Below are 57,671 nucleotides of genomic sequence, written 5' to 3' on the forward strand. Positions count from 1 at the left end.
CGACCTATTCCAGACACACATTATGGCCGACCTCAAGTTCCCCACCAACACAACTTAAACATGAGAAACACTTACTGCCACAAAGGAAAACAAGCCAAAACAGACACACATTTTGGCCTATAACCCCAAAGATGCACCTCCGTCACTGCTCATTCCGCGCATCATCTGCTCGTACATCGACGTATCCAGCAGGGAGAGCGGGGGGACGTTGAAGAATTCCGCCACTGCGGCGATGTCCTGGATGGTCCAGGAAGTCTTGCCGGTCATCTTCGCGGACACGGCGCCCCTCTTCAGCCCCAGTGCCGCGCAAAGTGACTGCTGGGTCATCCCGCGGCCGGTCAGCTGCATGTTGACGTTCCAGATGAATACCTTCTGCAGGTAGTCGCCGAGTCCATTGGATTCGGGCGACGATTCGATTTTTGCCATATCAAGTCCTTTCAAATTGGAGTTGTCCAATATCGATGGACATAATCCTACAACAATGATTTGCTGCTGTGCAAGTTTCTTGATATATTGTCTATTGTGAATGGACTGACGGCAAAAATAATGGATTCTCCGATGCGTCGCTATATGACGGCGGCGGGTCTGAGCTGCCGAGACCTCGCGAGGGAGATGGGTACGTCCAAATCCTCGGTCGCGGGAAAGGTCAACGGCTCGATACCATGGCAGCAGTCCGACCTGATCTGGCTGGCCATTCACCGAAACCTGTCCCCTGGGTATGTGCTCGGCATCGACGCCTATCTCACGGATGGCGGGTGGAAACCCGAAACGAGAATCCCCGGACCGGCTGGAACCCGGCGCGGGGATTGAACGGCAACAACCATGGAGCCGCGGGCGCGCATATCCGCCAAGATCAGACGCCCGTCGTTCCGATTCCCCGAAGGAGGGTCATCGCCATGACCGATTCTACCAATACCGCCGGCATTCGCCCGGCATCCGTCTTCGAGCCTAATCGCCAGCGCGACGCCGCGCGGCGGACGACGCGGGCCGGCGGCAAAGTCGATCTGCGCATCGCGAAGGCGCATGTGCTGTCCATGCTCGCCCACCCGTCCCGGGGCTCGCGCCGCTGAGGCGCGCGTCCGCGGACCGTTTCCCCGATACCGGCCGAACCATGTGGTGGCTGGTCGTTGCCGCCGTGTGCGTGTCCGGCGGCGTTCTCTCGTATGCGTTGTGCCGCGCCGCCCGTCTGGGCGACGACATCGGCGCGAGGCTGCGCGAACGCCGCGAAGCGGACCCGGCGCATGACGGCGGGAAGGTCGAACGATGAGCAGCAGAGCCGAGAACTGGGCATGGGAGCGCGACGACGTCAAGGGCATCACCAAGTTCGTGCTGGTGTACCTGGCCCGCCGCGCCTACTACGACGATGGCGCCGCCGCGTGGCCGAGCGTGGAGACCATCGCGTTCAACTGCGGGTGCTGTGAGCGCACCGTGATCCGTTCGTTGCAGGAGTTGGAGCGCAAGGGCTACATCAGGCCCGGCGATCAGGAGATGTCGGCGCGCAACCCGCGCACGCGCAAGCCGATCGCCAAGGGACACCGCTCGCGCGTATGGGACGTCGTCATGGACGGCGACCACGCCGCCGAGAACATCGAGGAGAAGCCCAGGAATCTGGACGCGCTGGCGGAAGGCGACGGCAAACCGGATCCAGACAAGGACAATTTGTCACCCGACGGATTGTCACCCGAACCGAAGGGCGTGGAGCCGAGGACAAATTGTCCCGGAATCTTGGACAGAAAGTCACCCAATAGACAAGTGATAAACAATTCTCCCCTCATCCCCTTCGGGGATGCTCCCCTCAACGCCGAACAAGCCTCCACGAAGACCGAACCCGTTCCGGCGACCGATTGGGGCAAGGCCCTGCCTCCAAGGGGCTGCAGGAACCCGCTATGGGTGCCCGAACCCGGCAAGCTGCCCGAGCCGGTCACAGAACGCGCCGGCCAGGAGGTGCGCGTGCTCGACGGCATCCGCCGGCGCATGCTCGCCGTGGACCAGAGGTTCGATGTTCCGGCGACCATGGCCGACCGCAAGGCCGTCCACTCGCTGCTGATCGATCGCCCGTACGGCGAGATCGTCGCGACGATGGACTGGGCGTACCGCAACCGCTACTGGCTGCCCCGGCTCACCAGCGGCGCCAGGTTCGCCGCGAACTACGTGCAGCTGCGACTGGAAATGCTCACCCATCCCGATCCGACGGGCAAGCGGGCGCCAGACGCCCCGCTGCCGGTCGTCAAGGACCCCAACCGGGCGATACCGGTCAGCTCGTCGTCCGCGAGCCGCGTGCCGATCTACGGGGCGGCGCTGCTGCGCACCTCGCTGTGTCAGGAACACATCGAAGGCGCCATCTCGCAGGAGGCGTGCCCGGTATGCGCGTATGACAAACGCAACCACGCCACCCACGACGTCGCCGGGCGCCGCAAGGCGAAAGCCGTTGCGCCGGCGGAGGCGGTGCGGCCATGAGCGGGGACGGGCAGCGTCTTGAGGCGTGGAAGAAGGCCGGCGAATGCCGCGATTTCCCGCAACCATGGTCCGACTACCTGTGGTCGCTGGAGTTCGAGCATCGTCCCGGCGACGCGAAGGCGTTCCACTCGGTCGCCAAGGCCGTGTGCGAACGATGCCCGGTACGCGCCGAATGCCTGGCCTATGCGGCCAGCGGCGGGCTCGAATGGGGCGTGTACGGCGGCAAGGTGTGCACCGACCGGCGCAGGATCGCGCGCATGGCCGAAGCCGACGGCGTCCCCTGCCGGGACCGCGGCCTGCCGTGGCCGCAACGCTGGCGGCTGCTCACGGACTGGATACGCACCCATCGGAACGTGTTCGACGAAGCCACCGACGAGGCCAGCGCCGAACGCCAGCAACGACGCCTGCGCGCACGGGGCAGGACGGCCAATCGCCCCGCCCCGCATGAGCCGTCAGGCAATCAAACATTCAAACAAGCAGGAATCCAAGCAATCAGACAAGCAGACAATCAGGCGGCCGACTGATCAGGTTCGCGTGATCGCCGGCAATCGCAAAGGAGAAGAACGAATGCGCATCGCCATAGCCAACGCCAAGGGCGGGGTCGCGAAGACCACGTCCAGCATTTACATCGCCTCGGTCATCGTTTCCAGGGGCGGCAGCGCCGTCGTGTACGACGCGGACCCGCAGTCCAGCGCGAGCCTGTGGGCCGCCGCCGCTGAACAGACCGCGGACCCGCTGACGTTCGACGTGCTTCCGGCCAACCAGGCCACGCTCCGTCAGCTCGCCGCGGGAGCGGACCCGGACGAATGGGCGATCATCGACGCGCCGCCGCAGGGGCCGACCCTGGACATGGCCATCAAGGCCGCCGACTTCGTGATCGTGCCGGCGTCGGACTCGCCCATGGACCTCCAGCAGGCATGGAGCACCCTCGACATGGCCAGGATGAGCACGCCAGCCGCGCTGCTGCTGGTCAAGGCCGAACGCAACACGAAGGCGTTCCGCGACACCATGGACGCGCTCAACGCCATGGACACGCCCCGGTTCGACACGATCGTGCCGAAGGCCCAGTCCTACAAGCGTTCGCTCGGCACCAACCCGCACCAGCTGGGCGAATACCGGGACCTCGTCACCGAACTCCAGCAGATCGCCGGAAAGCAGGAGTGAGACCATGCAGGGCAACTACCAGCCACTGGCACGGCCGGTGCCGTTCGACGACGTGCTGCGTCAGCAGAACAAGACCTCCAAGACCACGGGCGAACCGCTGGTCATGCTCTCATTGCGCATACCCGTGTCGCTCAAGACCCGGCTCAAGACCACGGCCGCCGCGCACGGACTGCCCATGCAGCAGCTCCTGCGCGTCGCCATCGAACGCGAGCTCGACCGGCTCGACGGCGACGATGAGCCGTAACCCGTCAGACAATCAAGCAATCCAACAAGTCAGCACCCAAACATTCAGGCAGTCAAACATGCAGACGCAATCCGGCAAGCCGGCGCGTCTGCGGAAAGGAGACACTATGGACTATTCGATGGAGGTCTCCGTGCTCGGCGACCGGATCAGCATCGGCGAGGAGGCGCACGTCATCACCCTCGGCGTGAACACGGGATTCCCCGCGGGCTCCACGGCGGGACTGGCGTACACGCTCTCGCCATTGCAGGCCCGCGTGTTCGGCGCGCAGATGCGCGCGGCCGCGGACGCCGCCGAGGGGCATCCGGGCATGCCGTCCGACGAGGAGGTGAACGCGGCGGCGAAGGTGTTCTGCGGCGGCGTGTGGAACGGGTTCGACCCCGCCAGCATGATGCCGACCGAACAGTTCGACCGGTTCTGGGGCGACGGCGAGGGCCACCAGCTCTACCTGGAGATCGCGCGCCACGCGCTCATCGCCGCCCGCATGTCCATCCTCGCCGGGCAAAACGAAAGCTGACAAGCAGACAAGCCCGCATACAGGCAATCAAATAATCAAACTTGACTGCATGCAGTCAATCGGACATGCAAGCAATCAAGCAAGCCAACAAGCAGAAAAGCAAACAATCCAACAATCAGGAACGGAGCAGAACCATGAACGACAACCATAATGAAGAAGAAGAGCCCTTCGACGGCACGAGCGAGGATTCCACGCTCGAAGACCAGATGAGCGCGCATATCGCTGCCATCGCCGCCAGCGGCGTCGCCGCCGAAGCCGAAGCCCTGGCCAACCGACAAGCCGACATGGCGGCCAAGGAACGCCACGAAACCAGACTGGCGCTCCTTGCCGCCGTCACCGTCATCGCAGGTCTTATGGCCTATGTAATCACTCGCATCGTCAAATAAAGACGATGTTTCTGTCGCCTATCATTTCAGGGACGGGTAATTCCTTGAATCCACGTCCCTGAAAGGCGCGCGTTTCCCATTTATGCAATTAGGATGCCCCGTCAATGAGCTGAGCCATCGACTCGCCACAGCGGCGACACCCTCCATCCGTCAGGGAATCCCATGTCAGACTTTGGAATCTGAGGGTACCTGTCCATGAGGGAGATGAATTTCTCCGTCCATGCGGGTCCGTCGATCTGGGATGTCAGGTAGTTCTCCATGGTGAGGAATGCAGCGGGGCCGGAGGACTTACGGAAGATATCCCAATCGTTGCCCCACCAACCCTTTGCATGGGATCCGCTGCGATGCTTCGGCAGTTTCGGCGCTATGCGGGTGCTGGTTTCGTTCCAGAAGCGATCGTGGTGCGCGGTCATGTTCCGGGCCTGCCGGATAGTCTCAAGCCAATTGGAGAGGATTTTGGCGTCGCCGCGTACGGCGGGATTCGGGTTGGGGTTGAAGATATGCAGCCTGGTGGCCAGGCTTTCTCTTGATATGGTCTGGCGCTCCTTGGTAGAAGTTCTCCTTGAGTGTTCCGTAGCTCAGGCATCCGACGATCATCCAATACGGAGGCAGCGGATCGCTGTAGGTACTCCGGAAATGCCTGAGGTACGGAAGATTTGATTTGGTGAATGTCGAACGCAACGAGGAAAGGCAAGCCAGATGGTCGTCATAGCTCAACCCCGGGAGTCCTTCCCGTGTCATGTAGCCGAATTCGCCGCCGAATACCGATAGTTCATGGGCGAGGAAGCTCTTGAGATAGATCTCGATGGTGACGATGCCGTCGAATACCAGCATCCGCAGTTCCTGATCGAACAGGTATCTATCCCAGATATCCTTGAATTGCACATCTTGACGGAAGGGCAATGAGCGCTTCGCCGACTGCTCCGATACCGGGGTGAGGAACGGATACCAGTACCCTTTCAGCCGGAAGTATCCCACTTGCTCGATTCGGCGCTCAAGCAGCTCACGACTTATTCCGGACAAACCGTTGTCAATAAGCTTGGCCGATAAATCATCCAATGATTTCGGCGGATGCTGCGGATAGGGGCGGAGCTGTGGAGTATCATTCTCGTCCATCGTTCCTCCGATAAGAAAAATGCCACCCTAGTGTGCTTCAGTGAGAGGCAATGGTGGCTTTTAACATCGCTAATTGTAGCGAATATATCGCCTTTCGTAAAGATACAGAACACTCCGTACATCTAGTATCCAAAGCAGAGCGATGCACTAAATGTAGTATTCGCGTCATGTTTCATCCGTGAACGGGTTGCCAATCTTCGTCACATGTCCGCCGCAGCGTCGCTCGATGCGGGGTGATGCTGATGGTGCGTTCGGGGTCCGGCGGCCGGCCGTCGGGCTTGCGGGCGTGCTTTTCTTCCAGGGACCCGGGAGGAGGCGGGTTCTGGAGTCCCCGTCTCCTCCCTTTCCCGGAGAGGGGCTTGTGATCGCATGTGGGAAAGGATTTCGTATGAGGTTCGGGAAGAAGGGCACCGGCGCGGTGGCGTCGATCACTGCCGCCGCGGCGTTGCTGGCCTGTCTGGTTCCGGTCGCGTTGGCCGATAACGGTGGCGGTGGTTCCGGCGAGGATGGCGGCGGTTCGGGCGGTGGTCCGACGCAGACGGCCGATGTGCATTGGATCTACAAGGATTCGTGGCCGGCCACGCTGGATGGCATGAAGACGGCGTTGAGTGACGCGAAGGTGCGTCTGTCGTCCGATCTGGCGAACGGGCAGAACCAGTTCGTGAACATGAACAAGACTTTGAGCGACGCGATCGATGAGTGCCAACGCTCCTATACGGGTGAGGGGAACGCGGACTGCCGTCTGGTGGCGGTGGGCTACGTGCGCTTGGCGGATGGTTCGTTCAACGGCAGCTACGTGAGCTCGAACGCGAAGAACCGTTGGGAGGCGCAATGGAAGGCCGAGGCGAAGGGCGACTACATGTATCAGGGGCAGAAGTACTCGACCTCGACCACGTGGAAGGACAAGCTCGGCACGCGCAGCGTTGACTCGCTGGCACAGGAGTCGATCAACTCCAACCCGAACGCCTCGTTCCGCGTGATCGTGCTAGCGCAGAACCAGCCGCCGGTCGATTACAAGCTGAACGTGACCACCAGCCACAAGCAGAAGACCGACATGCAGGTCGGCTCCATCGACCCGATCGGCGACGTCATCCACGCAGACAACGGCGGTTCCGCGATCAAGGAGACGTTGAACGGCACCGCGATCATCCATTACGAGAACGGCCCCTACCTGTCCGCGAAGAGCGTGAGCAAGTCGATCAGCTTCTCCAGCAATGGAGACACCCAGCTCGACAATCTCGCCTCGCCGAAGGATTTCGGCATGAAATACTGGGCCGAGGGCTCGTACTGGATCGACATTCAGGTGCCCAAGCAGGGCCGCATGCAGGCGGCCGTGGACACCGCGGACCGCGATCCGGCCGAATCCTGGAAGGTGAGCTCGGTGCCGCCCGAGCCCCCGGTCAAGAAGATTGAGGACGGCGTGAGCGCCGACCGGATGACGAACCGCACCACCATCACGTACGGCACCGGCCGTGGCGGCTACGAGATGCGTTTCCGCGACGTGATCGAAACCAACGGCGTCGAATACTCCGTGGACAACTACAGGCTCATCGACAGGACCGACGGCAACCGCGACGTTTCCGGCGAGTTCGAGATCAATTGGGACAAGGCGTCGAACACGGTGTCGGCCGCTCGGTCGGCGGACAAGGGCGAGATGCCCATGGACCATGTCTACGAATTCAGCTTCGACGTGACCGTGTCGAAACCCTCCGACTTCCAGCAGGTCAGGGACCATGCGTGGGGCCAGTGGAACCACGAGCCCGAGGCCGACGCCGGAACGAAACAGTTCGATACGTGGCGGCCGAATCCCGACAAGAGCTGGATCCGCCTGAACGCGAAGGGCCAGTGGGAGGCGGTCACCGACCCGAAGGAGACCAACCAGACCGGCGCCGACGATATGACGCTTCTGGACGGGGACCGGGTCGCCTCGGTGGTCAACGGCACCATCGCCAAAAACCTCATCCAAGCCCCGGAAGCTCTGACGCTCACGGACGACTGGTCGGCCGCCGACTACCTGTTCGACGCCGACGACAAGTCGAAGATCAAGGTGTACGAGGCCGATGCCGGCACCGATCGCGAGTCCAGCGTCACCGACATCGCCAACCACGGCAGGGACGTTACCGACCAGTGGACGATCACGATGGAAGGCACCACGGTGACCGCCACCGCAGGCCAGGCCTACCGCGAGGGATTGAAGGGTCTGAAGACCGCGAAGCAGGTCACGCTGCTCATTCCCGGCAAGGCGTCCTATGCCAACGGCAAGGGTGCGGGCCAGGTGCGCGACGACTTCGGCAAGCAGTCGAGCGACGAACTGTCGTTCTGCACCACGCCGGATGGCAAGGCGCTGACGAACAAGGGATCCCAGACCGTCAACACGCACACCATCCCCACGAACGAACCGAAGATCTGCGGCTACATACCGCCCGTCGTCAAGGACGTGGTCGGCGAATCCTCGCAGGGAGGCGACCAGGCGTCCGTGGACGGCAGGGTCGTCTACCCGGGCCAGCGCGTGGAATACCGTCTGGAGACGCAGCCCCACCTGCCCGGCAATCTCGCGTACTCCGTCAGCGAGGTGGCGGTCACCGACACCTACGACGAGCATCTTGAAGTGGACAAGCAGACCCTGGAGGTCACCGACCTGTCCACTGGCAAGTTCATCCCGAAAACCGAGTACGAGACCCAGTGGAACGACTCGCAGCACGCGGTGCGCCTCGTGTTCTCCGACGGGTACGTGAAGACCAACTGGCGCAACGGCGCGAACCCGCGCATCATCGTCCGCTTCGAGGGCACGGTCGCCAAGGACGCGCCCACGGACACCAAAATCGGCAACCAGTGGGCATTGACACTGAACAACATGGTCACCCCGAGCAACAGGGTATGGAACGAGCCGCCCGACTTCACGCCGGTGAAGAAGGACACCCAGGCCGACCCGTCCATCAGCATCGACGGCAAGACCGCGCTGCTGGGCGACCAGATCTACTACCGCGTGACCATCGACGCCAAGCAGACCAACCAGGCCTACAAGGTCTGGAGGCTCGGCATGACCGACGACTGGGACGACGAATATCTCTCCCTTGACGCCAAGCGCATCGAGGTCACCGACACCGCGACCGGCAAGGACGTGACCGCGAAGTTCAACATCGCGGCGATCGACGGCGTCGCCTACGTGTACGCCAAGACCGCGGACACGAAGGTACCGGCCACCGGCGAAACCATCAAGGGCGACCCCCAGCCCAAGAACCTCAAGGAATACGCCGAAAAGAAGGACCACGACCCGTTGAAGGAGCCGGCCATCGACCAGTCGATGCTGAGCACGAGCTACGAGGTGAGCCTGCCGATGACCGTCATCAAGGTCACCGACGGACATATCGTGAAGAACAAGGCCACGCAGGTCGTCAACGACACCCGCAAGGACACCAACGAGGTCGCCAACCCCCTCAAACCCGTCAACCCGTCCAAGGACGTGGTCGTGAAGGTGGACGGTGAATCCATCGACAAGCGGAGCGTGTACCTCAATAGCCTGTTCCTCTACCGTCTCGACAGTTCCGTGCTGCCCGCTCACCGCGCCTACCAGAAGGTCACCGACTGGAGCATCACCGACCCGCTCGACACCGAGCATGACCAGTACACCGGCCAATGGGCCGTGTACGCCATGCGCGACCTGACCGAACAGGGCAAGGTGATCGCCCATAAAGGCGTGAAGATCGCCGGCAGCGGCTTCGACGCCGGCGCATACGGCGGCGAACTGTTCACCCTCGCGCAGGACGACGAGGGCGTGGTCACCGTTACCGCGACCCAGCGCATGCTCGACCTCGTCAGCGGCGACAACGAAAGCGAGCAGGCATGGACCGCGTTCATCCAGTGCAAGCGCGTCAAGACCGGAGAACACATCGCCAACCGGTTCGACGAAACCCTCAACGGCACCAAACGGCCTTCCAACCAGGTCGAGACGCACACGCCCGACATGACACCGAGCCTGAAGATCGAGAAATGGGACGAGGCCTCCGGCTGGCCGGCCGGCGACCGCGATCAGGTCAAGGACGCGCTGGCCATGCAGGGCGACACGCGCATCGTGTTCACCATCACCAACACCAGCACCACCGACCCCGACACCAAGCAGGGCGCATGGTACCGCACCAAGGACCTGAATCTCAAGGACCAACTGGTCGCCGGCGACGGCCGGGTGACCGATCTCGAATACCCCGCCGATTGGGACAGCCGCATCCTCAAGCCCGGTGAGAGCGTCGAGGTCAAGGGCGTCCTCAAGGGCGTGACCGACCATCACACCGACCGCGCCACGGTCACCGGCACGCCTCTGATCGAATGCGTCGTCTCCGACCCGGATCCGTTCGACGGCAGGGACGAGACGTCCGCACCCGATGACGCGGTCACGATCGACGGCAGGCTCGTCTGCCCCGATACCGAGGTGGTCAGCAACACCGACGACTGGAACGGCTACCGAACCGGGCTCGCCCACACCGGCGCCGCCATCCAGGGCATGATCGCCGCGGCGATCACGCTGCTCGCCGTCGGCGTGGGACTGGTCGCCGCCCGCAGGTTCAGGCGCGGGAACAACGCCGGCGGCCGCCACTCCGGCACGATGCAACCCGTCGATGCCGAGGATGCCGACGCGGATGCCGTCGAAACCGCCGATCCGGTTCCCGGCGGGCAATCCGTGGTCTGACCGAAGCGGCAGGGACCGTTCCCTGCCGCGATGATTCTTCCGGCCGGACGACAATCCGGCCGGAACCCCGCCGGTTCTCTTCCTTCTTCTCTCCCCGGCGGGCATGGCAACGGCCCGGCGCCAACGGTTCAAACCGTTAGCGCCGGGCCGTTCCCTTGCTGCCTTGATTACTTACCGCTTGTCGGGTTCCTCGGAGGCGAGTCGTTCTTCGAGCTGTTCGACGATGTGGTCGTGCATGTTCTCGTCGATCTTGACGGTCAGGAGGAAGACGACGAGGCTGGCGACGATGCCGGCGAGCGGCAGGTAGTAGGCGCAGGTCTTGAACGTGCGGATGTTCGCGGCGGTCATGTCGGCGGCGGTGGCGTTGCCGACCATGCCGGCGGCGACGGCCACGAAGCCCACGATGCCGTTGGACAGCGCGCCGGCGATCTTGTCGAGCATCGGGCGCACGGAGAGGGTGACGGCCTCGTTGCGCTTGCCGGTCTTGAGCTGTCCGTATTCGATGGAGTCGGTCATGCTCAGGATGGCGGTCATCTGGATGGTCTGCGCGGGCAGGTAGAAGAGGACGAGCGCGACGATGACGACGGGCAGGTTCATGGGCGCGATGATGAACAGCGTGTAGCCGGCGATCATGAACGCCATGCCTGCGGTGTACAGCCAGCGGCGCGGGATGCGGCGGTTGAGCACCGGGTAGAGGGGCGTGGTGACCAGTCCGGTGATGACCGGGATGACGCCGGCGATGGAGAAGCTGTCCGGCGCGCCGAGCACGTATTTGAACTGGTAGAAGAGCACGCCGGTGGTGGCGACGTTGGCCACGGAGTACAGCAGGTAGCTCAGGGCGACCCACAGGAGCTGGTCGTTCTGGGCGATGGCCTTGAACGCCTCGATGGGGTTGCCGTTGGCCTCGGCCTTGGCGCGCAGCTCGCCCTGGTTCTCGCGGGTGCCGAACGCGACGCTCCACGCGGTCAGCAGGCCGAGCACGGCGATGATGATGGCGAACGCGGCCCAGCCGGTGCGGCCCTGCTCCCATTGGCCGGTGAACTTCCAGGTGAACCAGCTGACGACGGGCACGACGATGACGGTGACGCCGTTGTAGCCGATGGATCCGGTGAACGCGCCGAGCGCGGTGTACGTGCTGCGTTCGTGCGAGTCGGAGGAGATCGCGGGGATCATGCCCCAGTAGGAGATGTCGCGCAGCGAGTAGATCACGTCCAGCAGGATGAACACGATGACGAACAGGACCATGAACACGCCGGTGTTCACGTCCACGAGGCCGAACAGGCCGGTGAACACCATGATCAGCAGGATGCCGGGCACGAGGCCGCCGATGAACTGCCAAGGGCGGAACCGGCCCCAGCGGGTGTTCGTGTTGTCCACGAGGTTGCCGAGCAGCGGGTCGAGGAAGATCTCCGCGATGCGGATGACCACCACGAGTCCGGTGATCACCGCGATGAGGCGCGCGGCCAGCGTCTTGTCCACGTCGATGAACAGCGCGGTGGTCACGAACGTGATGAAGAACGTGCTCATCGTGTTGTAGAACGCGGCCTGTCCCAGATTGCCGAACGCGTATGCGATCTTCTGCCCCATGTTCCTCGCGGGCGCTGCCTGCGGCTGTCCGGGCGTCGCCGTGCGCTGTGTGGTGGATCCGCTCATGGTGTGGTGGCCTCCTTGCGACCTGTAAAGAATCCGTGCGCGGGAACAGCTCCGATCCCGCAAGACGCGAGTATAGAACTATCTCGAAAAAGTAAAAAACTTTACCGCGTGTCGCAAGCAACGCCAACGAATCGCATTCGTCGATTCGACGCGACGCGCGGGAAAAGGTATCATAGCAGTCGAATTATCGTTGCAATCAATGGATTTGCATAGGTCCTCGCAGTCACCGTCGAGGCATGCGCAAGAAGTTGCGTAAATTAGTAAATATCTTTATCATCGTTGTGCAAGGAGTCACATTCGAAGGCTCCCGCACTGCGGCGGCAACGACGCGACGCAATCCGATGCGAAAGCGAGGACATCATGAACACAACCGACGATCAGCGGAAGAACGGCGATCCGATCGTCTCCCCGTCCATGCCGACGACGGCATGGCTCGCCGACCCGCGCGTGTACGCGGTCCACCGGCTCGACGCCCATTCCGACCATGCGTGCTGGTCGCACGCCCCCTCCGGCGGCGAGGGCACGGATCTCACGCAGAGCCTTGACGGCGAATGGCGGGTCCGCGTCGAGACGGCGCCGGCGAACAGCTTCCCCGACGGGACGAGCGACGGGCCGGATTGGATCAGCGACGTGTCGCCGCTGTTCGCCGCGCCGGGCTTCGACGACTCGTCGTTCCCCCGCGTGCGGGTGCCCTCGCATCTGGAGACCGCGGGACTGCTCGACCCGCAGTATGTGAACGTGCAGTACCCGTGGGACGGCCACGAGGACCCGAAGGCCCCGGCCATCCCCGAGCATGGCCATGTGGCGGTCTACCGACGCAAGTTCGCCGCGGAGGGCGCGGTCGCCCAGGCCATCCGCGAGGGCCGCACGGTGACGCTCACCTTCCAGGGCGCGGCCACCGCCATCTACGTGTGGCTCAACGGCGCGTTCGTCGGCTACGCCGAGGACTCCTTCACGCCCAGCGAGTTCGACGTGACGGACGTCGTCAGGAAGGACGGCAACGTGCTGGCGGTCGCCTGCTACGAGTATTCGAGCGCGAGCTGGCTGGAGGACCAGGACTTCTGGCGGCTGCACGGCCTGTTCCGCTCCGTCGAGCTCAACGCGAGACCCGCCGCCCACGTCTCCGACATCCACGCCGAAGCCGATTGGGAGCCTGCCACGTCGATCGGATCGCTCTCGCTGGACGTGCTGATCGACGGCGCCACGAACGCCGCGACGGCCGACCTCGCGTTGCGAGACAAGAACGGCACCATCGTCTGGCGCACCGCCACGGAAGCGGCCGGAACGCTGCACGCCGAAGCCGAGATCGACGACGCCGCCCCCTGGAGCGCCGAACGCCCGGACCTGTACGAACTGTCCGTCACCCTGCTCGACGCGGACGGCAAGGTTCTGGAGACCGCGCGCACCCGCATCGGCTTCCGGCATGTGGCCATCGAGGACGGCGTCCTCAAGCTCAACGGCAAGCGCCTCGTGTTCCGCGGCGTGGACCGCCACGAGTTCGACTGCCGGCGCGGCCGTGCCGTCACCGAAGAGGACATGCTGTGGGACATCCGCTTCATGAAGCGCCACAACATCAACGCGGTGCGCACCTCGCACTACCCGAACCAGTCACGCTGGTACGAGCTGTGCGACGAATACGGCATCTATCTGATCGACGAGACCAACCTGGAGACCCACGGCAGCTGGAACAGCCCCGGCGACATCCCCGTGGGCACCTCCGTCCCCGGTGACGACGAGGCCTGGCTGGGCGCATGCATCGACCGGCTGGACAGCATGATCATGCGTGACCGCAACCATCCCAGCGTACTCGTCTGGTCGCTGGGCAACGAATCCTACGCGGGCGAAGTCCTCAAGGCCATGAGCATGCACGCGCATCGGCTCGACCCGGGCCGTCCCGTCCACTACGAAGGCGTCAACTGGAACCACGCCTACGATGGGATCAGCGATTTCGAAAGCCGTATGTACGCCAAGCCGGACGAGATCCGCGACTGGCTCGAACACGGCGACGAGCGTGGCGCGGCGAACAAGCCGTTCGTCAGCTGCGAGTACATGCACGCCATGGGCAACTCGTGCGGCGGCCTGAGCGAGTTCATCGACCTCGAACAGTACGAGCGCTACTCCGGCGGGTTCATCTGGGACTACATCGACCAGGGGCTCGTCCAGCGCCTGCCCGACGGGAGCGAACGACTCAGCGTCGGCGGAGAATGGGGCGACCGGCCGACCGACTACGAGTTCGTGGGCAACGGCATCGTGTTCGCCGACCGCACGCCCAGCCCCAAGGCGCAGGAGGTCAAGCAGCTGTATTCGCCGATCATGCTCACCCCCGATGGGCACGGCGTGACCATCGAGAACCGCAACCTGTTCATCGGCACCGACGGCTACGTGTTCGCCGCACGGCTCCTCGAAGACGGGCGCGAGATCTGGCACGCCGACTACCGGTTCGACGTGGCCGCCGGAGACACCCAACGCCATGACATCGCCTTCCCGGACATCGACACGGACGGGAATACGCGCGAGGTCACCTACGAGGTCGATCTCCTGCTCGCCGAAGCCACCGCATGGGCGCCGGCCGGCTACGAGCTCGCGTTCGGCCAGCTTACCGGCACCCTCAACCCCGAACGGGACATCACCGAGACCGATTATGACGACGACGGCCGCGCGACGGTCACGCTCGGCCGGTGGAACGCGGGCATCCGCCGCGACGACGAGGAAATCCTCCTGTCGCGCACCCAGGGAGGCATCGTCTCCTGGGCGCGGGACGGACGGGAAATGGTCATCCGTCGCCCTGAACTCGTCACCTTCCGCCCTCTGACCGACAACGACCGCGGTAACCGTTCCGGATTCGACCGTGCAGCATGGTTCGCGGCCGGCCGCTACGCCATCGTGACCGATACGAGCATCACGCAATCCGACGACGGAGGACTCACGGCCGAATACCGGTACGAGCTCGCCGACCCGGGCCACACGCCCGTGACGGTCGCCTACCGCATCACGTCCGACATGCGCATGCGACTGACCGTCGAATACCCCGGCGATGTCACCAACGCCGCCAGCCTGCCCGCGTTCGGTGTCGAATGGGAACTGCCCGGCGAATACACGCAGCTGCGCTACTACGGACCCGGCCCCGAGGAAACCTACCGCGACCGCAAGCAGGGCGGCAAGCTCGGCATCTGGGACACCACCTCAGAGTCGAGCATGGCGCCGTATCTCATGGTGCAGGAAACCGGAAGCCACGAGGACGTCCGCTGGCTCGAAGCCACCGACATCCAAGGCCACGGATTGCGCGTCAGCCAGCGCGGCGACCGTCACTTCACGGCCAGCCTGCTGCCATGGAACACCTACATGATCGAAGCCGCGCGCCGCCATGAGGACATGCCCGCCCCGCGCCACAACTACCTGCGTCTGCTCGCGGCGCAGATGGGCGTCGGCGGAGACGACTCCTGGGGAGCCCCCGTCCACACGGCCTACCAGCTGCCTGCAGGCAGGCCGCTCACCCTCGACGTGAACCTCGAACTCATCTGACCGGCAACGGGCGGCGGCATGCACCACCATGCCGCCGCCCGTGCATATTCCCCAACACACACCCACAGAAAAGAGACAATCAATCATGGCTGAAGTGATCATCGTCAAGAACGAGGAGGAGGCCGGCGAGATCTACGGCCGTTGCGTCGCGGACCTCATCAAGGCCAAGCCGGACGCGGTGCTGGGACTCGCGACCGGCTCCAGCCCGCTGGCCGCCTACCGCGCCCTCGCCAAGATCGTGAAGGACGAATCCATCGACGTCTCCCAGGTGCGCGGCTTCGCGCTCGACGAGTACCTGGGCCTGCCGCTCGACCACCCCGAGTCCTACCACTCCACCATCCACCGCACGGTCGTCGAACCGCTCGGCCTCGACCCGGCCAAGGTCCACGTGCCCGGCGACGTGCTGAACGGCGCGCCCCTTGAGGACGGCGACAAGATCGCCGCCGCCGGCCCGGCCTACGACGCGGCCATCGAGGCCGCGGGCGGCATCGACGTGCAGATCCTCGGCATCGGCACCGACGGCCACATCGGCTTCAACGAGCCCGGCTCGTCGCTCGCCTCCGGCACGCGCGTGAAGACCCTGGCCGAGCAGACCCGCATCGACAACGCACGCTTCTTCGACAACGACATCAACCAGGTGCCGACCCACTGCATCACGCAGGGCATCGGCACGGTCCTCAAGGCCCGCCACCTCGTGCTGCTCGCGTTCGGCGCCGGCAAGGCCGAGGCCATCGAGGAGACCGTCGAGGGCGGCGTGAGCGCGTTCTGCCCGGCCTCCGCGCTGCAGCTGCACCCGCACGCCACGATCATCATCGACGAGGAGGCCGCCAGCCGCCTGCGTCACAAGGACTACTACCGCTACGCCTTCGCCCACAAGCCGGCCTGGCAGGGCATCTGACAGTAACCGAACCGAACTCGGGCTCCTTCTTTCTCCGCAAAGAAGGAGCCCGAACGCATACAGGAAGGAAATCATGGCACAGGACAGAAACGAGATCGTCGCGCGCGTGACCGCGGCGTTGGAAGGCGAGGCCAAGCCGGTCGCGATCCGCGGGGCGCGCAAGGTGGATGCCCGCGGCGAGCAAAGCGGATATTGGGTGGTCTCGGACGCGCGCGGCGTGATCGTGGCCACCGGTTTCGCGGCGGCGGACGGCAGCGGCGAAGAGGCGTTCGAACACGCCTGCCGCACGGTCGGCATCGACCCGGCCTCCCGCTCCGGCGAGGTGATCGACGCGGCCGGCCGCATCCTCACGCCCGGCTACGTGGACATCCACGCCCACGGCGCCTGGGAGAAGAGCTTCGACGACGGCCCCGACGGCATCGACGTGGCCCGCGCCGGCCACGCGGTCCACGGCACCACCCGCCAGGTGCTCTCGCTCATCACCAACCCGATGGACGTGATCTGCCGCAACATCCGCACCGTGCACGAGAAGATGGCCACCCGCCCCGACATCCTCGGCTGCCACCTCGAAGGCCCGTTCCTCGCCCTGAAGCGCAAGGGCGCGCACGACCCGAACTGCCTCAAGGACCCGGTGCCCGAACTCGTGGACGAGATGCTCGACGCCTCGGGCGCCGACCCCGCCGCCGGCAAGCTCGGCTGCATCTGCCAGATCACCATCGCCCCCGAACTGGAGCACGGCATCGGCGCCATCAAGCAGTTCGCTGCCGCCGGCGTGGTGCCCGCGGTCGGCCACTGCGACGCCGACTATGCCACCGCCCAGGCCGGCTTCGACGCGGGCGCCGGCATCATGACCCACATGTTCAACGCGATGAACGGCCTGCACCACCGCGAACCCGGCCCCATCCCGGCCGCCGTGGAGGACCCGCGCGTCACCATCGAGCTCATCAACGACGGCTTCCACGTGCAGAACCCGATGGTCAAACTCGGCTTCGGCCTCGCGCCCCACCGCATCGCGTTCGTCACCGACGCGATGGCCGCCACCGACTGCCCCGACGGCGCGTACAAGCTCGGCGAACTCGACGTGAACGTCATCGACGGCCACGCCCGCCTCGTGTCCAACGGCGCCATCGCCGGCTCCACGCTCACCCTGGAGGTCGCGGTCCAGCGCGCGGTCAACGAACTCGGCTTCAGCCCCGTCGCCGCCGTCGAGGCCGCCACCCTCACCCCGGCCCGCGCCTTCGGATTCGACAAGGCCAACCCCGTCACCGGAGCCCCGCTCGGCCTCATCGCCCCCGGATACGCCGCCGACATCAACCTCCTCGACCCCACCGACTGGACCGCCCAACACGTCTGGTGCGCCGGCCGCCAGGTGAAGTAAATTCCTTCCAGCAAAATCGACGCCGGTGCCGCCCGTCTTCGAGACGACGTCTTACGCCTGAGGAACGAAGCTTGCGCGCGGCACCAGCTCGGTCGTCAGCAGGATGTGACGACGCACCCGCCGCTCATGCTTCAACCCATCAATCAAGGTGGAGAACGCCATACGGGCCAACTCCCTTTGATCGATCGCATACGAACTCAGCGACGGCGACGTGTACCGGGCGATTGACTGGTTGTTCACACTCACCACGGCCAACTCGTCGGGAACCGCCACGCGCAGTGCGTTCAACGCCTGCAACGCCCCCACCGCGAGCACGTCGGCGGCCACGATCAGACCATCGGGCATGCTGCCGGCCTCACGATGATCGGCCACCAGTTGCTCCGCGAGACGATAACCGTTCTCCACGGTGAACGTGCCGGACGAATACACCAATCCGTCCGTTTCCAATCCCAAGTGCGCAGCCCACTGGCGGAACGACAGTTCGCGGATATCCTCGGGATAGTCATGCGTGCCCATGATGCTGCCCACGCCACCGAGAAACGCGATGCGTCTGCGGCCCGCCGCGATCATCGCGTCCAAGGCATCCAGCATCGTCTGCGACAGATCGGGCCGTACGGAGTCGAACAGGTGCGGTGCCGGATTCGTGTCGATGCACACGCCATGTGGGAGTGCCGCATGCAGGGCGCGCAGGTCCGTTTCGGGAAACACCGTGGCGCCCACGGTGATGAACCCATCGAACTCCGCTGCGCGTTCCGTCAGCTCGTGTATGGACCGGATGAACGTGGGCTGGTCCAATTCCATCGACCCCGCACACTCCGCAAGGACCTTCCGCAGATCGGAGAAGTATGCGTCCTGCAGCTCCTCCCCGGACGGAGGGGCGTCCAGCACAGCGATCGCGGGACGGAACACGTTGCGGTATCCCAGCTCCTCGCATACGCGCAGCACGCGCCGTCGCGTCTCCTCCTTGATGGAGAACGATGGGTCGTTCAGCAAGCGCGACACCGTGCTCTGCGACACTCCGGCCCGTTCCGCGACCTCCTTGAGCGTGGCCATGACATCCTCCCCGCAAACTTTAGTAAAGAGTTTTACTACAGCATAACCCGGGAAGGCATGGTTAGCGGCATTGGCGACGTGGAAGTTTACCCATGACTGGTAGACTGCACATGTCCCGACAAAGGGGCAATGCATAGGATGGCGGGTATATCTCAGCTGACATGCCCGCCATTCTGAAGATTCTTCCGCTGCGGATTCCTTTTCTGACTTTTTCAGATCTACAAATATGTAACGGCAAGTACAGATGCTTCAGTGCTGCTGCACATATGCCGATGACGGCTCGACCAACTTCGCACTCCGGTCTGATTCCGCTGAGTGTGGCGCTATGAATCGAAGAGGCGAGCTTTTGCTTGTTCCTTCCCTTTTCACTGCCCAGACTGGGAAACAGTCTTCCTATACCTATGCGGGGCAACGAGGTTCCTCTGTCCGCCGCTATCCTGCTGGTTTTCCCTGACGATGAGGTCAACGGAGGCCGTTGCCTATCGGGCTCCTTGATCGTCGTCAGAGGAGGCCGTCGTGGATTTGTTGAATCAGGTGCTTCAGTTGTTCGTCAGGTTCGCCACTATCGGTGGTGGCTTGTGGCTGGTGTGGGGCGCCGTTACCTTCGGTGGCGGTCTGAAGGATCATAACGGGCCGCAGACGCAATCGGGACTGTGGCAGATCGTGGGTGGAGGCATGATCATCGCGGCTGCGCAGATTTTCAACGCGGTGGCTCTGGGCTGAGCTGATTCGGGGCCTGCCGTGGAGGACTTCATCGTAGCCATGCTCAACATGATCGGCGGCGGAGGCGCCGGTTCGATCACAGCCGGGCTGTTATCTCAGGCGCCGGAGACGTGGAATCCCGCTCTTTACCAGTTGGCGGTGAACGTGCATGGAGTCGCCGTCAAGCCTCTGACATCGGTGGTGCTCGCGGTCATGTTCACGTTGGAGCTGGCGCGTAACTCGACGCGCATCGAGTCGGACCGTGATCTAGGTGTGAAGATCGTGGCCGGCACCATGTTCAAGATCGCGTTGGTGTTCATCGCCGTGCAGAACGCCAGTCTATTCATTCGGATGTTCAATCAGGTCACGCAGTTCCTCATGCAGGGCGTGTCTTCTCAGATGTCGTATGAGGCGACGGGCGACGGCGGTCAGCTGGGCGATCTGATGCGTGACCAGATTCGCGATGCCGGGGTGATGGGGCAGGCGGCGTTGTTCTTTCTGCTGGTGATCCCGTGGCTGTTGTCCCAGTTGGCGTCGGTGGTGTTCACGGTGGTGCTGTATGTGCGGTTCATCGAATTGTATGCGTTGACAGCGTTCCAGTCGTTGCCATTCGCGTTTCTGGTGCATGAGGACACCAAGCTGATCGGCGTGGGTTTCTTCAAGTCGTATGCGCGCACGTCGGTGAATGCGGTGTGCGTGTTCATCTGTCTGGTGTTCTATCAGCGGGTCGTGGTCGATGCCGTGAAGATCCCGGATTCCGCGGACAAGGGCATGGTGGCGTGGGTGACGGGCAACTTCGGCAATCTCATGATGGCGGGCATCCTGCTGTTCTTCGTGATCGCGGTGAGTCAGCGTGTCAGCCGGGCCATAGCCGGCGGCGAGTAGCCGCCTACCACAACCGGGGCCAATCAGGGAAAGGATTCTTTCATGTTGCAGATGCGCGTATATAAGGAGATCGCCAATGTCGAGGCGAAGGTGATGTGGGGGCTGAGCTGGCGCCAACTGGCGGCCGCCGCATGCATGCTCGTCCTGGGCGGAGGTGAGGCGGCGTTGTTCTGGTCGTTGGGCTTGTCCGATCTGGGGTCGTATCTGCTGTTTGCGGTTTGCCTGCCGTTCGCGCTGTGGGGTTGGTGGCGTCCGAAAGGGCTGAAGCCTGAACGGTATCTGGGATACATGCTGCGCCAGCGTTTCGGTCCGAAGGTCTACCTGCTCGAACCCTATGTTCCCGCGAGGTTTCCCGGCAAACCGTCGTTGAAGGAGAAGGCCCGTAGACGAATCAGGGGAAGGCAGGTACGTCGTCATGTCTGACATCAGTGGCAGCAAGGCGGTCAAAGGCAACGGTAAGCGACATGGAAAGGTCGGGAACAGGCGGTCCGGGAATCGTCGCATGCCTCGTTCGTCGAAGGAGTTGCTTGGCTATGATTCGATGCTGTCCAATGGCATCGTGTTCCTTGGCGGCGACCGGTGGAGCGTGTCGCTGCGGATCAGCGACATCAATTATCAGGTCGCGACCCAGGATCAGCAGCTGGATGTCGTGGACCGGTGGGGTCGTTTCCTGAATTCGATCGGCGAGAACATGGGAGTCCAGATCACGGTCGCCACGCGCATGCTGGATCCCGAGGAGGTGACGCGCAGTATCGCCATGTCGCTTCGGAGCGATGCGTTGGATGGATTGCGCGGGGACTTCAACCGCAATGTGCGTCGGCGTCTCGCCGGGCGTTCGCAGGGCGCGGTGACGGACAAGTATCTGACGTTGACGTTGCGTGAGCGGGACGGGGAACGGGCGGTCACGCTGCTGAACCGTGCCGCGTTGCGTGCCACGGCGCAACTGCGGTCGGTGGGCGGCTGCGTCGGCGTCCGCTTGAACCGGCAGTCGCGTCTGGCGGTATTGCACGGGATGCTGCGGCACGGTGTCCGGTTCTCGTTCACCGAGGATGGCTTCCTGAAATCGCATGGCATGTCCACGAAGGATTATGTGGCCCCGTTCGCCGTGGATGTGTCGGATCGCCGTCGGCTCCGGTTGAGCTCGGGCACTGCGGAGGTGTGGCATCAGTGTCTGTTGGTGCGTGACTTCCCGGATTATCTGAGCGATCAGCTGGTGTCGTCCATCACGGACATCAAGGCGGATATCACGGTCGGCATCCACCTGTCCCCGCGGGGCAAGGCCGAGGGGTTGAAGCTCGTGAACCGGACGATCGCCGAAATGGATATGCAGGCCATCGACGAGCGGCGCAAGAACCGCAAACAGCATCTGCCCGAGGACATGTTGCCTCATGATCTTCAGGAATCTATGGCTCAGGCGGGTGAGCTGCGTGATGATCTGGAGCATAACGGCGACCGTCTGGTGGATTCCCTGATGATTGTGGACGTGTCGGCGGACAGTCGTGAGCAGCTGGACCAGACGGTTCGTGACGTGACGGCCGCGATCGATGGGCAGTCGTGTGTGGCCGAGACCTTGGCCTACATGCAGGTGGATGGGCTGAACGCCGTGCTGCCGTTGGGGAATCCTCTGCCGCCGATGCGTCGCACGCTGACCACGTCGAGTGCGGCGATTCTGGTGCCGTTCACGTCGCAGGAGCTGTTCGAGCCGGGCGGGGTGTTCCATGGGGCGAACGCCCGCACCGGCAACCCTGTGGTCATCGATCGCACGCAAGGCATGAACGGCAACGGATTCATCTTAGGAACGACGGGTTCGGGCAAGAGTCAGGCGGCGAAGAACGAGATAACCCAGATCTATCTGACTCGTCTGGACGATGATCTGATCGTCATCGACCCGGAACGTGAGTTCACGCCGTTGTGCACCGGTCTTGGCGGTGAACGGGTCGAGATCGGGGAATCGTCGCGCGCGCATATCAATGCGTTGGATATCGAGTATGAGGATGATTCCGAGGGTGATCCGATACGGTCGAAATGTGCGAGCGTGCTGAACATGCTCGGCGTGCTGATCGGCGGGCGGGATGGCATCGACCGCATGCAGCGCAGTCTGATCGATCGTACGGTCATCGGCATGTATCGCGAGGTGCGGGAGCATCCGGAACTGGGCATGCCAACGCTCGTCACCCTGCATGATCGTCTCACGGCTTTGAGTGAGCCAGGTGCCCATGATGCCGCGCGAGCATTGGAGATTTACGCGACCGGCAGTCTGAACGCCTTCGCCCATGTCACCGATGTGAATACGTCCAGCCGGTTCCTGGTCTATGACGTTTCCGGTCTGGGAGCGGAGTTGCGTACGTTCGGTATGCTCGTCGTTCTGGATCAGATATGGAACCGGGTCGTCAGGAATCGCCGTCTCGGCCGGCGCACCTGGCTGTGGGTGGACGAGTTCCATCTGCTGTTCTCGAACCGGTATGCGGCCGAATACTTCCTGCGCCTGTACAAGCGCGCCCGTAAATGGGGTTTGTGCCCCACCGGCATTACGCAGAACATCGAGGAGCTGCTGGCCAATCAGGATGCGCGTCTGATGCTCGCGAACAGCGACTTCCTGTTGCTGCTGAACCAGACCGCCACGGATGCTGACGCCTTGTGCGAGCTGCTGAAGCTGTCCGATGAGCAGCGGGCGTTCTTCACCGGGGTGCAGCCCGGTCAGGGCATGGCCAAGAGCGGCACTGCGTTCATACCGTTCGATGGGCGTATCGATGCCGATAGTCTGCTTTACCGGTTGTATACCACGAAATTCGAGGATCGGAAGCCCGAATGAGACCCGTCACCTCCGACTCATTCCACGCCACGCGCAATCTCGTTCGGCCGAACGGCATGATTCATGGTTTGAAAGTCCGTCATGTTAATGGACTCTCCCATGGCCCAGTGTTGGCCGGGCTGAAACAGCCACGAACCACCATCAGGAACAATCAATCCGAAGTATCGCGCCCGACCGGCATAACAACCGTCAGCGTTTTGGAACGTGGTGTGAATGCGACACGATCCGTGCTTGAATCGCAATCGACACAGACGGAGACCAGCGAGGACGACAACCCGTTATCATCAATGGTCCCCGCAAATCGGGTACGCGACGGCGTGACCGGTATTATTCGCACAAGACATGCGGCAAGAGGTTCAACGGCACGTGCCACGGCAGGAAGAACGGCTTCGGTTCGTGCCAGACGTGCGAAGCGTTCCGGCAAGACCGTACGATCGGGTGTCCAGGGGGCCGAATCCGCTGCCAGAGCTTCGACGCAGATTGCACGACAAGTCACGCAGACGGTTTCTCGATCCGTGACGGCGGTGAAGGCCGGTGTCGCGGCATCTGCATCGGCTGCGGTCAGCGTTCCATTTCTATTGGGCGCGGCGGCGGTGCTGATGGTCTTCAGCCTGCTGTTGTGGTTCATACCCACCGTTGCCGTCGGAGATGACGGAGGTTGCGAGGCCAGCGCGATCGAGGTCCCGGACGAGGCGAAGCCATGGGTAAGCGAGGCGGCCCGATCAAGCGGATTGAGCGCTGATTTCATCGCGGCGATCATGAAGCAGGAATCCGGTTTCCGACCGGATGCGTATGCCGACGACAGCAACGGCGGAACATGGGGATTGTTGCAGATGAGCAGGAGCGTATGGCGCGGTGTACATCCCGAAGGCGCCGACCAGACGCCACCTGAAGGCATCACCGAACCCATGGTCCACGCCCATTACGGCGGCATGTATCTGAAAAACCGCTTGGAAGGCGTCAAACAACTCAAGGCCAAGCACCCAGGCATGCCGTTCGCCGAACTTGACGACCTGACGGCTTTGGTCATCGCCCATAACGCGGGCGAAGGCAACCTCATGAGGTACCCGGATATTCCCAACATCACCAAACGGTATCTCGACAACGTGAAGCCAGCGATTGATGCGGGAGGCGGCTGTTCGGCCACGGCAGGACGAACCATCGGCAAGCTCACGCCACCGTTGGTCATGCAGCCCGGCACATTGAACGTGGATGTGGCGGCGACCGGTACGCCCGTGGGCAAGATCACCACCTATGAGACCGGCCAATGCACATGGTGGGCGGCCGCTCGCCGATTGCAGATCGGCAAACCGGTGGACGGATACATGGGCGACGGCTGGATGTGGGCGTCAAGCGCCAGAAAATTCGGATATCCGACGGGCGGCGGCATACAGCTCGGTGACGTGGCGAGCTTCGCCAAAGGCTATCTCGGCGCAAGCGCCGATTATGGACACGTCGCCATTGTTGAGGAAATCAAGGACGACGGCAGCATTATTGTCAGCGAATCCGGCGGCGGCCTCCCATACGCATGGCTCAGGACCCTTACCAAAGAGCAGGCCAACAATCCCAGCATCACTTACATCCACTAATCCTGAGGGGAAAGAAGGAATCATGCGTCGTATCAATCCCAAACTTGATTCATACGAGCTTGCCGATTTGATGAGTGATTCTGACAACTGGGATCTTCTTGCGCAAATCCACGATCATCCCAGTACATGGCCGGAACTCGGACAATGGGCTGCACATGCCATCGCACATCCCGAAACCGCTGGGGCCCCACCGGAACCGCTGCCAGATAGAAAACCCAAACATCGGCTGCTGCCCATCACACCCATCATCGACGATGAGCTGCCTCGCGATACACGGAACAACAGCACTCCCGTATCCAAGCTTGACAAACGGACAGGAACGACGATAGACACACCAATGAGGGTCGGGGAACATGTCGAGGATGATGCGTCCTTGGCGGAATTATCGGCTGACGACGCGGATGAGGTAGCCGTCCATCGGCATATCCCCTTTACCCGCATCGCCGGCATTATGCTCGCTCTGGTCATCGTAACGGGATTAGCCACAGGCCTTGTCATGGCGAAGAGGAACTACGACCATCGGGAAGCGCTCACGTCATGCAATCACGCAATTGAGCAATCTGACATAGTGCGGATTGAATGGGACAAGGCATTGAAACAGGCGGAACCATACGCGAAGCTTCAGGATAAAGACGTGCGGGATCCGAAGTCTTTGGAACTGCTCGGTAAAATCATGCAATATCAACCATTGGCCTCAACAGAAAATTGCGATCCGAGTCTGACGGCCGACCGTCTCGACCGCACTCGTGCGGAAACAGAGAAAGCTAACAGCCAGCTCAGAATCCAGATCAGGAACCTGCATGACACGGTTGACACGGTCAAGACGTCACAGGAACAACAACAGATCGACAACGCGCGGAGCCTACTGAGCCAAACCATTGAAGACTCCGATAGGCTCTACAAAGAATCCGAGAACAAGGTCAGAGACGACAACACCCGTGCACGGCTCAGTGAGCAGATCACCCGTGCACGACTCATGATGCGCGACCATCAGGATCTTGATGTCTATAACAGAATCATCCAGGACCTCAACGAAGTCATGCAAATCGTCCGGGATTCCATGACGGCTGTAGAGAACAAGGAAATATCTGATGTGGGCCGTTCGGATGGTTCCACACAGCCGGAATCGGAATCCCAGTCATTGAACCGGCAGCCTGCACCATCATCGGAAGAGTTATCTCCGTCACTTATGCAGGGCAATCCGACCTGGGATGCGCCCGGGCAATCGGCAATCCCCCCATTTCCTAATAAGCTGAGATAAAGTGCGTCAATATGAATCAGATTAACCTACAAGAATAAGCAAGGAATAATGCGATGGCTTTAGTTAGGTCTCTATGCCAATCTGTTTAGAAGATATCAATTTAAGAACGAAAAGGGCGTCTAGTTAACGAGGGGCTTTTGTGGAATGGAACAAGTAGCGTCCATTCCACAAAAATATGGTATCAGTCATCTAGTCAACAGTGCAGCCGAAAGCATGCAGGTTAAATCCCGCAATCGTAAAACAGCTCACAGTCAAACGGCATTACCTAACTATAATTTGAATTCGAGGTAATCATTTATAACACTAACAATGTAGTTAAAAACCAAAACCTCTAATATTGTCAAATCGACGACTAATAAGGGAACACAATACCCATAAAATATAGGTAAGCAATAACCAAACTAAAGACAAGATAAGGATTGCCAAAAAATAAATATCCCCATAAACTCCATTCGCAACCTTTCGCATGGAATCAGTCAGCCATGTAGAAGGAAACACTTCGGAAACCACCCTCAATGCGGGCGGAAAAATACTTACCGGCGCAACGGCTCCAGAAAGTATGGGAAGTGCGTATTCCAAAAAGTTGCTAACCCACAATGCGTCATGAAACAGCAACGACAACCCAGAAAACAATATGCCAACAATTATAGAAGTACAAATAGAGAAAATAAGAATTATTATAGTATAAACTAATTGTCTAGCATTAAACGATTCTTTTTGAGACAGTAACAATGCAAACGCAATGGAAGAAGTCCCACTAATGGAAGACGCACAAAAGAGAGAAAGAAACCTACCTAACCCTTTTGCAAAAGGGCTATTTCCCTTCATGAGGATATATGGCTGAACGCCAGAGAAACGATCATAAGCAAAAATGTAGGCCGTGTTCGTAATTGTCTTTACGCAACATACATTAATAGTAGCAGCTAATATAGAAGAAAAAATCTCAACATTCACTCCTCCAGAATAGGCAAATAAAGCATAAAATAATGACGATAGTGAAGGGCTAATTATAAGCATCACCAAAAACGAAATTTTTGAATCACATCCAGGAATAAGTCGCCAAAAAATCAAAAAAGAATTAACTGTACTCTTCACGATAATGATAAATCCCCCTTAATTCTGGCATGATTGATAGCGTTCTTAAGTCCAAATGCGCCAATCAATATATATATAAAAGATAAAAAACAGCACAAAAAAATAAATATAAGTTCTTTAGGGACAATCGAATTAAAACGAGCTACCCTAACAGCTGAAGTCAGAGGATGAATAAAAGCAATTTCTTTAAGCAATGGAGGAAATGTATCAGTTGGTACTACAATTCCACATAACATCCATACTGGAACCAGTATCAATGGTTCAAAGGAGCTAGCGTGTCTAGAATATACAAATAGCGTAGACAACAAAACCGCCGAAGCAACGCATGCTAGAACCGCTAACAGCAATCCTATTACCTGATTAGGTGTGACATCCGGAAACCGCTGATAGGAAAGTAAGGATAAAAGATAAGTACAAAAAAAGGAAATGGGAACGGCAACGAGTCCGATTAGCGCCGCGCTGATCATCAGAGAAAGAAATACGGACCACGACGGTAATGTACTAAGAGCTAGATATTGGAGAACCCCTTGAAACCTTTGGAAGGCAATTAGTCCGGTCGCGGTTGTTGTTGTTCCCCATAAACCACTTATAGATGCATTAAACAATAAATCGTCCTTCAAAGTCCAGCGGGAACCCATAACAGACAACAAAAAGAAAGACAAAGGTAATATTACCGAAGTTTGTCTAAAAAAAGACGTGCTCCATAGATTTTTCACATGAAAGCAAATCATATTTATAATTTTTTTAACAATCATTTTCAACCCTAACGTTTCTCCATGATGGACAGATATACTTCCTCAAGAGTAGGCGGGCGCCTTCCAACAAACCGAAGAGATGGGGAACTTAGCACTCTGCCTATAGTCATCTCATCCGGTTCCTTATCCTTCCATGCAATGTCAATAAAGTACTGATTCCCCCGCAGGCTTTCAGAAACCCCTTGTATTTGTTTCATACCTAACAACAGTCTCTTTGACTCATCTCTCTTCCATTCATTAACGGGAAGAGTAAAGATACAAACTCCATCAAGATTGATATCTTCGGCGATTTTACTGATCGTACCTCTAGCTATGACACGTCCCTTAGAGAGAATATTTACGGAATCAGATAGAGCTTCCGCTTCACTCATTGAATGAGTCGTGAGAAGAATCCCCTTACCTTCATTGCGCAAATCGTCAATAATACCGCGTATTTGCATAGCATGTTCTGGATCCAAGCCAATTGTCGGCTCGTCCAGTAGCAGAAGCGGAGCTTGTTCAATTATTGCCCTTGCAATATGAAGCCGTTGGATCATTCCACGAGAATAGGTTTCAACGTTAGAGTTCGCTTTATCAAGGAGATTTACTTTATCAAGTGCCGCAGTAATTCTATTGTCCATTTCATGCAAAGGAACATCAGCAAGTTGCGCAAAAAAATATAAATTAGCGATAGCAGAGGATCTCATATAGAATCCTCTATCACCTCCAAGTAATAAGGCAACATGCTTCCTTGCTCCAATGGGATCCTTAATCGCATCAATATCACATATTGAAAGACTGCCGGAATCAGGACAAAGCAACGTTGAGGCAATTTTAATAAAAGTTGTCTTTCCAGCACCATTAGGACCGAGCATGCAACAGATCTCACTTATTCTTACATTTATTGAGACATTATGCAATACTTGATGAGGAACACCTTGTTTATCCACGAAGGAACGTGATATGGAATCAGCTCTAAGTATGACGTCGGCATGCCTCAAATCCATATTCACTGCTTTTCCTCCTCGCACTCATTCATGGATTCAACATATTCAAATCCCGCTGGATCTTCGTTAATAGACTTCAAGAAATAAACAGATTTTTGTAAATCATCAATTTTCCAGTAGTCTACAGATAAAATCTTTCGAGTATTATTAAGCGCCGAAACAACACCATTACGGGCAAATAATGGCACAGCAGCTTTCAATGTTGCTATCGATTTTTGATAATCTCCCATTAGATACTCTATGTATCCCCTTGCGCCAAGCACTTCACAAAGGTAATCTGGGTGATTGTCTTTTACCCAATTCTGGTGATTGCAAAGTCGTTCATAGGCAGTTTTTAAATCTCCTTTAAGAACATCAATCTGACTACGATTGATAATTACCTGATCATAATATCGTTTTCTTTCATCATCGCCGACAGTTACAAGATTTTTGACACAGTAAAGTTCGTTACAAGCTTTATCGATTAGAGTTAACGCATCGTCATTCTTATGTAATCGTAAATATGCCAACGCCAATAGATTATTGGAAACACCTTGCAGGGCCAATGAATCGTCTTCTGATATTTCATGATTTATTTCAGCTTTATTAATATCGTTAATACCAGATTGTATTATATTCACGCCTTCACTGTATTTTTTTCTTCGTTTTATCACATACGCCGCATGTCTGATTTTAGCAAAAGTCTTCTTTACTACATCATATTCCTTTGTGCTTTCTATCATTGAATATACATTTTCGGCTTTGTTGTCATTATCATATCCAATAGCTTCGGCAATATATGTTTTAAGCGTATAATCTGACACGAGATGTGGTTCCGTAATCATTATTTTTGCAATATTGGATGCGGATTCCCACTCTCCGGAATAGTTTATCAGCACATCAAAATCATGACATATTTTTTTATTTGAAAAGTCTATTGATTCGCAATATTTACGATATGCATCTATATCAAGTCTATTGGAATAAAAAATAGATGATGGGATAAATTTCTTCCTCATCTCAGCAAAGAAGATTTTCGGATCAGGCTTGATTCTAACACCTAGATCGGTTGCATAATTCTGAGCACAGAATGGCCTATCCGCAATTGGGGCGCAGACGGAGGCATACAGCGATCGCTTATATACAACGTTCGGGATTTCTTCATTTGAATTCAGGATATAATTTGCGATATTTTGAATTTCAGATAACATTTTTCTTTACCAATACCTAATCGGTGGTATGCCCGCAATCATCCAGATTGCGGGCATACCACCGATTAATTCAATCAGGCTCCATGCTGCCAAACTACAAGATTCTCAGCAAAAACTTTATCCGTTTTCTTGAGCTCTTCTTCATACTTCTGGAGCATGGATTCATTTGCCTCAGTTGCATTATTGTTCATTTCTCACCTCCTTAGACGGTCGTTAAGGATTATGCACAGCTTCTGTATTCGGAATCATCGGGTTTCGAATGTTTGTCATCTTTAGATGACATTCTTTATTGCTGCGGAACGGTGGTATGCCTCTGAGTAGGTAGATGCACTGGCTGGTGGGGATGCGTCCGAGTTCGTCCGGGGTGAGGAGTTTTCTCGCGTTCTTGCGGGTGCTGCGTGTCCAGCTACCGTTGAGGCCTTTGGTTTCGCTGGTTTCGATGACGTCGATGGTCTGATCTCCGAGCCGGTCACTGATGTATTTGGTGGTGCTGGGCTCGTTGCCGCCGAGGAAGAGCTGGCTGTCGCAGTTGCCGGCGATGGTCTCCCAGTCATCGCGATAGAGGCTTTTGCCTTGGCTGACGGTCTGGAGGATGATGCTGCAGCTGATCCGTCGGCTTCGTATGGTGGCGATGAGCCTTACGAAGTTGGGGATTTTGCCGATGTTGGCGAATTCGTCGAGCATGCAGTGCACGTCGCGGTCGAGCACGCCGTCGGGTTTGGCGTCGGCTTTGCGTACGAGTGTTTCAAAGAGGCATTGGTAGAAGACGCTGGCGATGAAGGAGAACGTGACGTTGGTGTCGGGCAGTTCGAGGTAGATGATGCGTTTGCCTTGGTCGAGGGTTTCGAGCCGGATGTCGTCGCCGTCGAGGATCCGGCGTACCTCGCGCACTTGGAGGGGTGCGAGGTGGACGCCGGTGGTGATGATGATGCTTTCTTGGTTTCGCCGGCGCCTTTGAGGAACGTGTTGTATTGGGCGCATGCGAACGCGAGCCCGTCGAGCATGTTCCGGGTCTCCTCGTCGTAGTCGTCGGGGCGTTCGCGCATACGGTGGATCTCGGTTTGGGTTTCGGCGAAGAGCGCGTCGATGATGTATTCCTTGTCTTCGTCCTGTTCGCTGGCTCCCATTCGGTCGAGTGTGTCGGTGACTTGGTTGAGGGTGGGGTTGTTTTCGGTGTAGTAGGTCCATGCGATGAGGGCGCATAGAAGTGCCTTTTCGGCATCCTGCCAGAAGCTGTCTCCGGTTTTGCGGTCTCCGGTGGCGTTGGTGACGAGGTTGTCGGTCAGACGCAGGATCGCGGATTGGGGTTCTTCGGGGTCGATGTAGCGCATGGGGTTGAACCGGTCGGATCGGTCGAGGTGGATGAGGTCGAGCGTGTTGACCTGGTAGCCGCGGTCGCGCATGGCGTGTTCCGTGTCGCGTTTGAGTTCGCCTTTGGGGTCGGTGACGGCCCAGTTCATGTCCACGGACAATAGGTTGGGTTTGACGTAGTAGCGGGTTTTGCCGGAGCCTGATGAGCCGAGCAGTAGCGCGTTGAGATTGCGCAGGGTGCGTCGCGTGTCTATGGAGAGCCGTTCGGTCGCGGTGAATCGGATGTTGCGGGATTCCACGGGGTCGATGAACGGTTTGATGTCCTTCGGGGTGCCCCAGTGGGCGGAACCGTGTTCCTCGCCGCTGCGCAGGCTCAGGCGTGCCGTGTACTTGTATGCCCAGATCAGCAGGCCGACGCCCATTGCGGCGAGCCCGCACAGCAGGTCGGTATGGTTCGTGGACAGGTGGAATGGATGGTACAGGTCGAGCCAGAACCTGTTCATCAGGTCGATCACGCTCGTGCCTTCATCCAGGTCGGTGCGTATCTGGTAGCCGATCTTGTCGCCCAGCCAGAACAGCGTGAACAGTCCCATGGCCGCGGGCAGTATGGCTTGCAGGCGTTTCATTGGTTTCCCCTGTCTCTTTCCGCACCGCCGCGGTGCTGCGTCATGGTTCTTCGCATGTCATCGCCTGCGGGGGCATCGGTCGGTTGTGGAATCCGACTGTTGATGCGGTGTTCGGCGCGGACGCGGATGTTCGTGAGCGTCTGTTCCTTGGTCCATGGCGGATCGTCGGCCGTCGGATGCATGACGGCGGTGTCCGCCGTCGAGGGCTCATCTCGTCCGTGCTCCGTCTGTCCGTTTCCCGCGTCGGCGGCGCTGGTGATGCGTGTGAGGCCTTGGCGGTTCTCGATGGTGTCGTCTCCGTCGCACATCGCGGCAAGGATGCTCCCCACGGGTGTTTCCGCATCGTAGATGGCCGCGTTCCCGCGTGTGATTGGAGTGCCAACGGTTTCCTCGCCTGCATCGATGATCGTGATTGTTCGCGCCGTGTTCACGGGAGTGTGTCCTTGACGCTGGTGTGCAGGGCCATCTCGTCGGCCAGGATGTACGCTTCGTCGGCGTTTTCCTCTTCGTGGATGATGCCGTGGACGATGAGCCGTCGTCCCTGCAGCGCGCCCTGTTCGCGCAAGTATGCCGCATGGTCTCCGGCCGCGTGCACGCGGATGATGAGCGGCGTGTCCATGGTGCCGGCGTTCACGGTCATGACTGCCGTCGTCCTGCCGTCGCCGTCGGTGTGGAATCTGGCGTCATCGGTAAGGATGCCGCGCGCATAGGCCTGCGGATGTCGGGCGTCGCTCATCGGCTTGGCCTGCGTTTTCTGATGGGTTTGCCGATGTTCGGGGCTTTGCCTTGGACGGCGTTGATGGCGTCGTGTCCGATGGCGCGGGCGTCGCGGCCGCCGCCGGTGAGCGCGTCGGATTCCGCGCGGGCCTTGGCCACCCGGACGTGTTTGGAGGCGAGCGTGTCGAGGGCCTGTTCTCGTGCGGCCATGACCCGTATGCTCCACGGGTCCCGGTAGTCGTCGATCGGCTGGCTGATGCGGGTGCGGTCGGGCAGGTCGTTGCGTCGGGTCTTGCGGTCCACCGGGTAGGAGCGGCATGCGGGGTTCGCGGATCGGATGTAGTGGATTGCGGTGGCGAGGTCGGCGATGCGTTCCTCCGCCGTTTTGTCCATGTCGATGAGCACGCGGCCCTGCACGTGTTGTTCGTCGCATACGGTGCGCGTCCATGTTTCGTAGTCGCGCACGTCAACGGTGTCCCGTTGTTCGCGGTCGTGCTGGTATCGCGTGGCGTCGAACCGGTAGGTGATGTCGTGCGGGTGCACGTCGGCCGACCATTCGGGCAACGGTTCGATGGGGATCTCGCGCAGGGTGACGAGCCGGTACGGTGGTTCGATGTCCCCGTAGGAGCCTTGGGGCTGGAGGATGCCGAAGCCTTCCATGCGCAGCTCGTAGCCGAGGCGTTTGAGTTCGTCCTGCAGTTGCCGGTAGGCGGTGTCCATGGTGGTCATGCTGGTCTCCTCGGCGGCTTATCGGTTGCGGGTCTTCGTCCGGTCCGGCGTGGATGGATGGGCTGTGGGGTCGTCGGCGCGCTGGCTGGCCCGTTGGCGTATGCCGTCGAGCACCGTGTCCCTGCCTTTCGACGTATTCGGCTCTTCCTCTTTCGCCGGTTTGGGGTTGAAGGAGGTGATGGGTGCGGGCAGCGCGTATCCCTGGTCGATCGGGGTGATGCCGTCGGCGGGGTCGAGTTCGTCGGCGGGTCTGGCGCCCATGGTTTCGGCGAGTATCGCGGCGGCGTCGCCGTGTCCGGTCCGGTCGGCGATGATGCGTTGGAGGGTGTCTTCCAATCCGGCGCTGATGTCGGTGGAATCGGCGGGCATGATGCACTGGTAGACGGGTGCTCCCCAGTTCGTCGTCGTGCCGGCGAGCGTGTATTCCATGATGCGTTCGTCGGGTTCGAGCAGCGATTCGAGCCGGAACGGTTCCCGTGTTGGCATCTGGTCGGGATTGGCGTGTTCTGCTGCGTATTCGGCGACGAGTTGGGCGAACGTGGCCGATCCTGAGGGCATGTCGCCGTCCAGCTGGTCGGCCACCGGTTTGACGAGGCCTTGGACCTGTTGGCGCAGGTGTTCGTCATCGGTGTCGTTGGCCTGCATGATGCGTTCGGTGATGCGTGTGGCGTCGTCTGATCGCATCACGTTGTCGTGCGTGTCTCCCCAGCGTTCGATCATCCGCATTGCGTCGGGGGTCGACTGCGTCGTGGCGTCGAGACCGGGCTCGTCGTCGGTGTAGGCGTCGATGATCTGCTTGAGTTCCGTGCCGGAATACCGTTTGGTGTCGGGGATGGTGGCGTCGAGCAGGAACCCGTGGTCGGCGAGGGTGACGTTGTCGTTGATGGTGGCGTCGCGCCCGTATTTCGCCACGTCGAAGTACATGCCGTATGGCCCGTCAAGGAGTTTCGCGAGTTCGGTGCTTTGGTTGACGCAATGCCAGCCGTACATCTCGTCTAGGTCGGGCGTATTCTCCTGTGTGATGCCTTGCGGCGGGTCGTAGGTCATGTATTCGATGTCCTCGGATTGGACGAGCAGGTTCGCCAGTCCGATCGGGTCGTGCACGCCGTTCATATCGGCCGCCAGCCGTACCGCCTCCAATGCTTCGGGCTGGTCTTGCGCGAAGATCCGGGCGGCTTGTGCGAGCGTGTTCAGGGAGTGGAGGTCTTCGTATTCGCCGGGCCGGTAGTCGAGTGCGGCGAGCAGGCCCGTGTATTCGTGGTCGAAGATGCCGTATTCCTCATAGGTGACGCCTCCTTGGCGTCCGATCTCATAGGCTTGCTTCGCGTCGAGCGTCAGTCCTACCTGTTCGGTGAGGAACCGGTCGATCCGCTGCTCGTCCGTGGGCAGGCGCAGCCATCCGCCGATGAGCGCGCCCTCGTTGTATCGTCCGAGGTTGCCTACCCATACGTTGATCGTCAGATTGTCTTCAGCCATCATCGGCTCCTTGTCTGTGTTTGCATCTGCGTTCTTGTCTGCGCGGTGGATGGTGTTTGCGCGCGGCGTTCGGCCCTGTCCTTGATGGCGTCGAGCGTCCGGCTCTTGCCGGCCGGCAGGGATTGCTTGGCCGCCTGTTCGGGGTTTTCCGAACCGGGTGCTGCTGGTGGTTCCTCGCCGGTTCGGGTGCCGGTGGTGGCGGTGACCGGTTTGTTTTCGGCGCATTGCCTCGCATAGGCCATGCGTTGCGCTTTGACGGCGCGGCACAGCTGCCATGCGTCGTCAATGCGCATGGTCTCGCGTTGCTCGCCTTTGCCGCGCCACAGTTCCACGGGTTCTCCGGGTTTGAAGCTGACGGTCACGTCGCGCCCGTTCAGTTTGGCGTCCCGTGCATGGTCGGTCAGGAAGCGGTCGAGCTGCCATCCCGTCAGGTCCACGCCGCGGATGCTGGTGCCTTGCGGTATCGCCACGCGCATCTTGTCGAACGAGCGCCCGTCCTTGGAGGTCATCCGGTACAGGTGCACGTAGCTGTTGGGGAAATTCACGCGCGGCCAGATCTCCCTTGTTCTTCCACCGGCCGCGGGTTGCGCCGGCCGCTCGCCGCCGGGCCGGCCGACGGCCGTCTCGTTCCGCCTCGGCTCCGGGACCGGGACCTGCGCGTTCCCGGGCTGTTCGAGCTGCCATAGCGTCGGCGTCTGCATGGCGTCGGGCGTGTTCCATGATCGTGCGGCCTGCGTGCGGATGCGTTGGGCGATCTCGTCGGAGGCCTGGTCGAGGTCCGGCGAGGGGAAGCTGATCGCGGCGTCGGGCCATGCCTGGTTGTGGCGTCGAATCGCGTCATCGACGACCATGCGGGCGACCTGGCCCAGCCGATCGTCCTGCGGCATGCCGGCGGCAGCGTATTGCTCGCCACGGCGCGCGATGTTCGCCAGGACCTGCCGGTCGTTGTCGATGAGATTGTCCATGAGCCAACGCGCGTTGGCTGAAAGCTCGGGCATGGCGATGCTCCTTTCCGGTCATGGTCGTCGCGCATCCGTTCACCGGGTGCGGGTGCGTTGCTTCGAGGGCGCGGTGCGGCGTTGGCCTTCGATGCGTTTGCCGGCCCGCGTGCGGATGTCGTTCAGGGTCTGCTGCTTGGTTTTGGGGCGGCGCACGCCGCCGTCCGGAGCGGGGATGTCCATGCGGTTCCAGTCCAGGCCCCGCGAGCGTGCGGTCAGGGATTCGATCGCGTCGGCGATCCGTCTGGCCTGGCCGGCCGGGTAGGTGAAGCGCACCGTGTCGTCGGCGACCCGTTGCGTGTGGCGGGGTATGTGGAGCCGGTCGAGCTGGTCGGTGATGATCGCGGCGTCACGGTCCCAGGGCACCGTGCGGAAGTCGAACCGGCCGTTCGATGGCGATTCGGCGTCGAAGGCGAGGCGCAGCGCGTCGTCGGAGGGTTCGAGGAACGGATTCGGCTCCTCTCGTTCCGGTGCCGGCATTGTCTCCGTGGCCGGCCGTGCGGGATCGGCGTCGCCGGGTTCGGGAGTCGTGGCGGTCTCCTGCCGGGCGAGTTCCCGGTTGAGGCGTTCGACGATGCGTGAGACGACGTGGTTGACCTCGTCGGCGTCCTTGCCTTGGAAGTGGAGGAAGGTGCGGCCGGTGTCGCGGTCGTGCTCGATGTGGAAGGTGATGCCGGCCTTTTTCAGGTCGTGTTCGAGCTGTCGGGCGTATCGTCCGGTGACTTCCTGCACGTTGATCGGCTCGCCGGTGCGGTGCAGGGTTTTGCCGTCCACCTTGCCGGTGGTCCTGATCTGCCGTAATGTCTCGCCGGTGGCGTGCACGCCGATGCCGAGCAGGTGCAGCGCCTTGTCGAGCCCGTATTTGGTCACGTCGATGATGACGCGCGTGCCTTGCTCGCTGACGCGCATCATGAGTTCCTGTGCCTGGTCCTCGGCCGCCATGGGATTCTCCCGTCATCCGTCGTGGTTCGTTGCGTTCCAGCTTCCGCCGGCTCACCGGTTCCTGCGGCGGACACGATGCCCGCCATCGCGGCGTTGTTCGCGCCGTGCGCCGTCGGAGCGTTCGGCGGTTGGCGTGGTGCGGGCGATGAGCCGGCGCAGGGCGAGGGCGTCGGAGGCCAGGCCACGGGTCTCCTGCTCCTCGATGGCGAGCTGGGCCTCCAGTCCCGTGGCGTCGGCTCCCTGATCATGGTTGTCGGCGATGAGCGCGATCAGGGCGCGCATGTGCTTCGCGTTGCGTTCGACGGAGTCGGTGAGTCGGCCGAGCGTCGCCAGCCGGCCGTCGCCTTCGTCGATGACCTGGGCGAGCACCTTGAGCTCGCGCAGGCTGTCGGCGAGTCGGTCGCAGGCGATCGCCTGACGCAGCGCGCGTCCGTTCACGCCGGTCAGGTCCTGGCCGTCGAACCGTTGACGGCAGTAGTCCTCCAGTCGCAGCGTGGGCCGCGCGAACCATGCGTACAGGTCCTCGCAGTCCGTTGAACGTGCATAGCCGCCGTTCTCGTCGGTGAGCACCTGTCTGACGTCGTCGGACAGGTAGGCGTGCCAGATCCTTCCGTCACGTACGAGCCGTTCGCACGGTATGGTCAGGTGCAGGCGTCCGTGCGTGCCGGGCACCCGAACGGTCACCGCCGTATCCGTCCGACGGGCGATCATGGCCTCGTGGAAGGTGATCTCGCTGAGTGTGCGCCGGTGGATCTTGCCCATGATGGCGAGCATGTTGTATGCCACGCCCAGTCGCCGGTCTCGGATTCCGCGGGTCTGCCCGCATGGCGTGTAGGTGATGCGTCCGCCGCGCACGGTCGCGTTGACGCCGAGCGTCGCGAGTTCGCGGCGGAAGCCCGCGAAGTCATGGGCGTTCATGCAGGCCGTGTCGATGCTGGTGCGCAGTCGGTCCTTGATGTTGCCGCCTCTGGCGCTCAGGTGGAGTTCCCCGATCGACGGGGCCACGCGCCCGGACTGTTCCGGCATGAGGGTGTGCAGCCCGTATTCGCGGCATAGCCGGTCGCTGATCTTCCGCCATTCGCCCAGGGTTCCTTTCCTCAGACGCAGGGCCTTGCCCGTGATCCGGTCTGCCGGGCAGATGAGGATGTGGTTGTGCATGTGGGACCTGTCGGTGTGGGTGGCGATCACGTAGTCGTGCGTGCCTCCGGTGATCTCCCGGACGAACCGTTCCCCGATCAGATGCGCCAATCGGGGCGTGACCTGGTCGGTGGGATCGAACGATTGGATCACGTGCAGCGCCAACACGGCCCCCTGCCGGCGTGAGCCGCCTTTCGTGGCGTCCAACGCACGTTCGAAGCCTCGGGCGATGGACTCGGCGTCCGTGATGTCATCGCCGACGGTGGTCGAGGCCCACCGGTAGCCGTCGGTCTTGGCCGGGTTCGTCACGTAGGCGATGCTGCGGGCGAGCGTGCTTTTGATCTTGCCGATCTTGACTACAGCCATTCGGGCACCCCTTTGGGGTCAACGTCGGTCTCCACCCGGATGCGCAGGCCTGCGACCAGCCGTTCCGCCTGGCGCAGTTCGTCGAACACGCGCGAGAGCATGGCCAGGTCCGTCTCCCGCGTGGTGTTCGCGTGACGGGCGATCTGGTTGACGTTGTTGCCGATCCTTGCCAGTTGGGCGCTCACGTCATGCAGGTTCGCGGGCACGGTGATGTTGACGCGGTGGGCGCATCTGATCCTGTTGCGGGCGAACGCCATCCATCCCACGGGCCTGAGCCCGGCCTGGATGCGCTGACGGTTCTCCACTTTGAGCGAGTCCGCCACCCACCGCCATTCCTCCTCGCTGAACGTGACCGCCTTGCGGATCGTCCTGGAACGGTTGCCTTTCCAACCCATCGGCGCCTCCTCATATCGGGTTCCACGGGTGTCCCGCGATCGGCCCCGAGCCTCATGGGGCCGCGCCGGTGTACGTACACCGGCGATGCTTGCTACACACCAACCGCCCCTCCGGGGAGGGGATGGTTGCGCACCGGTCAGTTTTGCCTTGGCGCCACGCCATGCGCGGCGGACTTCAGGTCACGTTTCGCATGCCGAAGCCGGTTCCGTTTCGTGTCCGCCGGCATCATTGCCGGCGTCGTTCTACGATGCGGGGCAGTGAAGAACAATCACCGTGAGGAGACCGTCATGGCGAAGCCGAGGGAACGCAACCGGGCGATGCGCGCCATCGCCGACAACGCATTGGATGCCGAGTTGGAGGCGCTTCGGCGCAAACGCGGCGAACTGTCGCGTTTGGGTATTCTGCTGGACGATATGCGCTGGGCCGCGGAACGATTCCGTGACGCCGCCCAGTCGTTCTGCGACGACCATCACATGCCTCGTGCCCAGCTCGTGCGCACGCTCAGGATGGAGCCAAGGGAGACGGGCATGGCGTTCCATGCCGTCACGCCCGACTACGGGCAGGCCAATCCCGCCGATAGTCACGGCGAAATCCATGATGGCGAGGATTCGTCCCTCGAATCCGACGGCCGACCGGCATCCGCCGTCGGTACGCCGGAGATTGCTCTGACGGAAGGCAATGATGCAACGGCGAATGCGGCCGATGCCGGTGATGCCGGAGAATCCGGTTCGATTGGATTGGACTCGGAGGGATTGCGATTCGGTTTCCCGCGTCCTGGCGGCTACGCTGGATGACATTGGCTACATACGGGAGGTGACGGCGATGCCGATGCTGCTGGTGATGCTTGGCCTGTCGCTGGCGACGGGCGTGATACGCATGCTGATGCGTGGCGTGGCCTCGTGCCTTGCCCTGTTCGCGCACCCGTTGCGGCTCGTGGTGTTCCTCGTGAACTCCGTGTTCACGGCGTTCGCCATGCTGTCGGGATTGCTCATGCTGGCGTTCCTGCTCATGCATTTCCTCGCCGGCTCGGACGCTCCGGCATTGGACGGCTCGTTCGCGTTGATCGTCGCCGCGTTTCTCACGGCCGTGCTTGCGAGCATGCTCATGGATTGGTGCGACGCGCGGCTCCGACGACGCTCCTCCCGCCACGGCTGAACGTCACCCGCCGCCGCTTGGCTCCGAAGGCGCGGGCGCGCATGCGCCGTCACGTTTCGCCATTCGCGCCCGGACGGGGGCGGAACCCGTATTCCGGTTCCGCCCCGTCCGTCGCTTATTCGGCGTCGTCCGGCTCGCCGGATGCGTCGTCGGCTTGCGATGCCCCATCGTCGCCCGGTTCGCTGTCCTACCCTATGCCGGTATCCCTGCCATTGTCGTCGTCATCGATTGGTACGAGGGAGCCATTGAGGGCTTCGGCTTCCGTGTCCGAGGTGCGGTAGCCGAGTGTTTCCAACGCCTCGTACAACGGTGTGGCGTGTTCCGCGATGGTCGCCGCGTCACGCCACGTTTCCCAGCTGACGCGCTCTTCGGCCAAGGCGTAGAGCAGTCCGAACGCGGCCCGTTGCGGGTCGCCGGCAATCATCGCGGTGACGGACTCGCGTAACGGGTCTTCGGCCTCGTCCTCCGGCTTTGCTTCATCGGCGTCGTCGCCCGCCGTGCCGATGCCGGTGATTTGCTCCCAAACGTCCTCGGCGTGACTGTTCCATTGGTCGAATCCCTCGGTGAGCGTATCGAGCGCGAATCTCGCGGACAGCAGGGCGACGGCTTTGCCGATGCCCTTCGGCTGGGATTTCAGTTCCATGAGATGCGTCACGAACGCGATGCGCAAATCACGGCTTGCCCGCGCGAACTCCTTGGCCGGTGCCGTCTCGCGTTCCTTGCGTTCCCGTTCCTCGCGCCAACGCGCCTCACGCGCCTCACGGGCCGCGGTCTCGGCCTCCTCGTCCACGGTTTCGTACAGGGCGATGCCGCGCGCCCATGACGCGCCTTCGGCCCGCACTCCCACGACGGGCGTGGCTCCGTCATGGGAGTCGCGCCATGCGTCGATGGCCTTGGCGATGTCGCCTGTGGTCAGCATCGTGGTGCGACGCAATCCCTTTGGCGAGTCATACCAGTTGTCCGTGTTCGGTTGTTCGTCGGCCGCGTCGATGCCCATGCGTTTCAATTCGGCTCGCGCCGTGTCGAGCCATTCGCGCCATGTTCGCTCCTGCCGGGCGTGCTTGACGGCCATGTTCCAGTTCTTGCCGCCTGCCGCCTCGGCGAGCCGTTCCTGAAGGTCTGGATGCCGGTCGAAGTCGGCGATGGTCTCCCAGTCGTCGATGCTCAGCTGGGCTGTTCCGGCCTTGCTTCGCGCGTTCTCGCCGATGGCGGCTATCTTCAGGCGTCGGCGCACCAATGACGTGGAACGGCCGGTGCGTTGCGCTGCCTCGTCCACGCCCACGCCCAAATCGAGAAGCCCCTGATAGCCGTCGGCCTCCTCGATGACGGTCAGGTCGGCGCGCTGGCTGTTCTCCACGAGCATGAGCTCGCGTTGCTCCCGTTCCGACAAATCGGCCACCACGGCGGGCACCCGGCTCAATCCGGCGAGTTTGGCGGCGGCGAGGCGGCGATGCCCGATGACGAGCAGGTAGCGTCCCTGCGGCGTGGGAGTGACGAGCAGGTTTTGCCGGATGCCCTGCGCGCGTATCGAATCCGCGAGTTCCGACACATCGTCCACGTCACGGCGCGGGTTCGCGGGGTTCGGATCGATAAGTCCCATGTCCAGCATGACGATGTTCGATTCGTCCATGCCCTCGTCGGCCGATACGGGACGTTCGATGATTGCGGTTTCCATGATTGTCTCCTTGAAAAAACAGATGATTGGGGATTGGCTGGGGCTTCCGGAATCGGAAGCCCCAGCCAGATGAATCCACGGCCGACGCTCAGTGGCGGCGGCGTTCCGTCCACGCGGGGCGGATGCCGTGTTCGCTGGCCGCGAGCACGAGGGATGCCAGCGAGCAGTCGTCGTCCAAGGCCAAGGCCTTGAGCGCGCGCACCGCGGCGGCGGTCGAACGGTCGGCCATCCACAGCAGGTACGCGCACGACGCCATCGGCTGTGCCTTGTATCCGTCCGGGGCATCGGCCGTCACCGATTCCAGCAACGCCGTCGCGCGTTCCCCGCGTCTCGTGTCCGGCTGGTAGGCGGCGTCCTTGAACGCCCGTGACAGTTCGCGCATGACCACGGCCGCCGACTCCATCGAATGCGGCTGGGCGTACAGCATGTGCAGTTCGCCGCCGCCCATCTCGCGCAAAGATGCGAGTATCAGCGAGTCCCGCATGCTCAGGCACTCGGTCATCAGCACCGCCAGCGTGACGCGCTCCTCATGGGAGAAGCCTCCCTCGTCGCGCGACAGCAGGCCGTTCCACCTGTCCATCAGGGGCGCGAACCACTTGTCGGCCGCTTGTGCCGGTCCAAGTTCGCGCCGGTCCTGAAGGAACCCGTCGCGTACGCGCTTCGCCAGTCCGGTTCCCGCCGTGCGGGTGTCCACCATGTCGTTCATGTCCATCGGTCCTTTCCGTGTGGTTTCCATTTCGGACACCACCCGCCTGCCATGCGCGCAGGCGGAGAGACCGGAGGCGTGGACCGCGACGATCCGGGCCGTAGCGAAGACGGCATGCTGGTCCGCCGTCGCAGCGCAGGCACGGGAGCGGCGCGGGACACGGCGCAGGGAACGCAGACGGAGCGCATGGCATGCTGGTGGTGGCCGCAAACCCCTCGTCAGATTCCGCGCGGCCCACCGCCGCGAGCATGCGAGCGGCCAGACAACACGGTCATGCGCGCAGCGCATGGCCCGGGGCCGCGTTCCCGCGCCGATTGCGGAGAGTATGTCGAACAGCCCCGCCTGGAGCATTCTCTCCGCAATCGGCAAGGTCGCCGTTTCGGTGCTGGATACAAATCCCCGCAACGGTTGTCTATGGAACGACATTCGGAACGTAAAAAGCACCCTGCCCGGAAGGAGATGGGGCAGAGTGCTTACTCGTGTCGGCGGAAGATACCGCCACGTTCGCCGTAGATGATTATTGAACGGTGAAACCTTGATCTTCGGCGTAGAGTTTCAGCGCCTTTTGCCACTTGTCAGCGGCAGCCTTGAAAGTCTCCTTGCCGGAGAAGAATGATCCCATATTGTCGTTGTAGATGGAGCGGGCGTAGGGCTCGAAGGGTAGGAACTCCCATTTGCCGGTGACGTCCTTGGCGGCCCGGGAGAAGACCTCGTTGTATTTCTGCCCTCCGAAGAACTCGTTGTCGCTGCCGTCAGCGTTTCTGAGCGTGGTCTTGGCGAGGAAGTCCTCCTGGTTGAGGGTCTTGGTGGTGGCGGGGAAGCTACCGTTGGACACGCGGGCGTCGATGCCCTCGTCGTTGGTGGTGACGTATTCGACGAACTTCTTGGCCGCCTCGAGCTTGCCGTCCGCGACGTCCTTGGTGATGGCCAGGCCGCTGCCGCCGTATTCGCCGTTGATGGGCGTACCGTCGATGGTGGGCAGGAGGGCTACGCGGAATTTGCCGGTGGCTTGGGGCACGCCCTGCAGGAGGTTGTTGGCCATCCACGCGCCGCTGATGAGGCTGGCGATGGAGCTGTCGCCGAGGGACTTCATCCAGTCGTCGGTCCAGGTCTTCGTGTGGACGTCGATCAGGTCCTCGTCACGCAGCTTCTGCCAGAGGTCCATGAACCGCTGGGCGCCCTTGTCGCCGGTGATGTCGATGGTCAGCTTCTCGCCGTCGAGCGTGTAGGCGTGGCCGCCCATGGCCCACATCATCGCGTTGAACAGGCCCGCGTCGCCGGAGTCGGAGATGATGTAGGAGCCGGTGGCGCGGATCTTCTTCGCGTCCTCGTAGAACTCGTCCCACGTGGTCGGCGGTTCGTCGATGCCGGCCTGGTCGAACACGTCCTTGTCGTAGAAGTAGGCCATCGGGCCCGAGTCGGCAGGCATCGCGTACACGCCGCCGTTGATGTTCACGGAGCTCCAGGTGCCGGGGTGAACGTGTCCTTGAGCTTAGTGGCATCGTAGACCTTGCTCAGGTCCATGAGCGTGCCGGAGTGCACGAACTGCGGGATGGCGAGGTATTCGATCAGGGTGACATCGGGCAGTCCGCTGCCGGCCTGGGCCGCGTTGTTGAGCGCGGTGTAGGTCTCCTCGGTGCTGCCGACGTTGCTCACCTTCACCGTGATGTCGGGATTGGCCTTCATGAAGATTTTGGCGGCGCGATCGATGCTGGCGTCCCACGACCATACCGTCAGTTCGGTCTTGCCCGAGCTTGCGGTCGTGTTGCCGCATCCCGCGAGCGGGATGAGCAGGGCTCCGATGACGGCCGTAGCTATGGCTGCGCGTGTGGTGTTATTCATGTTGGTCTTCTTTCCGTGCTCGACCGTCTTTGGCCGTATGCCGCAACTATTTTGTTTGGATGTCGAACATGATTATGTACAGAGATGGGAAACTTGTCAAAACACCGGGGTTTTCATATTGTCAGTCCCCTGATGGGTGTTATTCTGAAAGCCGTTCGAGGATGACGCCGGGATGTCCGTCCCGATAATGTGATTCCGCATTTCCGCAATCGTCTCACCCGAGGAGGGCTCCCATGTACGCTAAATCCAATCCCAGCGACGCAAGGGCCAACAACCGCAGACTGTTGTTCCGGCTGCTGTTCCCCGACCGGCAACTGTCGCGCGCCGACCTATGCAAGGAGACGGGGCTCTCGCGCGCCACCGCCACGGATGTGACCGGCGAGATGATCGACGACGGCCTGCTACGTGAACTGGGGTCAGGGAAACGGGATGGCCGCGGCAAGCCGGGCACCTTGCTGGCCATCGACACGGACATGCTTCGTCTGGTGTGCATCGATCTGTCGCGCCCGTATGTGATGACCGGCGCCGTGATGGATTTGCGGGCCAGAATCGTGGAGCGTCGCGAACGTGTGCTTGATGATGGCGACCGGGTCGATCTCGACGACGTGCTTTCGCTCGTCGGTCAGATGATCCGGCTTGCCGGTTCGGGGCTTGTCGGCATCGGCGTCGCAGTCCCCGGCGTGGTCTCCGGTGCAGGGAGGGTGATCTCCAGCTCCAATCTCGGCTGGGACGACGTGGAGCTTCGCGACATGCTCGAAGGCGAGTTCTCGTTGCCGGTCCGAGTGGACAACGACGCGAACGCCGCACTGCTCGCCGACCGCTTCCTCGGGCACGGCAATCCCAACTGCCTGCTCGTGCAGATCACCCGGGGCATCGGCGCATCGGTGCTGCTCAACGACGAGTTCGTGGATGGCGACGACCATGCGGCCGGCGAGATCGGCCATGTTGTGATCGACCCGAACGGTCCGGCATGCACCTGCGGCAAGCGCGGCTGCCTGGAGACCTACGTCTCCGCCATCGCGTTGCGCGACCGCATTCGCCAGGACCCAAATCGGCGCGCGGACATCCTGGCCGAAGCTGGTGCGAGGCTCGGCGGAGCTCTGGCCATGCCGGCGAGCCTGCTGAATCTTCATGACATCGCCATCTACGGACCTCCCGACATCGTCGGCGAGACGCTGCTCAATGCATGCGACGAGACCGTCAACTCCTTGTCGCGGAACGACTACCAGAGCAGTATGCGGGTGCGTCGGTGTGAGCTCGGTGACGACGCCACTCTGCGGGGGCAGGCGGTCTCCGTGCTGCGCGAGATCGTGGGCAGGCGCGGGCTGTCCGCGGCGGCCTCGTCCTGACGCCACGTGCGTCCCGCCGCCAAGCGCGCGTGGCGTGGTGTATCATCGCTTCCCGAATCCAATATGTAAGGATTCCGAACATAATGACGGGCGGACGAAACAGGAGTCCGCCCTCGGGAACGGAGATCGTCATGACGATGAATGCCAGTGGTACGCCGGAAACAGAGAACCTGCGCGTCGGCGTGGATGTCGGCGGAACGAAGATCGAGGCGGTGCTGACCGATGCGGCCGGCACGGTTCTCGCATCCGCGCGCAAGGCAGCCCGGAAAGGCGGTGACGAGGTCGTGGAGGATGCGGTCGCCATCGTGCGGCAGGTGGCCGGAATGCGGTTCGATGAGGTGAGATCGGTGGGCATCGGCATCCCCGGGCTGGTGCACCGCGACACCGGGCGCGTGGAGAACGTGGTCAATCTCGGAATTGAGAACCTGGAGCTGGGAGGTCGCGCATCCGGCATGCTCGGCCTTCCCGTGTGGGTGGACAACGATGTGAACGCCGCGGCGCTGGGAGCCTATGGAACGCTACCCGACCGGCTCAAGCACGGCAGGATGGCGTTCGTCAACCTAGGGACGGGGTTGGCGGCCGGCTTCGTTCGCGCCGGTCTCGTCGAACGCGGCGACACCGGCGCCCTCGGGGAGATCGGCCACCTGCCGGTGGACCCCAACCGCATGGCGTGCAAATGCGGTCAGCGCGGATGCCTGGAGACCGCATGCTCGGGAGGGGGCCTGCGGCGCATGTGGCCCGTCGCGGATCCTCCGCTGCCCGACATCCTCGCGAAGGCCGATGGCGGCGATGGCGAAGCGGAACGGGTTCTCGGCATCGCGCTGCATGCCCTCGCCGACGTCGTGCAGATCGTCGCCCAGGCCGCGGATCCTTCGGTCATCGTCATCGGAGGCGGTGTTTCCCGTGCCGGGTCCCCGTTGCTTGATGCGCTGCGCGGGGAACTGCGCAACAGGGAGGCCTCCAGCGGATTCATCGCGGGTCTGCGGCTGACGGAACGCCTGCGGCTCGCCGATGCGTCGATTCCGATCGGCGCGCTCGGAGCGTCCCTCATCGCCTGCTGACCAGACCCCGGTGCCGACGGACCATCGGCGCGCCGAAACCAGATTCCCCAATCTCCAACAGACGGGGTGCACCACATCCATTATTTTGTTCGACTGACTTGCAAAAAAGGTTAAGGCGTCATATCCTTGGCTCTCAAGGAGGTTGAAACCAACTACAGGAATTACGCAAGGCTTGCTAACAAAATATCCGGTCTTGCTGCGGCGCGATGCCCAGAAGTGGTGTGGCGTCATGTTCCTCGGTATCGCTACGGACGTCGGCAACGGCGTCCGTAGCGGCATCGCCCGCGCATGGCAGCGCGGGCGGATACGGACCCGGGACCGTCGTGCGCAGCGGCACGTCGCGCCATTCCTCCGAACGACGGCGTCGGGCAGGCATTCCAGGAAAAGGAAACCATCATGAGAACGAAGAGGATTTCAGCGGCCATCGCCTTGGCGGCCGCGTCGGCGCTCACCCTGTCGGGATGCTCGATGGGAGCCCCGTCCGGCGGCTCACAGCAGGATGCATCCGCAGGCGGCAAGCTGACGGTGTGGATCATGCAGGGCGACCAGAGCGAGGACACCATCAAGGCGATCAACGAGCGGTTCACCAAGGAGACGGGCGTCAAGGTCGATGTGCAGACCCAGGTGTGGGCCGACATCAACACGAAGGTGACGACCGCGCTGTCCACGGACACGCCGCCGGACGTGATCGATCTGGGCAACACGCAGGTCGCAGGGTTCGCCGTGAGCGGCGGCCTTCTGGATCTGACGGACAAGGCCGACGACATGAGGCAGGGGCACACCTGGCTGTCCGGCCTTGAAGAGCCCGCCACCATCGACGGCAGACTGTACGGCATCCCCGCGCTGGGAGCCGCCGGCGCCGTGATCTACAACAAGAAGATGTGGTCCGCGGCCGGAATCGACAATCCGCCGAGCACGTACGAGGAGCTTGAGACCGATCTCCAGAAGCTCCGGGACGCGAACACCGACAAGGACTTCTCCCCGTTCTATATGCCGGGGCGTGACTGGAAGTCGGCGGCACGGTGGATCTGGGATGCCGGCGGCGACTTCGCCGAACAGCAGTCGGACGGAACCTGGAAGAGCACCCTGTCGAGCGACAAGTCACTCAAGGGCATCGACCAATGGGTGGAATTCCAGCACAAGTGGTCCTCCGAGGCGTCCCGCTCGCTGGATACCGGCAACCCCGACTTCAGCCAGCTGCTGGCCGAAGGCAAGACCGGCGCGATCCTGAACAACAGCGCCGGCATCCGCACCATCCAGCAGTACAACCCCGACCTCACGACCGACGATCTGGGATCGTTCCCCATGCCCGGCGCCAGCGGCAAGCTCCAGCCTGCGATGATGGCCGGTTCGGTGTGGGGCGTCGCGCAGAAGAGCAAGCGCCAGGAGCTGGCGCTCAAGTGGATCAAGATCGCCGCAAGCCCCGAGATCCAGAAGGACTACGTGTTCGCCAAGGACGGATGGATGCCCAACTACGTCGAAGGCCTCGACGAGGTCATGAAGTCCGCGGACTTCCCGTCCTACCTGACCGGCTTCTTCGAATCGGCGAAGGACACCAAGGCCACACCGGCGTCCCCGCAATGGCTGACCATCGAGAACGACAGCTCCCTGAACTGCTTCGGCGACATCGCCACCGGCGCGACCACGGCCAAGGCCGCGGCCAAGTCGTTCGACGAGCATGCGGACTCCCTGTACGCGAAGAAGTAGGGGAAGCGTGATGAGCAATGCGCAATCGACGGCTGCCGCCGTCCCCGTGGTGAAGCGGCGTCGCAATCTGACGCCCCTGTGGCTGCTGACGCCCGCCGGCGTGATCATCGTCGCGCTGGTCGTGGTGCCGTTGATCTTCCTGGTCTTCACGTCGTTCACGGACTTCAACCAGAAGACCCTGTTCACGGGCTCGTTCAACATCGTCGGGTTCGACCAGTACGAGAACGTGCTGACCGACCCGGAGTTCTACAAGTCGCTGGCCCGCACGTTCGGGTTCGCGGCCGCCCTCGTGGCCGGCAGCGTGCTGATCGGCATGGGCGTGGCCCAGCTGATGACCAAATTGGGGCCGGTGATGCGCTGGCTGGTCACGTTCGTGCTGATCTTCGCGTGGGCCATGCCGAACGTCGCCTCGTCGGTGGTGTGGAAGTGGCTGTTCCAGCCGGGGTACGGCGTGGTCAACTGGCTGCTGACCCAGACCCGTCTGTTCGGCGACGTAACGAACCTGTCGTGGACCGACAACACGTGGCTCGCGTTCCTGGAGATCTGGCTGCTGGTCGTCTGGCAGGCCGTCCCGTACATCGCGATCAACCTGTACGCGGCGACCACGCAGGTGGACAAGTCCTGCCTTGAGGCGGCCCAATTGGACGGCTGTTCGAAGCTGCGCTGCTACTGGCAGATCACCGTGCCGCTGATCAAGCCGAGCCTGATGGTCATCACGATGCTGTCGGTGATCTGGGACTTCAACGTGTTCAACCAGATCTGGCTCGTCTCCCAGGGAGGACCCCGCGAGACGACCGCGACGATCGGCATCTTCACCTACAAGAAGGCGTTCGTGTCGTTCGACATCGGCACCGGCGCCGCCGCGAGCGTGCTGGTCACGCTCATCCTGCTCGCCCTGACGAGCGTGTACATCCGCTACCTGCTCAAATCCGGGGAGGACCTGTGACCATGAATAGGGCAACCGCAAACCACGGCATCGCGCCGCGCGCCAAGCGCAGCGCATCGGCCGAGCTGCGCCGCATCGGCACGATCGTATTGGCCGTCGCGTTCTGCATCGTGTGGATCTTCCCGGTCTACTGGATGTTCGTCACGTCGATCAAGCCGCGCAACCAGATCATGACCGCGACACCCGTGTTCTGGCCCGCGAAGCTGTCGATCGACAACTTCATGGTGGCCGTCACCCAGACCTCGTTCCTGACGAACCTGAAGAACAGCGTGATCGTGACCGCCGTGTCGATCGTCCTGTCGATCGTCCTCGCGTTCTTCGCGTGCGCGGCCCTGACCCTCTACCGGTTCCGCGGCCGCAAGGCGATCATGGTGTTCGTGCTGGCCATCCAGATGACCTCGGGCGGCATCATCCCGCAGTTCATCATCTTCAACCAGTTCGGCCTGCTCAACAAGTACAGCGGCCTGATCCTCGCGTACATAGCCATGGTCCTGCCGTTCGCGATCTGGAACATGCGCGGCTTCTTCCTGAACATCCCGAAGGACATCTTCGAGTCCGCGGCCGTCGAGGGAGCCAACGACTGGCAGATCCTGTGGAAGATCACCTTCCCCCTGGCCGCGCCCGGCATCGTGTCCACGTCCGTGTTCGCGTTCATCAACGCCTGGAACGACTACATGACCGCCTACACGTTCATGAAGGACCAGTCCAAGTACACGCTGCCCGTATGGCTCTCCTCGTTCTCCACGCCCACCATGGGCACCGACTTCGGCGGGCAGATGGCCGCATCCGTCATCTTCTCCCTGCCCGTCGTGATCTTCTTCATGATCATTCAAAGGAACATCATGAAGGGCGTCACCACCGGAGCCGTCAAATAACCCAAACGGAGCGATAAACAATGCGTGCGGCGCCGGGACCATTTCCGCGAGTGGTTCCGGCGCCGCGCGTCATCTCGGAACCCAAAACGCAATATAACGCAATCAAAGGTGAACCACTGAGAAAGGACTTCCATGAGCGATCAAGCAACCCTGAAGGGATGGACCATCATTCCCAAGCCGCAGACCGTACAACACAAGGCGGGCGTCTCACTGCTGCCGATGTGCGGCCGAGTCAACGAGCCACGTGCGTTCGGAGACGAACGGCAGGTACTCGCAACACAACTTGCCGACGACATCCGTGCGGTTGCGGGATTGGAATGGGACATCGCCACGGGTGACCGTTGGCCTGGATTCATCACATTGACGACACTGGACGATCTCCATGCGCGTCCGTCCGGCGCGTACACGCTCGACATCGCCAAGGACGGCATGACCGTCAGGGGCGCGGACTTCGAGGGCGTGCGCAACGGCGTGCAGACCCTGCGCCAGCTCATCCGCCAATGCGGCGCCGCCCTGCCCTGCCTGCACATCGAGGACCAGCCCGCCTTCGAAACGCGCGGCTACTACCTCGACGTCACCCGCGGGCGCGTCCCCACCCTCGACTGGCTCAAGACCTGGGCCGACAAGCTCTGCCTCTACAAGTACAACCAGCTCCAGCTCTACGTCGAACACACCTTCGCCTTCGACGGGATGAGCGAGACCTGGCGCGGCTCCAGCCCGCTCACCCCGCGCGACATCCTCGAATTCGACGACTACTGCGCCGAACGGGGCATCGAGCTCGTGCCGTCCGTCTCCACGTTCGGCCACCTCTACATGGCCCTGCGCACCCAAAGCCTGCGCGACCTCGGCGAATTCCCCGAAAGCGCCGACGAGCCGTTCGGATTCATCGACCGCATGCGCCACCACACGCTCAACATCAGCGACGACCGCGCCTTCGACCTCTCGTGCCGTCTCGTCGACGACTACCTGCAATTGTTCCGCTCCGACAAATTCAACATCTGCGCCGACGAGACCTTCGACCTCGGCAAGGGCCGCTCCAAACCCCTCGCCGAGAAGGTCGGGGTCGCCGCCATGTACGCCGACTACGTCACCCGCCTGTGCCGCCACCTCGAAACCCAAGGCAGACGGCCGATGATGTGGGGCGACATCGCCCTCGAACACCCCGAAATCTTGGAACGACTCCCCGAAACCATCACCCTGCTCAACTGGCAGTACGACCCGCGGGTCACCGACGAGAAGATCCGCACCGTCGCCCGATCCGGCGCCCGGCAGATCGTCTGCCCGGCCGTATGGTGCTGGAACGCGCTCCTGCCGCGCATCGACGACGCCTGGAACAACATCAGCCGCATGGCCCGCTACGGCACACAATACGGCGCGCAGGGCATGCTCGTCACCGACTGGGGCGACCTCGGCCACGTCAACGACCCGCGCATGGCCATCCCCGGCATGATCATCGGCGCGCAGGAGGCATGGAACCCCGGACGCATTCCCGACGAGGCCGACATGCTCCGTCGCATCTCCCGGCTCGAATACCGCGACGCCAGCGGCGAACTGCTTGATATCCTCACCCATGCCAGTCATGCGGCCAGCTTCGAATGGAACCATCTGATCACATGGCTGGAACTTGATGACGGACGGGGCGGCGTCAACACCGGGGTCCTGCAAACCATCCTAGGACTGCTGCCGGAAGACGAACGACCGGACGATGTGGTCCGCGCCCTTCAGGACGGAAGCCGGGCGCCGTCACTTGCGGAATCCCGACGGATGCTGATCCGCTATCTGAAACATCACGTCACGCTCGGCGAAACCGCAGATCACCTTCTACAGACCAGTGCCCGTCGAATCTCCGCAATCGCCGCGACCTCAGGACCTTGGACCAACGGGGATGCCGCTGCATTTCGCGTAGCCATCGAGGGGCAGCGACTTCTGAACCGAGTTGGTCTCCGACTCGCGTCCGAGACCGGGGTCATTGGCACTGTGCAATCGGGGGAGGCGATTCAGCATGACGGCGCGGCGAACCTTGCCGAAGCATTGGAGATCTGGATGGAGGCGTATGCGGCGCAATGGGGTATGACCAGCCGCGACTCCGAACTGCACAGGCTACGAGAGACTGTTTTCCGGGTTACTGATCATCTGCGCTCGGCGAACCGAGTGCAGAGCGTACTATGAGCAGCATCTGCCCTGTGAGAGGAGTCCCCATGCCGTAGCCACCCGATTCCGGGAACGACCAGTACCAGCAACTCATTGGTGGTCTTGTCCAAACATGGTTTCAAGACCACCAATGCCATCAATCGGAACCAGAACGCTTCCAGCGCACCACCCACATCTAGCCGTATTACGGATGATTGAGCAATGTACCTAGGGAAACGAATCAGAATCGCCATTGTCGATAACGACAAACTCACACTTGGCATGATGAAGTTAATGATCAAGCAGCTTCTGCCATTCGCTGAAATATATTGGACGGCTGCGAAGGGCAAAACAGCTATCGACAAATGCCTGGATAAGAAAACGCAGCCCGACGTGCTGCTGGTGGACATGTCCCTGGAAGACATGACCGGCTATGAGGTATGCCGGGCCATCCGCTCCAAAACACCGAAATCGTGCTGATCGGCATAACCGCTTTCTCCCTAGAGCGATACTACGCACAGGCTCTGGAGAACGGGGCAGCGTGCTTGATGGACAAGGCGCAGGTGCGTGATATCTGCCAAGCCTTGTGTCTATTGGCCAACGGACAATCACCTCATGTGAAATACGAGTCATCGGAAACCGCACAGGAAGCCTACGCAAGGCTATCCATAGAGGACAGTCCCAAACGCCGATATAAGAACCTCACCAGAAGAGAGGAAGAGGTCATGAATCTGTGCGCGTTAGGATATACATCAAAAGAAATCGGAGTGAAGCTCGGCATAGGAGAACCAACCGTAAAGACATACATCAAGCGCGTAGCTGAGAAGATAGGTGCCAAGAACAGAACGCAGGCGGTAATTAAATGGCTCGAAAAGAAAGACGAATAAAGAGCGGTAATAAAGCACACAATGCTTTCATTCTCAATAACACCAAGTATGTTCAATACTTACTTCCGATCGTCAGTATTGTTATCACGATAACAGAAACGTGGACTTACCCGCCACGAGAAATAATAACTTGGCTATTAGTGGTCATTCATATATCGACGCTCGCTCTAATGGCCGTCCATCCGCTATTAGGCAGCAACTTGCTGTTGGGTGCATTTATTGTCGGCTGCTTTATACCAGATACTAGCGGACCAAGTTTTCTATGGGGAACTTGGTTGGCGCTTGCCTATATTGGACTATATATCAAGCCGCCGTATGGAGCGGTCTACCCGTTAACAATTTCCGCTATTCGTATGTGGAGATTCAGTCTAACAAAGACTCCATTCGATGAATATGTCATGCTTCTGCTCATTATGTTTTTGGCATTTTTCATCGGAAGAGCTATATCTTGGAGAAATCTGGCAAATCAAGTAGAGAAGGATCAGCTTAAAGCAGAAAAGATTCAGCAGCATCTTTCAATGGTTAGAAAGGAAAATATTGCCGTCAGTAAGATACATGATTCGGTTAGCGGAAATCTGACATACATGGCAATAATGCTGGACAACAAGTCGGCAAGACATGATTACAACTTCAGTGAAGAAGAGATTTCAAATCTTCGAACAACGATTGTTAAAACATTAAAAGAAATACGAATTGCCATTAATGTAATGAACGGCAATGATGTTGCATCGCTAAATAATGTAGATATGCCCTATATCAGATGCCTGCAATCTATTGCCGAGCAAGGTGATAAATTCTTATCAACACTGGGGTTTTCCGGGAAAACCTATATACCTTCTGAGTTTTCAGAAAAAATCAGCAGCGATTACTTCGATGAGATAGAGTCCATATTGCAAGAGCTATATACGAACACTGCCGCCCATGCAAAACCTAATAGCGATTATTATATTTCCATAAGCTGCAAAGATTTAGAGATATCCATTGACCAGGTCAATGAAGTTTCAGCAAATAGCTTATTTCCTGATAAACCTATATCGGAAAATGGTTTAAAATTGCATGAAAAACGCATACAATCGCTGGGTGGGACAACTAGAACTTCCTCGGAAGACGGAACATGGCAATTTCATGCGCAAATTCCACTGAGCTCATCCCACGATGTGACAGATCCAATTTATGGAATGGGGACAGACTGGAAGCATCCGAACTGAATAGGCAGCAACGTCATATGCCTCCAATGAGATAACGTCGGCATTGCCTTCCGGCATTACCCCGATTGTTGTTAATGATGCGATCAGCAACGCCGAAGTAATTACTTTCATGGTCATCCTTTCTGCGACCGAAGTATCGCATAGATGCAATCGCATCAGGTTGTCATTGGCAAGGCTTGTCATCTTTCGTATGACAACATCATGAGGTAATTGTTTATGCCATGCGCGCCGTCATGTCATTGAGCTGGTACTGGTAACCGAGAAGGTTCCAGCACCAGCTTGTGTCATTCTTCTTTTGACATGGCGTTATGCGTCCATGAAATCCCGTGCAAGAAGATTCACTATCCTGCTCTGGTGCTCAGCAACAGTGAGTTGGTAATACCGTATGGCAACTTTCTCACTTGTATGCCCCAGCTCGTTCATGACTTCTCGGAGTGTGCCTCCCCGCAGCATCAGCAATGTCGCATGGCTCGCCCGCAACCCTTGGAACGTCAAATCAGGACGTCTGGCTTTTACGCGCGCTTTGGCGAATTGTTCCTCCAGAGTGGTTTGGGACATTATCTTCGCTCTTCGCGGGACGAATATCGGTGATTCTGGCAGCCTCATGTCGCAGTGATCATGAAGATGCTGACGAATCATCGGCATGAGTGCATCGGGTATATGCACATTCCTTATGCTTGCCCCCGTTTTAGTTCGGCTGTATCGGATTTCTCCACGATCCGTACGGCCGCGGTTCACGGAGTGTCGGACGTGCAACGTCTGACTATCTAGATCTATGTCCATAACACGCAAACCACAGAGTTCGCCGCATCGTAGTCCTCCGACCAAGGTTGAGAGAAAAACCGACAGCCTTGTGTATTCCGGCATGGCCTCCGCCAATAGCATCAGTTCACGAGGAGTCACCGGAGGCGCGTCGATGCGGGAGGACCGAGGTGCAGGAGGTATAGGGAAAATGAACGGATTGAATTGAAGCAACGGCTCCGTCCCATCCAATCCGGGCTTCGTCGCGGATTCGAGAATCGCCTTGAATCGCATGCAGGAGCGGCGGAACGCCCATTGCCCTTCTGGATGCGGTTTGTCATACCATGCCTTGATTTTCAAGGGTGTGATTTCCGAGAGGTGAAGCGACTCAAAATCCGTGATGAAATGCCGGATGTCTAACTTGAGGTTCCTGCGTGTCCCTCCGGCTATCTCTCCGCCATCCGGGAGCTTGTAGTTCGATTCCCACTGCGTCACATAATCGCGGAACAGGATGCGGCGCCGCTCCTGTTCCTTGAGTTTACTCAGCTTTTCTTTTTTACGTTGGGTCGGATGCGTCCATTCGGATATGCCCTTATTATGCAGATCTACTAGATGTTTCTCTTCTTCGAGCCACGTTCTGGCGTCTAATTCTTGCCAGGGTTTGAATTGTCGTTGCACTCGTTTCCCAGGAACTAGCGGGTTCGGATAGCGAACTTGCCAGGCGATGATTCCTCCGTTCTTGTCATAACGTGGTATGACCGTTCCCCAGTTGCTTCGAGGCTTTTCCGTTTGGTTTTTCTTGGGACGCCTATTTCTGGGCATGAGATCCCCCTTGATAGCAAAAAGGCGCACCGTGTGCGCGCCTTTGGGGAGATTGAGCCAGATGTCGTTAGTGGGGATGCGTTTGCTGTGTGTATGTCATCTTGCGATGACATACACACAGCAAACGGTCTTCATATGACTGTTCGCCATCTGTGGCAGGAAGCGTTATCCGTATGAATTGAAAAAGGAATACAACAAATAAGAACTACGATAATTGGTGGTTTCCAAGGAGCCATGGTAATTCTCGAATGAGAATTGCTGGCGTACTATGGACACAACATGTATATCAATGGAATATGCACCTATGCGCAGGTCACATCTATAAATGTCAATTATTGACTGAGAACCATTGTGAAAGCTTTCAATATTCCTTGTCGTTAGTCTATTGAACGACATCTAAGTAGCTGTGATTTCTGTGCTGCCGTCTATCGGCGTCTGGTGTCGACCAGAGTCATCTTTAGATGACAGATTTCACTTCTGATTGGTGCATTCCTATACGTGCAATCATCATAGTTTCGGTTCGGCATGGTGTCGGCGTGTGGTTTTGTGACGGTGGTGTTATGTGCTCGTATTCGATTGATCGAAATGGCTGGCTACCAAGAAATCGCGGGTCAATAATTGTTCTCGTCTTTGTGATGCTGTGCGGGGTGTTGGGCATTCTGCTGGTGCGGCCGGGAACGACTGCGGACGTGTGGGCACATGTGTATCGAGTGGATGCGATGCTCAACGGCGATGTGCTGGCCCGACCGGTGCGGGCGACATCCGACTATCATCACGACGCAATGCGGAACATGGGTGGCTGGGTTAGTGGTGACGTAATCGCGTTCTCGCTGGTCAATGATCGCGATTACGTGTCCGGTTTGGTGGATCCGGTGTCCATCACCACCTGTTACGGGAGGCGGTGCGAGGTGCCGTTCAATAACACCGCTGTGTATCCGCCGTTTGCGTATCTGCCGCAGCTGGCTGCATTCGCCGTGGGACGACTTCTGCGATCGAGTACGACAATACAGTTCTATTTGGCCGAAATACTTCAGCTAGGTGTTTATTTTGCATCGGTATGTGCTTGCCTGCGGCTGTTGTCCGGGAACGTGTTGCGCTGGTTTCGATGGCTGGCCGGGTTGTTGGCCGTATGGATGGCGATGCCGTTCTCGTTCATGTTTTCGCCCGACTCGACATTGGCGGCTTTGTCCCTGCCGCTGGCCTGTCTGATGGTGCGCTGCGTAGAAGGCAATCGCTTCAGTGCTAAGGATTGCGTTGTGCTGGTTTCAATCTCCGGAATCATTACATTGGCGAAGTTCGCTTATGCGCCATTTTTGCTCATGGTGCTATTGCCGATGGCTGTCTATCGTCGTATGGACATACGTTCTCGTCTTATCCTTATCGGCGGATGTGCAATATCGGTTCTGTTGCTACTCGCATGGGTGAGCGTCGGGACCGGGTTCGCCACGAACCCATCGCGCGTGTCATATGTCGAAGTGGTACGACGACGACAGGAGCTCCTAGCCGCCCCGCAACTGTTCCTGCT

At 60.2% G+C, this 57,671-nt stretch carries 50 protein-coding genes and 2 pseudogenes (1 of these 52 running past the window's edge); 29 read left to right on the plus strand and 23 right to left on the minus strand.

Features of this window, described 5'->3' with window-relative positions; genetic code table 11:
- Window positions 1-117: 117 nt before the first annotated feature.
- Window positions 118-426 (minus strand): helix-turn-helix domain-containing protein, encoded by a 309-nt coding sequence (locus JS530_RS10165; protein ID WP_214377053.1) that lies wholly within the window; start codon window positions 424-426, stop codon window positions 118-120.
- A 470-nt stretch (window positions 427-896) separates the two neighbouring features.
- Here JS530_RS10165 and JS530_RS10170 point away from each other — a divergent pair, with 470 nt between their 5' ends.
- The 7 genes from JS530_RS10170 to JS530_RS10195 all read left to right on the plus strand — a co-directional run bounded on the left by JS530_RS10170 (window position 897) and on the right by JS530_RS10195 (window position 4,765).
- A complete protein-coding gene (locus JS530_RS10170; protein ID WP_165775776.1) occupies window positions 897-1,070 on the plus strand; it encodes a hypothetical protein in 174 nt (57 codons plus the stop codon).
- A gap of 193 nt (window positions 1,071-1,263) precedes the next feature.
- The gene (locus tag JS530_RS10175; protein ID WP_125981988.1) at window positions 1,264-2,457 is read left to right on the plus strand and encodes a helix-turn-helix domain-containing protein; all 1,194 of its coding nucleotides are present in this window, start codon (window positions 1,264-1,266) and stop codon (window positions 2,455-2,457) included.
- Entirely contained in the window at window positions 2,454-2,981 is a 528-nt protein-coding gene (locus tag JS530_RS10180) for a WhiB family transcriptional regulator (RefSeq protein WP_214377054.1), read from the plus strand. The genes JS530_RS10175 and JS530_RS10180 overlap by 4 nt, the downstream gene beginning before the upstream one ends.
- 43 nt (window positions 2,982-3,024) lie before the next feature.
- On the plus strand, window positions 3,025-3,621 hold the full coding sequence (locus tag JS530_RS10185) for a ParA family protein (protein WP_164514793.1): 597 nt from the start codon (window positions 3,025-3,027) through the stop codon (window positions 3,619-3,621).
- Window positions 3,622-3,625: 4 nt separating this feature from the next.
- Window positions 3,626-3,865: a BrnA antitoxin family protein gene (locus JS530_RS10850; RefSeq protein WP_240541196.1), complete on the plus strand. Its 240-nt coding sequence runs from the start codon at window positions 3,626-3,628 to the stop codon at window positions 3,863-3,865.
- A gap of 106 nt (window positions 3,866-3,971) precedes the next feature.
- On the plus strand, window positions 3,972-4,379 hold the full coding sequence (locus JS530_RS10190) for a hypothetical protein (RefSeq protein ID WP_043164849.1): 408 nt from the start codon (window positions 3,972-3,974) through the stop codon (window positions 4,377-4,379).
- A 134-nt stretch (window positions 4,380-4,513) separates the two neighbouring features.
- Window positions 4,514-4,765, plus strand: a complete 252-nt coding sequence (locus JS530_RS10195) for a hypothetical protein (protein WP_240541197.1) — start codon at window positions 4,514-4,516, stop codon at window positions 4,763-4,765.
- A 101-nt stretch (window positions 4,766-4,866) separates the two neighbouring features.
- On the opposite strand, the gene JS530_RS10200 is transcribed toward JS530_RS10195, so the two are convergent.
- Together JS530_RS10200 and JS530_RS10205 are read right to left on the minus strand one after the other, a co-directional pair.
- The gene (locus JS530_RS10200) at window positions 4,867-5,298 is read right to left on the minus strand and encodes an Abi family protein (RefSeq protein WP_214377086.1); all 432 of its coding nucleotides are present in this window, start codon (window positions 5,296-5,298) and stop codon (window positions 4,867-4,869) included.
- A complete protein-coding gene (locus tag JS530_RS10205; protein WP_214377056.1) occupies window positions 5,201-5,881 on the minus strand; it encodes an Abi family protein in 681 nt (226 codons plus the stop codon). Before JS530_RS10205 ends, JS530_RS10200 begins: the two co-directional genes overlap by 98 nt.
- A 388-nt stretch (window positions 5,882-6,269) precedes the next feature.
- Here JS530_RS10205 and JS530_RS10210 point away from each other — a divergent pair, with 388 nt between their 5' ends.
- Entirely contained in the window at window positions 6,270-10,565 is a 4,296-nt protein-coding gene (locus JS530_RS10210) for an LPXTG cell wall anchor domain-containing protein (RefSeq protein WP_214377057.1), read from the plus strand.
- 171 nt (window positions 10,566-10,736) lie between these two features.
- Here the strand turns inward: JS530_RS10210 and JS530_RS10215 are convergent, their stop codons facing one another.
- Window positions 10,737-12,218 (minus strand): glycoside-pentoside-hexuronide (GPH):cation symporter, encoded by a 1,482-nt coding sequence (locus JS530_RS10215; protein WP_214377058.1) that lies wholly within the window; start codon window positions 12,216-12,218, stop codon window positions 10,737-10,739.
- Window positions 12,219-12,578: 360 nt separating this feature from the next.
- On the opposite strand from JS530_RS10215, the gene lacZ reads away from it, so the two are divergent.
- The 3 genes from lacZ (at window position 12,579) to JS530_RS10230 (ending at window position 18,016) form a co-directional block, all read left to right on the plus strand.
- Window positions 12,579-15,740: a beta-galactosidase, LacZ type gene (gene lacZ, locus JS530_RS10220; RefSeq protein ID WP_214377059.1), complete on the plus strand. Its 3,162-nt coding sequence runs from the start codon at window positions 12,579-12,581 to the stop codon at window positions 15,738-15,740.
- An 85-nt stretch (window positions 15,741-15,825) separates the two neighbouring features.
- Window positions 15,826-16,638, plus strand: coding sequence for a glucosamine-6-phosphate deaminase (gene nagB, locus JS530_RS10225; RefSeq protein ID WP_214377060.1), 813 nt, complete (start codon window positions 15,826-15,828; stop codon window positions 16,636-16,638).
- 73 nt (window positions 16,639-16,711) lie between these two features.
- Window positions 16,712-18,016, plus strand: coding sequence for an N-acetylglucosamine-6-phosphate deacetylase (locus JS530_RS10230; protein WP_214377061.1), 1,305 nt, complete (start codon window positions 16,712-16,714; stop codon window positions 18,014-18,016).
- 51 nt (window positions 18,017-18,067) lie between these two features.
- Here the strand turns inward: JS530_RS10230 and JS530_RS10235 are convergent, their stop codons facing one another.
- Entirely contained in the window at window positions 18,068-19,069 is a 1,002-nt protein-coding gene (locus JS530_RS10235) for a LacI family DNA-binding transcriptional regulator (protein WP_055427679.1), read from the minus strand.
- Between the two features lie 516 nt (window positions 19,070-19,585).
- Here JS530_RS10235 and JS530_RS10240 point away from each other — a divergent pair.
- Genes JS530_RS10240 through JS530_RS10265 form a run of 6 tightly spaced genes read left to right on the plus strand, consistent with a single transcriptional unit; the run spans window position 19,586 to window position 26,318 of the window.
- Window positions 19,586-19,792 carry a hypothetical protein gene (locus JS530_RS10240; protein ID WP_025263185.1) on the plus strand — a complete coding sequence of 69 codons (207 nt, stop codon included), beginning with the start codon at window positions 19,586-19,588 and terminating at the stop codon, window positions 19,790-19,792.
- 18 nt (window positions 19,793-19,810) lie between these two features.
- Complete coding sequence (locus JS530_RS10245; RefSeq protein WP_214377062.1) at window positions 19,811-20,656, plus strand: VirB6/TrbL-like conjugal transfer protein, CD1112 family; 846 nt, start codon at window positions 19,811-19,813, stop codon at window positions 20,654-20,656.
- Window positions 20,657-20,698: 42 nt separating this feature from the next.
- The gene (locus JS530_RS10250) at window positions 20,699-21,079 is read left to right on the plus strand and encodes a PrgI family protein (protein WP_055427677.1); all 381 of its coding nucleotides are present in this window, start codon (window positions 20,699-20,701) and stop codon (window positions 21,077-21,079) included.
- On the plus strand, window positions 21,072-23,468 hold the full coding sequence (locus JS530_RS10255; RefSeq protein ID WP_214377063.1) for a VirB4-like conjugal transfer ATPase, CD1110 family: 2,397 nt from the start codon (window positions 21,072-21,074) through the stop codon (window positions 23,466-23,468). The genes JS530_RS10250 and JS530_RS10255 overlap by 8 nt, the downstream gene beginning before the upstream one ends.
- Window positions 23,465-25,057 carry a CHAP domain-containing protein gene (locus JS530_RS10260; protein WP_240541199.1) on the plus strand — a complete coding sequence of 531 codons (1,593 nt, stop codon included), beginning with the start codon at window positions 23,465-23,467 and terminating at the stop codon, window positions 25,055-25,057. Before JS530_RS10255 ends, JS530_RS10260 begins: the two co-directional genes overlap by 4 nt.
- A gap of 22 nt (window positions 25,058-25,079) precedes the next feature.
- On the plus strand, window positions 25,080-26,318 hold the full coding sequence (locus JS530_RS10265; RefSeq protein ID WP_240541200.1) for a hypothetical protein: 1,239 nt from the start codon (window positions 25,080-25,082) through the stop codon (window positions 26,316-26,318).
- 315 nt (window positions 26,319-26,633) lie between these two features.
- Here JS530_RS10265 and JS530_RS10270 read toward each other — a convergent pair whose 3' ends face one another.
- From JS530_RS10270 to JS530_RS10330, 14 genes and pseudogenes are all read right to left on the minus strand, one after another.
- Entirely contained in the window at window positions 26,634-27,413 is a 780-nt protein-coding gene (locus tag JS530_RS10270; RefSeq protein WP_214377064.1) for an ABC transporter permease, read from the minus strand.
- Window positions 27,410-28,168 (minus strand): ABC transporter permease, encoded by a 759-nt coding sequence (locus JS530_RS10275; RefSeq protein WP_214377065.1) that lies wholly within the window; start codon window positions 28,166-28,168, stop codon window positions 27,410-27,412. Before JS530_RS10275 ends, JS530_RS10270 begins: the two co-directional genes overlap by 4 nt.
- An 8-nt stretch (window positions 28,169-28,176) precedes the next feature.
- A complete protein-coding gene (locus JS530_RS10280) occupies window positions 28,177-29,154 on the minus strand; it encodes an ABC transporter ATP-binding protein (RefSeq protein WP_240541206.1) in 978 nt (325 codons plus the stop codon).
- Between the two features lie 2 nt (window positions 29,155-29,156).
- Complete coding sequence (locus JS530_RS10285) at window positions 29,157-30,344, minus strand: hypothetical protein (RefSeq protein WP_214377067.1); 1,188 nt, start codon at window positions 30,342-30,344, stop codon at window positions 29,157-29,159.
- A 213-nt stretch (window positions 30,345-30,557) separates the two neighbouring features.
- Window positions 30,558-31,547 (minus strand): VirD4-like conjugal transfer protein, CD1115 family, encoded by a 990-nt coding sequence (locus tag JS530_RS10855; RefSeq protein WP_342590077.1) that lies wholly within the window; start codon window positions 31,545-31,547, stop codon window positions 30,558-30,560.
- Window positions 31,454-32,281, minus strand: a pseudogene (locus JS530_RS10860) (type IV secretory system conjugative DNA transfer family protein); the annotation flags it as partial. The gene JS530_RS10855 and the pseudogene JS530_RS10860, both read right to left, overlap by 94 nt.
- Window positions 32,278-32,712, minus strand: coding sequence for a hypothetical protein (locus JS530_RS10295; protein WP_214377068.1), 435 nt, complete (start codon window positions 32,710-32,712; stop codon window positions 32,278-32,280). The pseudogene JS530_RS10860 and the gene JS530_RS10295, both read right to left, overlap by 4 nt.
- A complete protein-coding gene (locus JS530_RS10300) occupies window positions 32,709-33,017 on the minus strand; it encodes a hypothetical protein (RefSeq protein ID WP_214377069.1) in 309 nt (102 codons plus the stop codon). Before JS530_RS10300 ends, JS530_RS10295 begins: the two co-directional genes overlap by 4 nt.
- Entirely contained in the window at window positions 33,014-33,727 is a 714-nt protein-coding gene (locus tag JS530_RS10305; protein ID WP_214377070.1) for a hypothetical protein, read from the minus strand. Before JS530_RS10305 ends, JS530_RS10300 begins: the two co-directional genes overlap by 4 nt.
- Window positions 33,728-33,745: 18 nt before the next feature.
- Entirely contained in the window at window positions 33,746-35,206 is a 1,461-nt protein-coding gene (locus tag JS530_RS10310; RefSeq protein WP_214377071.1) for an antirestriction protein ArdA, read from the minus strand.
- Window positions 35,203-36,201, minus strand: a complete 999-nt coding sequence (locus tag JS530_RS10865; RefSeq protein WP_240541202.1) for a hypothetical protein — start codon at window positions 36,199-36,201, stop codon at window positions 35,203-35,205. The genes JS530_RS10310 and JS530_RS10865 overlap by 4 nt, the downstream gene beginning before the upstream one ends.
- Before the next feature lie 39 nt (window positions 36,202-36,240).
- Window positions 36,241-37,143: a PcfB family protein gene (locus JS530_RS10320; protein WP_214377072.1), complete on the minus strand. Its 903-nt coding sequence runs from the start codon at window positions 37,141-37,143 to the stop codon at window positions 36,241-36,243.
- A 51-nt stretch (window positions 37,144-37,194) separates the two neighbouring features.
- Window positions 37,195-38,646, minus strand: coding sequence for a relaxase/mobilization nuclease domain-containing protein (locus JS530_RS10325; RefSeq protein ID WP_214377073.1), 1,452 nt, complete (start codon window positions 38,644-38,646; stop codon window positions 37,195-37,197).
- Window positions 38,637-39,041, minus strand: a complete 405-nt coding sequence (locus JS530_RS10330) for a MobC family plasmid mobilization relaxosome protein (protein ID WP_055427653.1) — start codon at window positions 39,039-39,041, stop codon at window positions 38,637-38,639. Before JS530_RS10330 ends, JS530_RS10325 begins: the two co-directional genes overlap by 10 nt.
- Before the next feature lie 288 nt (window positions 39,042-39,329).
- On the opposite strand from JS530_RS10330, the gene JS530_RS10335 reads away from it, so the two are divergent.
- Both JS530_RS10335 and JS530_RS10340 read left to right on the plus strand, forming a co-directional pair.
- Entirely contained in the window at window positions 39,330-39,836 is a 507-nt protein-coding gene (locus JS530_RS10335) for a hypothetical protein (protein ID WP_214377074.1), read from the plus strand.
- Between the two features lie 28 nt (window positions 39,837-39,864).
- Window positions 39,865-40,197, plus strand: a complete 333-nt coding sequence (locus tag JS530_RS10340) for a hypothetical protein (protein ID WP_214377075.1) — start codon at window positions 39,865-39,867, stop codon at window positions 40,195-40,197.
- 187 nt (window positions 40,198-40,384) lie between these two features.
- Here the strand turns inward: JS530_RS10340 and JS530_RS10345 are convergent, their stop codons facing one another.
- The 3 genes and pseudogenes from JS530_RS10345 to JS530_RS10355 form a co-directional block, all read right to left on the minus strand.
- Complete coding sequence (locus JS530_RS10345) at window positions 40,385-41,872, minus strand: ParB/RepB/Spo0J family partition protein (protein WP_214377076.1); 1,488 nt, start codon at window positions 41,870-41,872, stop codon at window positions 40,385-40,387.
- Between the two features lie 88 nt (window positions 41,873-41,960).
- On the minus strand, window positions 41,961-42,584 hold the full coding sequence (locus JS530_RS10350; RefSeq protein ID WP_214377077.1) for a DUF4192 family protein: 624 nt from the start codon (window positions 42,582-42,584) through the stop codon (window positions 41,961-41,963).
- Between the two features lie 511 nt (window positions 42,585-43,095).
- A pseudogene (locus JS530_RS10355) lies at window positions 43,096-44,420 on the minus strand (ABC transporter substrate-binding protein).
- A gap of 233 nt (window positions 44,421-44,653) precedes the next feature.
- Here JS530_RS10355 and JS530_RS10360 point away from each other — a divergent pair.
- The 9 genes from JS530_RS10360 (at window position 44,654) to JS530_RS10395 (ending at window position 54,583) form a co-directional block, all read left to right on the plus strand.
- On the plus strand, window positions 44,654-45,769 hold the full coding sequence (locus tag JS530_RS10360; protein WP_214377078.1) for an ROK family protein: 1,116 nt from the start codon (window positions 44,654-44,656) through the stop codon (window positions 45,767-45,769).
- Window positions 45,770-45,900: 131 nt separating this feature from the next.
- A complete protein-coding gene (locus tag JS530_RS10365) occupies window positions 45,901-46,830 on the plus strand; it encodes an ROK family protein (RefSeq protein ID WP_214357795.1) in 930 nt (309 codons plus the stop codon).
- Between the two features lie 396 nt (window positions 46,831-47,226).
- Window positions 47,227-48,537 carry a sugar ABC transporter substrate-binding protein gene (locus JS530_RS10370; RefSeq protein ID WP_214377079.1) on the plus strand — a complete coding sequence of 437 codons (1,311 nt, stop codon included), beginning with the start codon at window positions 47,227-47,229 and terminating at the stop codon, window positions 48,535-48,537.
- Window positions 48,538-48,547: 10 nt separating this feature from the next.
- Window positions 48,548-49,483, plus strand: a complete 936-nt coding sequence (locus JS530_RS10375; protein WP_169240090.1) for a carbohydrate ABC transporter permease — start codon at window positions 48,548-48,550, stop codon at window positions 49,481-49,483.
- A gap of 2 nt (window positions 49,484-49,485) precedes the next feature.
- Entirely contained in the window at window positions 49,486-50,358 is an 873-nt protein-coding gene (locus tag JS530_RS10380; protein WP_109056370.1) for a carbohydrate ABC transporter permease, read from the plus strand.
- Window positions 50,359-50,490: 132 nt separating this feature from the next.
- Window positions 50,491-52,527: a beta-N-acetylhexosaminidase gene (locus JS530_RS10385; RefSeq protein WP_214377080.1), complete on the plus strand. Its 2,037-nt coding sequence runs from the start codon at window positions 50,491-50,493 to the stop codon at window positions 52,525-52,527.
- A gap of 255 nt (window positions 52,528-52,782) precedes the next feature.
- Entirely contained in the window at window positions 52,783-52,968 is a 186-nt protein-coding gene (locus tag JS530_RS10870; protein WP_240541203.1) for a response regulator, read from the plus strand.
- Window positions 52,929-53,375, plus strand: coding sequence for a response regulator transcription factor (locus JS530_RS10390; RefSeq protein ID WP_240541204.1), 447 nt, complete (start codon window positions 52,929-52,931; stop codon window positions 53,373-53,375). Before JS530_RS10870 ends, JS530_RS10390 begins: the two co-directional genes overlap by 40 nt.
- The gene (locus JS530_RS10395) at window positions 53,351-54,583 is read left to right on the plus strand and encodes a sensor histidine kinase (protein ID WP_214377081.1); all 1,233 of its coding nucleotides are present in this window, start codon (window positions 53,351-53,353) and stop codon (window positions 54,581-54,583) included. The genes JS530_RS10390 and JS530_RS10395 overlap by 25 nt, the downstream gene beginning before the upstream one ends.
- 306 nt (window positions 54,584-54,889) lie before the next feature.
- Here the strand turns inward: JS530_RS10395 and JS530_RS10400 are convergent, their stop codons facing one another.
- A complete protein-coding gene (locus JS530_RS10400) occupies window positions 54,890-56,146 on the minus strand; it encodes a tyrosine-type recombinase/integrase (RefSeq protein ID WP_214377082.1) in 1,257 nt (418 codons plus the stop codon).
- Between the two features lie 461 nt (window positions 56,147-56,607).
- On the opposite strand from JS530_RS10400, the gene JS530_RS10405 reads away from it, so the two are divergent.
- A protein-coding gene (locus JS530_RS10405) for a DUF2142 domain-containing protein (protein WP_214377083.1) crosses the window boundary here: on the plus strand, window positions 56,608-57,671 show its 5' portion. It continues 370 nt past the right edge of the window; the window shows 1,064 of its 1,434 coding nt (coding positions 1-1,064); its start codon is at window positions 56,608-56,610; the stop codon falls past the right edge of the window.

The organism is Bifidobacterium colobi (assembly GCF_018555455.1).
GTDB lineage: Bacteria > Actinomycetota > Actinomycetes > Actinomycetales > Bifidobacteriaceae > Bifidobacterium > Bifidobacterium colobi.

Coding starts and splice junctions, on each gene's coding strand:
- JS530_RS10165 (WP_214377053.1), bottom strand. CDS start 426: ATGGCAAAAATCGAATCGTCGCCCGAATCCAATGGACTCGGCGACTAC.
- JS530_RS10170 (WP_165775776.1), top strand. CDS start 897: ATGACCGATTCTACCAATACCGCCGGCATTCGCCCGGCATCCGTCTTC.
- JS530_RS10175 (WP_125981988.1), top strand. CDS start 1,264: ATGAGCAGCAGAGCCGAGAACTGGGCATGGGAGCGCGACGACGTCAAG.
- JS530_RS10180 (WP_214377054.1), top strand. CDS start 2,454: ATGAGCGGGGACGGGCAGCGTCTTGAGGCGTGGAAGAAGGCCGGCGAA.
- JS530_RS10185 (WP_164514793.1), top strand. CDS start 3,025: ATGCGCATCGCCATAGCCAACGCCAAGGGCGGGGTCGCGAAGACCACG.
- JS530_RS10850 (WP_240541196.1), top strand. CDS start 3,626: ATGCAGGGCAACTACCAGCCACTGGCACGGCCGGTGCCGTTCGACGAC.
- JS530_RS10190 (WP_043164849.1), top strand. CDS start 3,972: ATGGACTATTCGATGGAGGTCTCCGTGCTCGGCGACCGGATCAGCATC.
- JS530_RS10195 (WP_240541197.1), top strand. CDS start 4,514: ATGAACGACAACCATAATGAAGAAGAAGAGCCCTTCGACGGCACGAGC.
- JS530_RS10205 (WP_214377056.1), bottom strand. CDS start 5,881: ATGGACGAGAATGATACTCCACAGCTCCGCCCCTATCCGCAGCATCCG.
- JS530_RS10210 (WP_214377057.1), top strand. CDS start 6,270: ATGAGGTTCGGGAAGAAGGGCACCGGCGCGGTGGCGTCGATCACTGCC.
- JS530_RS10215 (WP_214377058.1), bottom strand. CDS start 12,218: ATGAGCGGATCCACCACACAGCGCACGGCGACGCCCGGACAGCCGCAG.
- lacZ (WP_214377059.1), top strand. CDS start 12,579: ATGAACACAACCGACGATCAGCGGAAGAACGGCGATCCGATCGTCTCC.
- nagB (WP_214377060.1), top strand. CDS start 15,826: ATGGCTGAAGTGATCATCGTCAAGAACGAGGAGGAGGCCGGCGAGATC.
- JS530_RS10230 (WP_214377061.1), top strand. CDS start 16,712: ATGGCACAGGACAGAAACGAGATCGTCGCGCGCGTGACCGCGGCGTTG.
- JS530_RS10235 (WP_055427679.1), bottom strand. CDS start 19,069: ATGGCCACGCTCAAGGAGGTCGCGGAACGGGCCGGAGTGTCGCAGAGC.
- JS530_RS10250 (WP_055427677.1), top strand. CDS start 20,699: ATGTTGCAGATGCGCGTATATAAGGAGATCGCCAATGTCGAGGCGAAG.
- JS530_RS10255 (WP_214377063.1), top strand. CDS start 21,072: ATGTCTGACATCAGTGGCAGCAAGGCGGTCAAAGGCAACGGTAAGCGA.
- JS530_RS10260 (WP_240541199.1), top strand. CDS start 23,465: ATGAGACCCGTCACCTCCGACTCATTCCACGCCACGCGCAATCTCGTT.
- JS530_RS10265 (WP_240541200.1), top strand. CDS start 25,080: ATGCGTCGTATCAATCCCAAACTTGATTCATACGAGCTTGCCGATTTG.
- JS530_RS10275 (WP_214377065.1), bottom strand. CDS start 28,168: ATGATTGTTAAAAAAATTATAAATATGATTTGCTTTCATGTGAAAAAT.
- JS530_RS10280 (WP_240541206.1), bottom strand. CDS start 29,154: ATGGATTTGAGGCATGCCGACGTCATACTTAGAGCTGATTCCATATCA.
- JS530_RS10285 (WP_214377067.1), bottom strand. CDS start 30,344: ATGTTATCTGAAATTCAAAATATCGCAAATTATATCCTGAATTCAAAT.
- JS530_RS10855 (WP_342590077.1), bottom strand. CDS start 31,547: ATGCGCCCTCATCGCATGGACCTACTACACCGAAAACAACCCCACCCT.
- JS530_RS10300 (WP_214377069.1), bottom strand. CDS start 33,017: ATGAGCGACGCCCGACATCCGCAGGCCTATGCGCGCGGCATCCTTACC.
- JS530_RS10305 (WP_214377070.1), bottom strand. CDS start 33,727: ATGACCACCATGGACACCGCCTACCGGCAACTGCAGGACGAACTCAAA.
- JS530_RS10310 (WP_214377071.1), bottom strand. CDS start 35,206: ATGATGGCTGAAGACAATCTGACGATCAACGTATGGGTAGGCAACCTC.
- JS530_RS10865 (WP_240541202.1), bottom strand. CDS start 36,201: ATGCCCGAGCTTTCAGCCAACGCGCGTTGGCTCATGGACAATCTCATC.
- JS530_RS10320 (WP_214377072.1), bottom strand. CDS start 37,143: ATGGCGGCCGAGGACCAGGCACAGGAACTCATGATGCGCGTCAGCGAG.
- JS530_RS10325 (WP_214377073.1), bottom strand. CDS start 38,646: ATGGCTGTAGTCAAGATCGGCAAGATCAAAAGCACGCTCGCCCGCAGC.
- JS530_RS10330 (WP_055427653.1), bottom strand. CDS start 39,041: ATGGGTTGGAAAGGCAACCGTTCCAGGACGATCCGCAAGGCGGTCACG.
- JS530_RS10335 (WP_214377074.1), top strand. CDS start 39,330: ATGGCGAAGCCGAGGGAACGCAACCGGGCGATGCGCGCCATCGCCGAC.
- JS530_RS10340 (WP_214377075.1), top strand. CDS start 39,865: ATGCCGATGCTGCTGGTGATGCTTGGCCTGTCGCTGGCGACGGGCGTG.
- JS530_RS10345 (WP_214377076.1), bottom strand. CDS start 41,872: ATGGAAACCGCAATCATCGAACGTCCCGTATCGGCCGACGAGGGCATG.
- JS530_RS10350 (WP_214377077.1), bottom strand. CDS start 42,584: ATGGACATGAACGACATGGTGGACACCCGCACGGCGGGAACCGGACTG.
- JS530_RS10360 (WP_214377078.1), top strand. CDS start 44,654: ATGTACGCTAAATCCAATCCCAGCGACGCAAGGGCCAACAACCGCAGA.
- JS530_RS10365 (WP_214357795.1), top strand. CDS start 45,901: ATGACGATGAATGCCAGTGGTACGCCGGAAACAGAGAACCTGCGCGTC.
- JS530_RS10370 (WP_214377079.1), top strand. CDS start 47,227: ATGAGAACGAAGAGGATTTCAGCGGCCATCGCCTTGGCGGCCGCGTCG.
- JS530_RS10375 (WP_169240090.1), top strand. CDS start 48,548: ATGAGCAATGCGCAATCGACGGCTGCCGCCGTCCCCGTGGTGAAGCGG.
- JS530_RS10380 (WP_109056370.1), top strand. CDS start 49,486: ATGAATAGGGCAACCGCAAACCACGGCATCGCGCCGCGCGCCAAGCGC.
- JS530_RS10385 (WP_214377080.1), top strand. CDS start 50,491: ATGAGCGATCAAGCAACCCTGAAGGGATGGACCATCATTCCCAAGCCG.
- JS530_RS10870 (WP_240541203.1), top strand. CDS start 52,783: ATGATCAAGCAGCTTCTGCCATTCGCTGAAATATATTGGACGGCTGCG.
- JS530_RS10390 (WP_240541204.1), top strand. CDS start 52,929: ATGCCGGGCCATCCGCTCCAAAACACCGAAATCGTGCTGATCGGCATA.
- JS530_RS10395 (WP_214377081.1), top strand. CDS start 53,351: ATGGCTCGAAAAGAAAGACGAATAAAGAGCGGTAATAAAGCACACAAT.
- JS530_RS10400 (WP_214377082.1), bottom strand. CDS start 56,146: ATGCCCAGAAATAGGCGTCCCAAGAAAAACCAAACGGAAAAGCCTCGA.